Origin of the sequence: Synechocystis sp. PCC 6714 (assembly GCF_000478825.2) — a bacterium.
GTDB lineage: Bacteria > Cyanobacteriota > Cyanobacteriia > Cyanobacteriales > Microcystaceae > Synechocystis.
Window position 1 is genome coordinate 3,396,208 of the sequence record NZ_CP007542.1, and the last position, 57,429, is coordinate 3,453,636.

Sequence of the window (57,429 nt, forward strand, 5' to 3'; positions counted from 1 at the left end):
TATCAAAAAAGAGTAACCAATTTACCCCCTAGCTCCGGTGCTTTTGTCATTTATTTAGGCGTGAGGGAAGATGCGATTCCCCCAGACTGTGCCCCCCATTTGCAGTTTTTGTACGATGGCCGGGGCCCCATTGGCGAAAATAACTCCCTTTTTGTCAGTGTTAGTAAGCCTGGGGATGGCCGAGCCCCCGATGGATATCGCACTCTGATTGCTTCTTCTTTTACTGATGTAACCCCCTGGTGGAATACTTCCCCGGAGCAATATCAGGCTCTTAAAGAAAGTTATACAAAAACGGCGATCGCCAAATTGGGAAAATATTTCAACCTTAATGAATCCACCATTGTGCACCAGGAAAGTGCTACACCCCGTACTTTTGCCCGCTATACTGCCCGGGACCAGGGCATTGTTGGTGGAGTGGGTCAGCGTTTGACCACCTTTGGCCCCTTTGGCTTTGCACCCCGCACCCCCATTCATAATTTGTGGTTAGTGGGCGATTCCGTTCATCCTGGGGAAGGCACCGCTGGGGTAAGTTACAGTGCCCTCACCATTGCCCGGCAAATTTGTGTCAGTGGAGCAACAAACTTCTAGGGTCAGGTTAAGATGGGAAGCAATTCTTCTTCGACATTGACATCACGATTGCTGTTATGGACCTACTCCTTTCTACCCTCGTCAGCTTCATCAACATTTATCTAGTGTTGTTATTCATCCGTATTTTGCTGTCCTGGTTTCAAACAGCGGAGTGGGCCGGCAATATCATGGGTTTTCTTAGTCCTGTGACCGATCCCTATTTGAACATTTTCCGCTCCTTTATCCCTCCCCTGGGAGGCATCGATTTTTCCCCCATTTTGGCTATCTTTGCGTTGCAGTTTCTGCAACAGGCCCTCAGTAGTGTGGCAGTTCCCTACGGCGGTTTTTAGTCAATAGCATTTATTTTTGCTTTACCGCTATCCGTCAACCATTCAATCGGCTAAGGCAATTCCGGGCATAGTGTCCAGGATGGTCATGACTTTGGTCCCTCTGTAATCCAGGGGGATTTTCTTTGCTCAATAAATTATTAATAATTAATTTTGTTAGTCAATTAGTGATTTTGCTAGTTAAATATGGTAGACGTCTCCACAGAGCCTTTCTTGCAAGGATTATTAACTCAAATCCAAGCTGAAAGGGAATAGATAATTAGAAAAGTGATTGAATAAATGTCCATCCCTGATAAGATTATTGAGAATTACTTTTGTTAGAAGAGTGAGAAATTTCAACCGCCATGGTCCATAAGTTATCCCGCCGCCTATTTTTGTCCATTGGAACTGCCTTTACCGTTGTGGTGGGCTCCCAGTTTCTCAGTAGCTGTGGTCAGTCCCCCGATGGGCCGATCGCCAATACACCGGGGGAAGGGCAAGTGATTAATTTGTATTCATCCCGGCACTATAACACCGACAACGAACTGTATGCCAAATTCACGGAAGAAACGGGCATCAAAGTTAATTTGATTGAAGGCAAGGCGGATGAACTGCTGGAAAGGATTAAGTCTGAAGGAGCTAGCAGTCCAGCGGATGTGCTCCTCACAGTGGATTTGGCCCGTTTATGGCGGGCGGAGCAAGATGGAATTTTCCAATCGGTGGAAAGTGAAATTTTAGAAACGAACATTCCGGAATATCTCCGCTCTCCGGAAGGGCTGTGGTTTGGTTTCACTAAGCGGGCTCGGGTAATTATGTATAACAAAGCCAAGGTAAAACCTGAAGAGTTGTCCACCTACGAAAATCTAGCCGATCCCAAATGGAAAGGTCGGGTTATCATCCGTTCTTCTAGTAATGAATATAACCAATCCCTGGTGGCTTCCTTGGTGGTGGCCGATGGGGAAGAATCTACTTTGGAGTGGGCTAAGGGTTTTGTGAGCAATTTTGCTAGGGAGCCCCAGGGTAATGACACGGCCCAAATCCAGGCGGTATCCTCCGGTGAAGCGGACCTAACATTGGCCAACACCTATTACATGGGACGGTTGCTGGAAAGTGATGATCCCTCCCAGAAGGCGATCGCCGAAAATGTGGGGGTATTCTTTCCCAACCAGGAAGGACGGGGTACCCACGTTAACGTCAGTGGTGTCGGCGTGGTCAAAACTGCCCCCAATCGGGAAGGTGCGGTTAAGTTTATTGAATTTTTGGTCAGCGAACCGGCCCAGACCTTTTTGGCGGAAAACAACTACGAATATCCTGTTTTGGCCGGAGTTCCCCTCAATAAATCGGTGGCTTCCTTTGGGGAATTTAAGTCCGACACCACCAATTTGGATCAATTGGGCCCCGCTTTAGCCCCCGCTACCAAAATTATGAACGAAGCGGGCTGGAAGTAAATTTCATGTATTATCTGGCTGTTTTTATCAAAAGAATGGGTCTAAAAGCCTGTGCTTTAGGATGGCTTGACGAGATAGAGTGGAAGTGGTCAATGACTCCCCCGAGACGATGGATTCAGACAGCCTAACGGGCAAGGTCCAGTAAAACCGGCGGCAAGTCGGTAGACCGGGAAAAGGGGATAGGGCAATGGGCTGCTCCCCCTTGGGTCAACCAATAACGGTCTTTCTGTTAAAAATCGACACCGAAGAACCCCAGGGCTTGCGGGGATGGTCTGGGTCGAAAACGTAAGATCATAAAACTCCTGATTGATGACCAGTCAGGAATTTCCAGGCCTAGTGCTCAATACCACTGCTATGTTGGCCGGCAATATATAGTCGTTTCTAGTAAGACTGAGGCAGTCAAATTCACCGAAAAGCTTGTCAATAAAGACTTAAGCAGTCTCAAAATTATTTGAAATGACTATAGCTATGGCCGATGTGATTGCTACCATCAACAAGTTTTACGGTCAGTAAAAATGAATCATCAACACGACTAGCTTTGCCAAAATATTCTAGGGACAGAGTTGCCCAGGTTCCCCCCAGAAACGGCCCCGACAATGGCTCCTTTCCCCTACCCAATCCACCTGCCATCGATCGCCTACGGGTATAAAATCTACCCGGGTTTGGTGCCCGCTCACGGAATCATCACAACTACCCATTTGGGTGAGCAAAACAGCAACGGAATCATCGCCAACCACAGTGGCCGTGGCACTTTTGGAGCGGAAACAACCAAAATCCCCTTCCCCTAACTGCTGGGGCAACAAAGGCTGGGCATAGAATTGCTGAATTAGTTGGTTTGGGCTAGTGAGACTATTGAGATTAGACCATTGCCAAAATGTCCGCTGGGGAAGTTCCGTAAAAGAAACAACGGTAAACGCTTGGCGATCGGGCAGGTTAATTTGTCCATCCCATTGATTGCTTAATTTTTCACTGCCCTGGGCAATGCTAGGCGCAGTAAGACAAGCAACACCCATGCTTACGGCACAGAAGGAAAGGAACGGTGGGAAAAGTTTAAAAAACTTCATATCTATGGTGAATAAAAATCATCAACACTCATTCAATCTACCCCAGACTTTGGGGCTGCTCAGACAGAATCTCGGCAAAGTCGATTGCGTACATTGACACTGCCAAGAAAGTTCCCGACAGGTTGATCAACTTCCCAGCATTTGTAACTGGTACAAACTAGCGTAAAGCCCCTTGAGGTCTAATAGTTGGTCATGGTTACCAGTTTCCACAATTTCCCCGTGTTTCAGCACGAAAATGCGGTCCACATTGCGAATAGTCGATAAACGGTGGGCAATGATGATGGAAGTACGATCCTGGAGTAAATGCAGTAATGCCGCTTGAATATCCGCTTCAGTGCGGACATCTAAGCTAGCGGTGGCTTCATCCATTACCAATACATATGGTTCCCGAATGGCCACCCGAGCAAAGGCTAGCAACTGTTTTTGTCCCCCTGACAAATTACTACCCCGTTCCCGTAATTGGGTGTGATAACCCTGGGGCAATTCTTCAATTAGGCGATCAACACTGGTCAATTGGGCCGCCCGTTGCACTTCTTCCAAGCTGTATTCTTCTCCCAGGGTAATGTTCCGTTTCACGTCCCCAGCAAAGAGAAAACTATCTTGGAGAATCACACCAATAAAGCGGCGCAATTGTTGTTGGGACAATTCTCGAATATCAATGCCGTCCACTAAAATCCGTCCTTGGGAAGGATCGTGGAGGCGACAGAGGAGGCGAATAATCGAACTTTTCCCCGCCCCCGTTGGCCCCACCAGGGCGACTTTTTCCCCCGGCTTGATGGTGAAGTTTAAATTTTTCAATACGTACTCGTCTGGTTTATAGCCAAACCAAACGTTTTCAAAACAAATTTCCCCATGGTTGCCCCGCAAAGCACTATTGATTTCAATGGGGGTAATCACCGCTTGGTCTTTGATTTCCACCGGCTCTTCCATCAATTCCCCAATGCGCTCGATCGCCGTAAAACCTGATTGGAACATGGTAAATTTATCGGCAAATTGCCGCAGGGGATTAAATAGCCGCTGTCCGTAGAGAATAAACGCCGCCAAAACTCCAAATTCCAGATTATTGCCTAAAATCAACCACCCCCCTAAAGCCAACACCCCGGCGATCGCCACTAAACTGATCCACTCCAAGGTGGCAGAGACGGCGGAATCGTGAAAAATGGTCTTGTCAACTGCCCGACGATACTTCTCATTTACCCGACGGAAAGAACGACTGTTCAACTCCTCCCGACGGAATAATTGCACCACATTAATACCGGCCACATTTTCCTGTAACTGGGAATTGAGACGGGACAATTCCTCCCGAGCCTGGTAGTTAGCTTTGCGATACTGTTGTTGGAAATAGATAATCAACCCCGTCACCGGCACCAACATGGCCACCAAAATTGAAGCCAACTGCCATTGCACCCAAAAAATGGTCACAATAATGGCCAAAATGGAAACAATGTCACTGACTACGCCGATCGCCCCGCTGGCAAATACTTCTCCTAAAGCTTCTACGTCACTGGTGATGCGGGTGACTAAACGACCAACGGGGGTGCGATGGAAAAAATTTACCGATAAAGAAGTGACATGCTCAAATAAATCCTGACGCACATCGGCGGTAATTTCCTGCCCCATTTTTTGGACGATAAAACCCTGTATTCCCAAAAAGAGAAGCCGCACAACAATGGTAATGGCCAGAATGATCACCAGGGTGTTCAACGCCTGCTGTAATGGCATGGCATCCAAAAAGCCCCAGGCCGGCTCCTCTCGCAACAGGGACACTGCTTGCCCAATGATCAAAGGTTGTACCGCCCCAGAAAAAGCCACAGGAACGAGCAAAATCAAGGCCGCCGTTAGTTCCTTGGGATAGCGCTTGACGTAGGGGAGCAGACGCAACAGTAAGCGCCAATCATTGTCGGAGGAGGGAGCAGTAGGAGAAGGGGTCATGGAGAAATAAATAATCGACAGGAAAAAATGACTAATGCGTTCAAGTGGAGAGGTTTCGTTGCGAGAAACACCAATTTACCCTTAGTCAAAAAGTTACACAGGCCCTAAAAACAAGCGACTATGGCCTAAGTATCCATCACTCAGGCAATGGTTGAGCAAGGCAAAAGGCCATTGTACTTTCACAAATCTAACCCATCTATCCCCCTAGGGTTGGAGGCGATCGCCCAATAGTACACTTGAGCGATTGAAAACAATTCTGAACTTGGCAGCAAGATTTTCAGGCAGTCCGCTCCAAGGTAATTGTTAGACTGTGTTGCTTTCTATATTTCTGCTTACAATCAAGGACATTGCAAATCGTTGATTACTCGTTATTGGTTGCAATACTCCGCCGTGACTTTAAGAATGTTGTATCTTTAAGTCCACACAACATTTTCAATCGAATTTCATACATCAAATCTATCACCAACTTCTTAAATCTGTTATAGACTTTCTGATCAATTTTTTCCTCGGATGCTAAATCACCTCCATGAGCAACAGCATTGCGTAACCGTAGAAACACCTCTAATGATTCTTTCAAATTAGGATTTGGATATGCATAGTCTTTCCAATGTTCTGGAAACTTTTCAAGTGCAAAACTTTTGAGTAGTTTGTTCAAGACATTAAAGCCAACATTACTCTCAGTATTAACAACTCTTGAAATGGAGCAATTACTACTAGTGTGAAACACTTTAAGTGAGGTAAAAAACTTCACCTTTTTATTGTCATTTCCGGGATATTCTTTAAACTGCTTGAAAGAGTTTTCCATATGATGAATAACTATTTCATTACAAAAATCATGAAAATCTATGCCAACTTTATTAAGTTCATCAATATAGAGGTTGAAAGATTTTTGGATAAAGCTTTCCCATAGAGAGTAAATCATCGATATTGATTGGGTCGAGAAAATGTCTTGATGCTTTGAAGATAGAGAATATCTATCCGTAAAAATTGCTCTCTCAATTTCAAAAATAACAGAGATTCGCTCTTCAATAATTCCTTGCAATGCCACATCAAAATCATACATAGCCGATTGCTAAGTTTACTATTGAAAGATTTGATTTACTCTTTGGAGGCGATTTCTAATCCTACTTCTACTGTTAGAAGCGCTTCCAGAGTACCTCTTGAAATCCTTATCACTTTTTAACTCTGTTATCTTTGATTTCAAAAGTTCAATATTTTCAGTATATTTATCAATATTTTGAGCAACTCCGATTAATATACCTTCAAAATAAGCCGGAACAAATAAGTTACGCTCGTTTCTAAATATCTTGGAATCTCCTATTTGGTTAATTAATTCTAAAACTCTCATGAGGAGAGATTCATAAACATCGTAATTAAAATCGGCATTTTGAACACTTGCCTCCATAAAATTGTTTAAAAATTTCTCCATATTCTCATTAACATTTTCAGCATTTCCATAAAAAGCGAAAAATCTAAGAACTAGTTCTTGATCATATAATTCATTAAGTCTGCCACGGCTTAATTGGGTAAGATCTCCGAAAACCCTGCTTTGAGTAATTTTTAGCAAAAGCTGGTTAAGTCTAGGATCTAATCCTCGATAAATTGCATTTCTTATTTCCTGCGGAGTTAATTTTGATCCTCCAGAGTTGAGACGTTTGAACAACTCATACTTCATAGAGGTACTACTTTCCCCTCTCAAAATCTCGACTCTACAAACAGCTCTTTTTAAATTTATTTTTAGATTTGTTGGAAGACTATCAACATTAAAACCTTGTAAGCTTTTAACTAATCCTCCTTCTTGTAAAGTCCATTTATTTATAGTTTGTCCCTCTCCAGTTCCTTCCCCATTTTCCTCTTCGATTTCTTCTTCCTCTTCAACTAGTGAGCTAACATCTTCTTCTTGATAATCGATTTTCCACCCATCACCTTTTAGCTCACCAAAGAAACTTATGAACGTGGAAACACGTTGTAGTCCATCGACTAACTCCCATACACCGTTTTTATCCTCAGCTACAAATATAGGAGGAATTGGAATCGAGAGTAGAATAGATTCTATGAGTGCAGTTTTTTGTACTTCTGACCATCGAAATAATCTTTGATACTCTGGTCTAATGATTAATTCATCATTTTTGTATAGGTTGATCAGCTCACCAAAAGAAATATCGAGCCTATCTGACGAAAGTCTTTTTCTCTCATCTGAGACTGCTTTTTCGAGCAGGGCTACTTTTTCTTCAAGGTTTTCCATGTTACTCAGGCATTAGTAATCTTTTCTAAGTATAGCAAGCTGGCAATAAAATGAATACTCAACTGCTTTTCATTGATGATTTTCTATGTAAAGGAAAGAGTTCGGTGCTTAGCAGTCTAACTATTGATTATACTGACATTTTTCTTCTAGTCAACTCCTGGAAGACAAAAAGCAGAAAATTTCCGTATACTTACCTTTTAAGGAATGATAACCAGAAATATTCCGTGTGTTCTCCGATAATAAATAGAAGTTTTCTGGATAATGTACCAGATAGTTACACCATTCAGAAATATTCTGAAACAATGCCCGATGGATAAACCTCCTAAAAAGCTACTTGAACAAGTCCCCGATGTCATTCTTGTGAAGCATTACTTTAATAAAACCAATTTTTTTGGACAGAATTTCACTATAATTAGGACAGGCGTTTTGTGCTAAATGTAAGTTTGTCACCTTGACGATGGCTAGGATAAATTATGACTACTGGCGTAAATTTTGAAATACGGAGAAGCGCCCATGGCAACCATCGAGACTGACCTGAAAGACCTTCTGGCCAAGATTGATGCAAGGCTAGACCGTATTGAAGCCAATCAGAATGAATTCAAGGTGTCCCAGGCTGAGATCAGGGGGGATATTAAAGCACTTGATGAAAAAGTATCCGGCATTGGCAAGCGTCTGGAAAATCAAGAATTTGCTAACAGAGGAATATTCGTGGCTGTCATACTGTCCCTGTTTGCAGGTGCGGCTAATTTGTTCGGTATTTTCCAAAATCATTGAACTCTGTCTGAGTGGTCGAAACTACAAAGTTGGAGTGAATGCCAGAACTAAGGACTGTACCGGAAGATCATTGTCAACAGAGGATTTTAGAAATGGTGGGATAGTTGTTACCACGCCCACTCGACAAATTTGAAGGAATAATTGGTGCTTCGAGCTTTGATTGTGTAGGCGTTGGCCAAACTCTAGCGGTGGTAAACTTAATAAATATTCAAGAAGCGCGGTGCTTTCCGCCCCCAGCACTGTTTACAGGAAGATCAGACGTGAATCAAACCAACCTCGACTTTTTAGCCACTAGCGACCCCGCCCTTGCGGCCATCATTGACAGGGAATTACAACGGCAACGCACCCACATTGAACTAATTGCCAGCGAAAATTTTACTTCAGCGGCGGTGATGGCGGCCCAGGGCTCTGTCCTGACCAATAAGTATGCCGAGGGACTGCCCGGTAAGCGCTACTACGGCGGTTGTGAATTTGTAGACCAGGCGGAAACTTTAGCCATCAGTCGAGTCAAGGAATTATTCGGGGCGGCCCATGCCAACGTGCAACCCCACTCCGGCGCCCAAGCTAATTTTGCCGTCTTTTTAACTCTGCTCCAGCCCGGCGACACCATTATGGGTATGGATCTTTCCCACGGTGGCCATTTAACCCATGGTTCCCCTGTCAATGTCTCCGGCAAATGGTTCAAAGTGGCCCATTACGGCGTGGAGAAGGAAACGGGTCGGCTAGATTACGAGAAAATCCGCCAACAGGCCCTGGAAGTTAAACCCAAACTGTTAATTTGTGGCTACTCTGCCTATCCCCGGCAAATTGAGTTTGATAAATTCCGGGCGATCGCCGACGAGGTGGGAGCATATCTCATGGCGGACATTGCCCACATTGCGGGTTTAGTAGCCTCAGGACACCATCCCAGTCCTCTGCCCCATTGCGATGTAGTTACCACCACCACCCATAAAACCCTGCGGGGACCCCGGGGCGGTTTGATTATGACCAATGACGAAGAATTGGGCAAGAAGTTAGATAAATCCGTTTTTCCAGGCACCCAGGGCGGGCCCCTAGAGCATGTCATTGCCGCCAAAGCAGTGGCCTTTGGGGAAGCCCTGAAACCGGAATTTAAAACCTACTCTGGCCAAGTAATTGCCAATGCCCAAGCCATGGCAGACCAATTGCAAAAACGGGGCTTTGACCTAGTTTCCGGTGGCACCGATAACCATCTAATGTTGGTAGATCTACGCTCCATCGCCATGACCGGAAAAGTGGGGGACCAACTGTTGGGAGAAATTAACATCACCGCCAACAAAAATACCGTCCCCTTCGACCCCGAATCCCCCTTTGTCACCAGTGGTTTGCGTCTGGGTTCCCCCGCCATGACCACCCGGGGTATGCAGGAAAATGAATTCCGGGCCATTGCCAATATCATTGCCGATCGCCTACTTTCCCCCGAAGATGAATGCGTAAAAGGGGATTGTCTGCGTCGGGCCGGTGAACTCTGTGCTGGTTTTCCCCTCTATCCCCATCTGCGTATTCCTGTGGCGGCGATCGCCTAACTTGAATCAATATCGTTCGTCAATCTGCTAATTTGTCTGTAAAACCCTGGCCCATTGGTTGGGGTTTTATGGTCTAGGTTGAACTTTGCCCAGGGTCCCGCCCCAAACTCCTATAATGGTTGGGCAAGTGCCTAGTGTTAACAAGTATTAACCGCTCTGCAAATTTTGGGAGCAAAGAAAACAACATGGGAAAAGTCGTCGGAATTGACCTTGGAACTACCAATTCAGTTGTTGCCGTCATGGAAGGCGGTAAACCCATTGTCATCGCCAATGCTGAAGGGATGCGTACTACTCCCTCCGTGGTGGGGTTTAACAAAGAAGGGGAATTGGTGGTGGGTCAGATGGGCCGACGGCAGGCGGTGCTCAATCCCCAAAATACCTTCTATGGTGTGAAACGTTTTATGGGGCGGCGTTACGCCGATTTAACTCCAGAATCTAAACGGGTAGCCTACACCATCCGTCGGGATGACCGAGATAACATTAAAGTGCGCTGTCCCCGGCTGAAAAAGGACTTTGCCCCCGAAGAAATTTCTGCCATGATTTTGCGGAAGTTGGCCGAAGAAGCCAGTCGTTACCTGGGGGAAAAAGTTACCGGGGCGGTGATTACCGTGCCGGCCTACTTTAACGATTCCCAACGGCAAGCCACCCGAGATGCGGGGAAAATTGCCGGGCTAGAAGTGCTACGGATCATTAATGAACCCACAGCGGCCTCCTTAGCCTATGGGTTAGACCAGGGGCGGATGCAAAAAATTCTCGTCTTTGACCTGGGGGGCGGCACCTTTGATGTTTCCGTGTTGGAAGTGGGGGATGGCATTTTTGAAGTTAAGGCCACCAGTGGTGATACCCAGTTGGGGGGTAACGATTTCGATCGCCGTATTGTGGATTGGTTAGCGGAAAAGTTTTTAGAGGCGGAAAAAGTTGATCTCCGACAGGATCGCCAGGCGTTGCAACGGTTAACGGAGGCGGCAGAAAAAGCCAAAATTGAACTGTCTGGGGTCAGCACCACGGAAATTAATTTACCCTTCATCACTGCCACGGAGGATGGGCCCAAACATTTGGAAACCCAACTGAGCCGCTCTGAATTTGAAGATTTGTGTGGGGATTTGGTCACTAGGCTCCAGCGTCCCATTAAACGGGTGTTGAAAGATGCTGGCCTAAGTCCGGTGCAAATTGATGAGGTGGTGCTGGTGGGGGGGGGCACCCGCATGCCCATGGTCAAAGGTTTAGTGCGTAGTTTCATTGACCGGGAACCCAACGAAAACGTTAACCCCGATGAAGTGGTGGCGATCGGAGCGGCCATCCAAGCGGGCATTTTGGACGGGGAAGTGAAGGACATTTTGCTGTTGGATGTAACCCCCCTTTCCTTTGGGCTGGAAACCATTGGCGGCGTGATGAAAAAGTTACTGCCCCGTAACACCACCATTCCAGTGCGGAAATCGGACATCTTTTCCACCGGGGAAAATAATCAGACTGTGGTGGAAATCCACGTACTCCAAGGGGAAAGGGAAATGGCCAGCGATAATATTTCCCTGGGTCGTTTCAAACTCAGTGGTATTCCGCCGGCTCCCAGGGGAGTCCCCCAGGTGCAAGTATCCTTTGACATTGACGCTAACGGAATTTTGCAGGTGACAGCGAGGGACAAAACCACCGGCCGAGAACAGAGCATCACTGTCCAAGGAGCTTCCATCCTCAGTGAAGGGGAAGTTAATCGTATGATCCAAGAGGCGGAAACCTTTGCTGCCCAAGACCGGGAACGGCGGGAACGGATTGAAAAACGCAACAGTGCCAAGGCGTTGACAGACCAGGCCCAGCGGCGACTCAAGGAAATTACCCTGGATTTTGGCAGTGCGTTCACGGTGTCCTACCGTCGTCAGGTGGATGCGTTATGCAGTGAAATTTTAGACAGTTTAGAGAAAGATGATGAGCGCCGTTTAGACCGGGCCCAGGCAGATCTACAGGATGTGTTGTATGAACTAAATCGGGAAGTACGTCTACAATACGGCGACAAGGAAGAGGGCTTTTTTGAAGCGATTAAGAAAACCTTCACCGGTGATTTTGACGATGATGACGATTACTATAGCCGTCGTCCTGCCCCTAGGGATGATTACCGGGGGGGTAATGACTTTGGCCGCTACGACGATTACAACTACAATGCCAAACGCCCCGAAGCGCCTCTGCCCAGGGCTGGCCGGGGCCCTTCCTTGAGCAAAGACTACCGTTCCACCACCTATGCTGATTGGGACCAGTCTAGGGTCACCAGGCAACGACCTTACCAAGGGGATAGTTTAGGGGGTACCTATGATGATCGCCGTTCCGCTCCCAGGGAAGATTACTCCAGAGGTGATCGCCAGAATGATTACGATTATCGAGGCACTGCCCCCAGTCGTTCCGGTCGGGGAGGCAATGGCCGCTATGAGGAACGGCCCGCTAAGTCGGGTCGCAATGCACCTCTGCAAAATGGCTGGGATGACGACGACGATGATTGGTTCTAATTTCCCCAACCGCAGACGGTCAATGATTTAACCCTGATGTAAGTTAGTTTGAATGGATTGAGCGAGTATTTTTGGCAACCCTATGGAACAAGTGCGGAATTATTATCAAATTTTGGGAGTTCCCCGCAATGCCACCGCTGAGGAGATTAAAAAGTCTTTTCGGAAGCTAGCTCGTCAGTATCATCCTGATGTTAACCCCAACGATAAAACAGCGGAAGAGAAATTTAAAGATATTAACGAGGCTTACGATGTACTTTCCGATGAAACCAAGCGTCGGGAGTTAGACAGTCGTTTATTTGGTCGTTTCCGTCGTCCCCCCACCGGTCGTTTTGGTGCTAATAATAACGGCGGGCGATCGCCCAATGGAACAAATGCTAATAGTCAATTTCGTACCCCCAATGGGCGCACTGCAACCCGTCAGCCAGCGGAGTCATGGCAAGATTTCGGCGAAACTAGACGTACAAAAGTGGTTTCTCCGGCCCGGCCTCTGCCCAGGGATGTGGAAGCTAATTTGACCCTACCGTTGGAAAAAGCCTATCGGGGCGGTAAGGAAAGAATTCGTTTGGAAGATGGCCGGTCCCTGGAAGTGGAAATGCCGGGGGGGATGGGGGACGGACAACGGATTCGCCTCAAGCAACAGGGCATTAATGGGGGGGATTTATACCTAAAAATTAACCTTTCTCCCCACCCTCTATTTACTCTCCAAGGTACGGACATCGCCTGCCAAGTACCCGTAACTCCCAGTGAGGCAGTTTTAGGGGGAGCTATTGAGGTGATGACCATTGACGGGCTAGTGAAAATGACCGTACCAGCGGGACTAAAAAATGGGCAAAAATTACGTTTAGCAAAGAAAGGTTTTCCCAATAGCAAAGGCGATCGGGGGGACCAGTTAGTGGAAATTCGGGTGGAAATTCCCCCGGAACCCAGCCCAGAAGAATTAGAGCTTTACCGTAATCTCCGGGAAAAGGAAACTTTTAACCCCCGGCAGAAGTTTTTTAGCTAATATTGATGGGGATTTTTTCACTCAATTTCTAAACTGAGTTGATAAAGTTGGCGGCGGGGTAATCGGGTTGCTTCTGCTAACTGTTTGCTAGCTTGGGAGCGGCTTAAACCTTTATTTATTAGGCTTTTCAGTTCGTCCCGCAAATTCTCCTCAGAAAAGCTGGGCACTTCATCCACCGGGGCACCGGCAATGACTAAGCAAAATTCCCCTTTCGGCCTATTTTCCGTAAAGTAGGCGATCGCCGTTTCCAGGGTCCCCCGCCAAAATTGCTCATGGTATTTAGTCAATTCTCTGGCTACGGTTAAGCTTCTTTCTTGACCAAAAAAGGCGTGTAAATCTGTCAATGTGGCCAATAGCCGGTGGGGTGCTTCGTAGAGAATAATCGTTCGCTCTTCCTGGGCCAGACTTTGTAGTATTTGTTGTCGAGGCTGGTTTTTGATGGGCAAAAATCCTTCAAACACAAAGCGGTCAGTGCCTAAGCCGGAACTAATTAAGGCCGCAATTAAAGCTGTTGCCCCCGGAATGGGTATCACCTCAATATTTAATGCTCCGCAGGCCGCCACCAATTCCTGGCCTGGATCGGAAATACCGGGAGTGCCCGCATCACTAACCAAGGCGATATTTTGCCCCGCTTGTAATTTGGCCAATAACTCTTGGGTACGGCCATGGCGGTTGTGGTCATGGTAACTAATTTGGGGCGTAGTGATTTGGAAATATTGTAATAACTTGCCCGTATGCCTAGTATCTTCCGCTGCGATTAGATCCACCGCTTGCAATGTTTCCACTGCCCGGGGAGTCATATCTCCCAAATTGCCGATGGGAGTCGCTACCAGATACAGAATACCCATTAAATCCCCAAGTTTTCTTCTTTTCTAGCTTTAAAGGAAGCCCTTAACCAGATGGTGCCGGAAATGAGGGAAGGGGCTAAGACAAAAATAGTGCCGGTGATGATGGGATGTTGTCGAGCAGTTTCCGAAGAAAGCATCACCGCCAAAATAAAGGCGCAATAGAGCACACCTAAAAGGGGGACTCCCATCACTAACAGAGCAAATTTGGTGTCTTTATCCATGGCCATTAGGAGTCAAAGTCTTGAAAGAAAACTAGGAATACTGCCATTGTAGAAACTATTTTCCCCGGCAATACTTAAAACATTCCTCTGTTTGTGTCGACTTGTATTAATTTCGTCACCGAGTCTAATAGGTTTTCCTGGTCAGCATCAAACCAATGGATTGCCGGATCCTTACGGAACCAAGTACGCTGACGCTTGGCAAATTGCCTGGTGTGGATAATGATGGACTCCGTCGCTTGGGGCAAGGATATTTGGCCCTGGAGATGTTGTCTAATTTCAGCGTAACCAAGGGTGTGGAGCAGGGGCAGGTCTTCCCCATATTGTTCTATTAAACGTTCGACTTCTTCTACTAAACCGGCCTCAACCATAGCGTGGGTACGGCGGACAATTCTCCGCTGGAGTTGATCCGGTTCCAGACCTAAACCGATTTGTACAATGGGATAACTGGGGGGATCTTCCCCTTGTAGGCTGGAAATGGGTTGCCCAGTGGCGTAGAAAACCTCCAAAGCCCGCAGGGTCCGCACCACATCGGCTGGTTCGATTTTACTTTGGGCAATGGGGTCAACTTGACTTAAAAGTTGATAACAAAAAGTTTGCCCCAAATTGGTCAACTGTGTCCTTAAATCAACTTGGGGGGGAACGGCAGGAATTTTTAACCCCTTGACGATCGCCTGAATGTATAAACCAGTGCCTCCTACCAGAAGAATCGGACTGTTCAATTGGGCAATTAACCCTTGGGCTTGCCGTTGATATTCGGCCAGGGTAAAGTTTTCTGTTGGCTCACAAATGTCGATCAGATAATGGGGCACCGTTTGGCGATCGCCAAGGCTGGGTTTAGCGGTGCCAATATCTAATTCTTTGTAAATTTGCCTGGAATCGGCCCCCAAAATAACTGCGTTTAACCTCTGGGCTAGGTCAAGGGCTAGTTGGGATTTCCCACTGGCGGTGGTGCCACAAATGACAATCAGGGGCGGAACTTTGGCCATGGATACACTACGGGGCCAAGAGGCGATCAAGATCCGGCACCGTTAGCCATTGCTTTTCTTGATGGGCTTGCTTGGTCAAGTCCATTAACAGTTGGGAATAAACTCCGTGGCGCAAAGATGCTGTGGGTATTCTTTTTCGATTAATACTTTGTACCCACTCATCCACTACCCGCACAACGGGAGCAAGGCGGCCATCGGCAAAAACTTTGGGGAAATCCAAACGAGTCGGCACCGTCAACTCCTGCATGGGTTGCCCCGCAGGATGGTGGAAAAGTCTAAAACCATGGACGTAATCTTTAAGATTGTCACTGCCCAGCACCAAACTCCCCTTTTCACCGTAAATCTCCAACCAATGGCCCCGGCCACCATGGGCCACAGAGGTGATATTCACTTGACAGGGAACGTTATTGTCCAAGGTTAAACTGATTAGGGCCGTATCTTCCGCCGTCACTGGCTTCAAACGATTATTGTCTAGGGGGTCGGGCCGCTCGGCGATCGCCACACTCAAATTAGCGGCCACACTCCTAGCCGGGCCAAAGAACCAATGGAGATAATCGAAAGTGTGGGAGGCCAAAGAACCAAGGGCACCGCCACCTTTTTCCTGTTGGGCGTACCAATTCCAAGCCCGGTCAGCGCTGGCTCGACTACCCACCAACCAATCCACTTTCACTAGCCTCAGTGATCCCACCATGCCCTGGGCCAAAAGTTCTGACACATACTGCCAAGCGGGCACAAAACGAAACTCAAAGTCCGGCATCACCGTCACGCCCCGTTGCTGGGCGAGATGATATAACTCAATGGTTTCCCCCACCTGCAGAGTCATGGGTTTTTCCAACAACACATGCTTGCCCGCCAAAATTGCTTGCCTAGCCATCTCAAAGTGAAGAAAGGGCGGACTGGCCACGGTTACAGCTTTAATATCTCCATTAGCAAGTAACTCAGACAAATTATCGTAGCTATGGGGTAAACCGTGGGATTTAGCCACCCCCCTAGCCTTAGCCAAATCCCGATGGTAAATGGCGATCGCCTCGGTTTGGGCATGGTATTGCAGGGCGGGTAAATGGACCGCCTGGCCGAAACCGGTGCCCAGGATAGCCACAGGTAAAATGGAGGAATTAGACATAGGCATGGTCAGCAGAAAGGAGAAAATGGCCGGGGGGCCACCTCTTTCCACTGTACCAACTACTTGGCAGCAGCCAAGTCCGATTTGTCCTGTTCAATCACGGATTTTAAGCGGGAAACGGCGGTGGAACGGGAATTTTCCCCAGCCCGACGGTAGAAATACAAGGCCGGCGCTACCCCCAACAGCAATCCTAAGAAAATGGGGGGATAAATATTGGCCCCAATGCTCATCACCGTGGCAAAGCCGAAGTTGCCCAAGTACATGGCCAAGGGTAAACCGTAGTCAGTTTCAGGGATTTCAACTTTTTTCAGTCGCCAAATCAGGGTGGCAATAGTCATAAATACCGCCCCGGTACAAAACCAACCGGCAAAATTTTGGTAAGGCATGCCGAAAAATCCACCGGGCACGTCCCACACCCAAAAGGGCATAGTGGTTTGGCTCATGGCGGGGTCTAACACGAAATCCCAGGACATTAGCAAAGTTGCCCCCACGGCGATCGCCGTCAATTCTTGGGCAATGCGGGGCAGATTGCTGTGGCGTAGGCCCGCCCGCACAAGGAGGTAAGAACAGAATCCTAGATAAAACCAAGAGAGGGGGATGGTAAAGGGCACTAACCCAGCGATTTTGTAACCCAAACCGGATAGATAGCGGTAATAACCAAAGGGAAAACCAGTGCTGGTGCCCAACAGCTCAGCGGAAACGGAAATGCCCAGGGCAGGAATTAGAAATCCCAGGGTCGGGAAAAGACCAAGAGTACGGAAAGCGTACACCGCCACAGCGGCAAAACCGAGGATCATATAAGCCACTCCACCGCCGGCCATGGACCATTGAAAAGCTACTTGGCCAATGGGAGGTAAATGGGCAATGAATTCCGGGTGGGGCAACACCAACAATAACCCCGCCAAGCCAAAAGCCATGGAGCCTATATGACCAATTAGCAAAAGCCGCTCAATCCGCATTAGTTTTTCCATTCAGTCCCTACCGCTAAGATTACATTCAAATTCTAAGTCATTATAGTTTACAAATCTTTACCACCAGCGATGCATCAATTGACAGCAAGTCACTGGGATCTATTGACGGGTTCTGGGCGCTACGGTGGGCCAGCCGCTGTTCAGAGGTGTTGCTGGGTTTTTTTTAAATTCATCCAGAGCCGGATTGGGTAGGTCTTTGGGCGCAATGGATTTTTGGCTTTCCAACCAGGCTTGATAGTCCGGCAAAGACTGCACCACCACAGGGGCCGTCATCACGGCAAAATAGGTGCCGCTAAATTGGGAATCGTGGAGTTTATATTCCCCTAAGCGATTGGGGGTGAAGCTAAATTCAATTTCTCGGTTGGGCACAATGTCCTGTTTAATGCGGAAATTGGGCACGTAGAAACCGTGGAGCACATCTTTGGAAGTCATATTCAGCGTTACCCGGCGATCGAGGGGTAAATGGAGCTCATGGCTAGTTACCCCCGCATTAGCATAGGTAAACGTCCACAGCCATTGTTTGACCTCCACGCCAATTCTTTCCGGATTGATATTGCTGGCTTGGGCCATGGTCAATTCTCCAGGGGCATCGGCGGCGATCGCCTTTTCCCCGAGTAATGGAGGCACTTCCACCACCGGCAAAGGGCCCAACACGTTCATCCGTTGGTAAATGACATAGCTATACCACGCAATCCAAGCCACCAGAATAATTGGTACCACTGTCCAAAAAATTTCTAGACGGGCATTGCCCCGGATCGGCGCTCCCTGGGGATTCTGAACACTGAACCGATGGAAAATGATGGAATAGGCCAAGGCTCCCGCTACTCCGAAAAAGACCACACTACCGAGGCTGACCAAAAAACTAAATAAATCCCCCACGGGCTGAGCTTCCTGGGCCGCGGGGATTGGTAACCATTGGTAAGCCCGTTGTCCTAACCAAGAACTAATGCCCAGGGTAAAACCAACGTAAACTACCAACAAGATTAGATTTTTGCGGCTCATAATTTAATTGCTTTGGGTAGCTGTGGTCTAATGGGAAAGCTAAATTAGCTTGGTCTGCCGGGGGCAGGCAATTGATCGCTGTGGAAAACCAGATACAGGGTTTTGATTTAGCCCTAAACAATCACAAACAAAAACTTTGGTTGGCCCTAATGATAGGCAACTCCCGCTTGCACTGGGCATATTGTAGCGGTAATACCCCCTTGCAAACCTGGGCAACGAATTATAGTCCGGCATTAGAACAATTCCCCGTTCCGTTGGAAAAAGTGCCCCTAGTTTTGGCATCGGTGGTACCTGAACAAACCCAAGCATGGCACAAATACCAGCCAAGGATTTTAACTCTGGCAGATCTGCCTTTGAAGAACCTTTACCCAAGCTTTGGCATTGACCGGGCTCTGGCAGCGTTGGGAGCAGGGCTGACCTACGACTTTCCCTGTGTGGTAATCGATGGGGGTACAGCTTTGACCATCACTGGTTTTGACCAAGACAAAAAACTGGTGGGGGGCGCCATCCTACCCGGACTGGGGCTACAGTTACAAACCCTTGGCGATCGCCTGGCGGTCCTGCCACATTTAACCCCATCTTCAACTTTGCCTGACCTTTGGGCCAGGGACACCCTCGGGGCAATGTTGAGCGGCGTCACCTACTCAATTTTGGGGGCATTACAAACCTATTTGTGGAATTGGCAAAAGCTTTTTCCTGGCTCGGCCATGGTATTTACCGGAGGAGATGGAAATATACTATATGCCTTTTTAAAAAAGCATTCTCCTGAGCTATTGGTGAACAATAATGACGATTTGATCTTTTTGGGGATGGCGGCCATACAACACGGCGATCGCGCCATCTGCTAGGGTTAGGGGTCGGCATTGTTGCAAATTTATCGGAGATTAGGCGCGGGTGAATGTTGGCCACTGGTGGGAAATGTTGTCCTGGTTATGTTTACTACCCATAGCCGGGGGCATTGTTTATAACCTGCTGACGGTGGTTACTACCAAGCTCTTTCTGGCAAGGTCCCTACCTAGGCAGGATTTCCAACCTGGGGTATCAGTACTGAAACCAGTGCGGGGTTGGGAAAAAAACCTAGAAGCTAATTTACGCACCATTGCCCAGCAGAATTATCCAGCCTACGAAATAATCTACTGTGTGCAAGATCCACAGGATCCGGCGTTGGCCATAGTCAAAAAAATTCAGGCAGAGTTCGGCCCAGAAAAAATTATTGTGGCACTGGATCAGATCGAACAGGGTGCCAATGGTAAGATTAACAATCTCTTAGGGGGATTGAAACGGGCCAAATATGAGATTTTGGTGATCAGCGACAGTGACACCCATCTACGCCCCGATTACTTGGCAACCATAGTCAGTCCCTTGGCGGATCCCCAGGTAGGTTGCGTCACCACCCCGTTTAAGTTGACCCAGGCCCAAACATGGTACGAGGGTTTGGAATTGCTAACCATTAATGCCGACTTCATGCCCAGCGTTCTGTTTGCAGAAGTAACGGGCGCATCTAAGGCCTGTTTAGGCCCTTCCATTGCCATTAGGCGATCGACCCTAAACCAATTGGGAGGTTTGGCCACCTTGGCAGACTATTTGGTGGAAGACTTTGAACTGGGCAGGAGGGTTTGGAATAGCGGCTTAAAAATGGTGTTGTTTCCCTATGTGATTGAGGCCGTGGTGGATTTAGGGCAATGGCAAAGTTGGTGGAATCATCAGATTTATTGGGATCAAAATACCTATCTAGCCCGGCCTGCCCCATTTTTGGCCACTATCATCATCCGTGCAGTGCCCTTTGCCCTTTTATTCAGCCTTTGTCATTGGTCTGAACCTTGGGTTTGGTTGATTCTGTTCATAACCCTAGTTATCCGTTATGGAACGGCGGCCATGGTTGCCCAGGAACTAGAGGATAGGGAAACCCTCCGCTATTTACCGTTATTGCCCCTGAGGGACTGCTGTGGTCTAATTTTTTGGGCTTTGTCCTTTTCCCAAAGACAAGTATTGTGGCGGGGAGTACCCTATCGCCTGACCAAGGGAGGGAAAATGGTGAGGACTTTATCCGATCCCCCTTGACTTAAAATTGGTATAGTCATCTCAAATAATTTTGAGACTGGCTGAGTCTTTATTGACAAGCTTTTCGGTGAATTTGACTGCCTCAGTCTTACTAGAGACGACTACTAAGTTGAGGATGTCCGCCCATTACGGAGTGAAAATCTTGAGTAACATTGTCCCAAGAGCTGCCCCGGAGCACTTTGCTCCTAACTACTAGAAGAATTATTCCATGTTCCCTGCCTGCCCTTGGGGAAAAACTGCTTAATGCTTAATATAGTCAATTCAAATAAGATTGAGATGACTAAAGTCTTTACCAAAGACGCTTTTAGCTTTAGTCGGTGTCTTACTTTCAATTAAATCAACTATAACGTAGTGGGGACGGGACAGTTTATCCAGATCCACGGCCAAAAAGCCAAAAAGACTTTACCAAATTCCCTGACCAATCAGCTTCAAAGCTTAGTAACGCTCCCTACTGAAAAATAGGGGAAATTGTCCACTTCCCCCATTCGAGACTCAATAGTCTTTTCAGAGGTAATCCTAGACGGAAACTAAAACTTTATCGGCGCTGGTGGCCTCTTCTTTGGCCCGCAGTTGGGTCAAAATGGCATCAACATTTTTCTTCGCGTCGCCGAAGAGCATTTGGGTATTTTCCTTGTAAAACAGAGGATTCTCCACCCCGGCATAACCAGAAGCCATGCTCCGTTTCATCACCACCACCTGTTTGGCCTTCCACACTTCCAACACCGGCATTCCGGCGATCGCACTGGTGGGATCTTCCAATGCACTGGGATTCACCGTGTCATTGGCTCCAATGACCAGCACCACGTCGGTTTCAGGGAAATCTTCGTTAATTTCGTCCATTTCCAGCACCACGTCGTAGGGCACATTGGCTTCGGCTAGTAAAACATTCATGTGACCGGGGAGACGGCCGGCAACGGGGTGAATGCCAAACCTTACCGTAATACCCTTTTCCTTGAGCAACTTGGTAATTTCCGCTACGGGATGTTGGGCTTGGGCCACTGCCATGCCATAACCAGGGGTAATAATCACACTTTGGGCATCGAGCAATTCTTCCGCCACTTCTTCTGCGCTGGTTTTAGTGACCGTACCGGTTACCGCCTGGGCTGGCCCTTGGGAAGCCGCACTAGAACCTTCCCCAAAACCACCGAGAATAACGCTGATAAAGGAACGGTTCATGGCTTTACACATGATGTAGCTCAAAATTGCGCCGCTACTGCCCACCAATGCCCCGGTGATAATTAGCAAATCATTGGAGAGCATAAAGCCCGCCGCCGCTGCCGCCCAACCGGAATAGCTGTTCAACATGGAAATTACCACGGGCATATCCGCTCCCCCGATCGCCGCTACAAGATGGAGTCCCAGCACCCCAGCAATGGCGGTCATAATCAACAGGGGAGTGAGACCGGCGGGATTGTCCAGTTGCATAAACTGCACCCCAAAAACCACCGTGGCCACCAACAGGGAAATGTTCAAAAAGTGCCGGGCCGGGAGCATCAGGGGTTTGCTACTAATAATGGCCCGCAATTTACCAAAGGCAATGATGGAACCGGTGAAAGTTACCGCCCCGATAAATACGCCGATATAGATTTCAATTTGGTGAATAAAGGCTTCCGAACCCGTTAAACCATTTTCCGGAGCCAGATAGTTGGCAATACCTACTAAAACAGCGGCTAAACCGACAAAACTATGCAAAATGGCCACCAATTCTGGCATGGAAGTCATGGCTACCCTAGAGGCTAACAGGGAACCAATCACCACCGCAGGTAAAATTGCCCCCAGCAAAGTCGTGTAACCGCTAAAATTTCCCCCTAAAGCAGTGGCTAAAAAGGCGATCGCCATCCCAGCAATGCCATAGAGATTACCCCGGCGGGCACTTTCTTGGTTTGCCAATCCCCCCAGGCTGAGGATAAAGAGTACGCTAGCGGCAATGTAAGCCACTGTTTGCAAGCTGTTAGACATTAGAGTTGAGTTAATGGGTTGGGATAAAAAACTAAGATTTTGCAGAAATTGTTTCGATAATAGGAATGGGATCTCCGTGCTTACGGTAGCTTTTTTTGACTCCTTGCCAAGCAGTTTCTAATTCAGTGATGGCCCCTTGGGGAGAATCAGCAAAAGCAGGAACACTGGGCATTTCTGTTAAACGGGCTAACCAATCCCCATCTTCATCTTGAAAAAGATCGATTGTGTAACCATCAAAAACATTGCTAACAGTCATAAATAAAATTCAAAAATCATCGAGCCATGGAGTAAGCCACTGAAAGGTGAAATCCAAGTTTATGTTTAGTTAATTTGTAGTGTTTGATTAACCGTCTATCCTTAGGAAATAAAGCTAACTTATCCTCAATTAATTCTTCAATAAGCTCTTTGATTTCTTCAGTTGACTCTATGCTTTCTTGGTCAAGGGGATCAGTGATTCCTGCAAGAAAACTATCCATAATCCTTCCGCGCTCACCTTCGGGCAAGACAGCGCAATTCCAAGCCACTACAGCTAATTCCAGCAGAAAATTTCTGTCTTCATAATCATCATCGTCATCAGTATAGGGCTCGATAAATTTCTCTAATACTTGAGACATTTTTCCTATGCCCTTTGGCTTATCTATGAAGACAAGATCCTTATTTTTCTCATCGTTTATAAGATTTTCTTTAAATTGTTGATAGGCGTCTAACTCTTCCTTTTTAATAGCAGAATGAGTATTAGACGACTTAGTACGTTTTTGCGCTTGAGTTTCTTCGTAGAACAGTTGTTGAAATTCTTTGGATTTTCTTGCCACTTTTCTAACCTCCACTAAATTGAAAAAGAAATTAAATTATTTACGGAACATCTTCAACATCCTTTGGGTAACTAAAAATCCCCCAGCAATATTGATCGTTCCCACCAAAATGGCGATCGCCCCCAGGATGGTAGTAGGACTATTTAACGGCCCGGAAATCTGCAACATACCACCGATGATAATGATGCCACTGATGGCGTTGGTCACACTCATTAAAGGTGTATGGAGAGCCGGGGCCACATTCCAAATTAACTGCCAACCCACTACGCAGGCCAGGACAAAAACTGTGAAATGGGACAGAAAAGAAGTCGGTGCCCCCACCCCAATGCCCACCAAGGCGATCGCCGCTAGGGTTAGCCAAAGGAAATTACTAGGGCCGGATTTTTGGGTGGATTTTGCTTCACTTTCCACCACCGTTACCGCTGGTTTAGTCGGTTGAACTGGGCTGGGGGGATTAACTTTCGGGGGTGGCCAGGTGACTTTGCCCTCGTGGGACACCAATGCTCCCCGGATCACTTCATCTTCGAGATCCACTTTGAAATCTTCTGCGCCCCCCATATCCTTGAGCAAATGCCAGAGGTTGGTGCCATACAATTGACTGGATTGGCTGGCCATGCGACTGGGTAAATCGGTGTAGCCAATGATGGTGACTCCTTCGTACTCATACACCTCTCCGGGCTTGGTGACTTCACAGTTGCCCCCCTGCTCCGCTGCTAAATCCACCACCACGGAACCGGCCCGCATGGATTTCACCATGGGTTCAGTGATTAATTTGGGGGCTGGACGACCGGGAATCAACGCTGTGGTGATAATGATGTCCACCTCCTTAGCCTGGGCAGCAAACAGGGCCATTTCCGCCGCAATGAATTCTTCACTCATCACTTTGGCGTAACCCCCCTGCCCTGTACCATCCTCCTTAAAGTCCAGCAGGAGAAATTCCCCCCCCAAACTTTCCACCTGTTCTTTGACCACAGGCCTGGTATCAAAGGCCCGCACGATCGCCCCTAAACTTTTGGCTGCTCCGATCGCCGCTAACCCTGCTACCCCGGCCCCAATGACCAACACTTTGGCTGGAGGAACTTTCCCCGCTGCGGTAATCTGTCCGGTGAAAAACCGACCAAAACGATTGGCCGCTTCAATTACCGCCCGGTAACCGGCAATGTTGGCCATGGAACTAAGAGCATCTAACTTTTGGGCCCGACTGATGCGGGGCACCGCATCCATAGCCAGCACAGTGATATTTTTCGCCGCTAATTTTTCTAATAACTCAGGATTTTGGGCCGGCCAGATAAAACTAATTAGGGTTTTGTCCGCCGGTAACTCCTCCACTTCTGCCGGGGAAGGAGGCCGTACTTTGAGGATAATATCCGCTTGCTCAAATAATGTTTGGCGACTATCGACGATCTCACAACCCAGGGATTCATAAAGGCGATCGGCAAAATCAGCTTTTGCTCCCGCTTCTGTTTCCAACAACAAATCAAAACCCAACTTTTGTAGCTTTTGGGCCGTATCGGGGGTCATGGCCACCCGGCATTCCTGGTCAAAGGACTCCCTGGGCACACCAATCTTTTTCGGTGTCGTCGGCTTCATCTCAGGGGCAACAGCGGTTTCAGGGGCAGCAATGGTCATGGAAAAAAATCAAAGTAAACACGGAGGTCTTGATCTGCATAGTAAGGCGATCGCCAAAGTTTGGGGCCAATCCTTTGCATTGCTTTATATTTGTTTACTCATAAATCAGCCTTAACCATTGGTTATTGATAGAACGAGAATTGGGTCAAACCTTTACCCTGTCCCCGTAAGATGGGTAAGGATTGCTTAGGAGGGAACCCATGGATTGGCAAGTTGCGAAACATTACGACGACATTCTCTACTACAAAGCGGAGGGTATTGCCAAAATTGTCATCAATCGTCCCCACAAACGCAACGCTTTCCGTCCCCAAACAGTGTTTGAACTCTATGATGCTTTTTCCAATGCCCGGGAAGATGGCCGCATTGGCGTTATCCTACTGACCGGAGCCGGCCCCCACAGTGATGGTAAATATGCTTTTTGTTCCGGTGGAGATCAGTCTGTCCGGGGGGAAGGGGGCTATATCGACGACCAGGGCACTCCCCGACTAAACGTCTTGGATCTTCAGCGCTTAATCCGCTCCATGCCCAAAGTGGTTATTGCCCTAGTGGCTGGCTATGCCATTGGTGGGGGCCACGTTTTGCATCTAGTTTGTGATTTAACCATTGCGGCGGATAACGCCATTTTTGGGCAAACTGGGCCGAAAGTAGGTAGTTTTGACGGCGGCTTTGGCTCTAGTTACTTAGCCCGCATTGTGGGGCAAAAAAAAGCCAGGGAAATTTGGTATCTCTGCCGGCAATACTCTGCCCAGGAAGCGGAACGCATGGGCATGGTAAACACCGTTGTTCCCGTCGATCGCCTGGAGGAAGAAGGCATCCAATGGGCCAAGGAAATCCTGAGCAAAAGCCCCCTGGCCATCCGTTGTCTCAAAGCCGCTTTCAATGCCGACTGTGACGGCCAAGCAGGGCTACAGGAACTAGCCGGCAACGCCACCCTGCTCTATTACATGACTGAAGAAGGAAGTGAAGGGAAACAAGCCTTCTTGGAAAAACGAGCCCCGGATTTTAGTCAATATCCCTGGCTACCCTAACCCGGAGGATGAATAGTGCGTACCATCGAATTACCCATTGCCAACTCCCATTGAAACCCAAAATTAAACCAAGACCGAGTTTGCCTAAGCCGCTTCCAGCGTAGATAGACTTTCCACCGATTGTGGCACCGGATTATCCTTAGCAGTGAGGGCATAGGCATGTTCCAAATGCACCACATCTTCGAGATTTTCCCAGGAACCGGCAAAGGGCCTTGCTGCCAAGGCACAGGCTTTCCACTGCCCCTGTACTGGCACATTCAGTTGATTGCAAATGCCGCCTCGCCTACCTTCGGCTTGGTAGTAGCGGCAATAGCGGCAGGAGGAGGTGATAAAGTTAGCGGTTTTCATGGGGAGGCGTTGGGAAATTAGGCAATTGTTAAAATTTTTGAAAAATATCGGCCGTAGTTTTCCAGAAACTTCGTCTGGACATTTATATTGTCCCCCATTCAACCCAAGGGGAAAATCCGGCTCAAACTGTTACTCCGCCTACCTTTGTACGACCAATTTTTGTAAATTCTCTTTAGGTTGTCTTAATATTCGTTTTACAAATCGATACGTTCGCCGTAGCAGAGGATCTTAGCTGGTAACAAAATCTTTAAATAATGGAACAGTAAGGGATGAAAAACGATGGGGATCAAGAAAAAACAAGGCTAAAATAAGTTTCCAGTTCAATAAAGATCTTTTTTCTTATAAACTTATCGTGACTAAACTATCTTGATCCCAGGTTAAAATTGCTTTTCTAACCAATAAATTACCCTTTCCCCTAGTCGGACTCCCTCAAGGCGGTCTATCTCTCGGATGCCCGTGGGACTGGTGACATTTACTTCGGTTAAGTACCCACCGATAACATCAATACCAACAAAATATAAACCATCAGCTTGCAATTTTGGTTTTAGTAAGGCGCAAATTTCCTCTTCCCTGGGGGTAATGGTGGTAGCGGCCACTCGCCCTCCCACAGCCATGTTGCCGCGGAATTCGGCACCGGTGGGAATACGATTGACGGCCCCGATGGGGTCTCCGTCCAGCAGAATAATTCGCTTATCACCTTCCTTTGCTTCCGGCAAAAAACGTTGCACCATTACCGGCTCTTTGCCCTGTTGGGTACTAATTTCCACCAGGGAATTGAAGTTACGATCGCCAGGATCAAGAAATAAAATCCCCTCTCCGGCTTTACCTCCTAATGGTTTCAACACCGCCGCTTCCTGTTCTTCCAAAAATTGACGAATTAAACCCTTGTCCAAACTAACCACCGTGGGGGGCATCACCGCCGCAAATTGCAGGGTATACATCTTTTCATTGGCTTCCCGTAGCCCTTGGGGGGAGTTAACCACTAGGGTTGCCGTTGGGACCAACAATTCCAAGATAAAAGTGGCGTAAAGATATTGTACTGTTACCGGCGGATCCTTACGCATAAATACCACTTGGCATTCGGTCAAGGCCATCCATTTAGTCTCCGCCACTTCGTACCAAGGTTGGGAGACCTGCCAGTGGCCATCCACAAGGGTGACCGGTTGAAACTGCACCGGCGCTAATTTGGCCCAAGCTTGGCCATTAATAACGGCCAAATCTCCTACTAAGGTCACAAAAACTTCGTGGCCCAACTTCTGGGCCGCTTCCATTATGGCAACGGTCGAGTCATGGCCTGGATCAAGTTTATCCAGAGGATCGATGATAAAAGCCAGTTTCACGGCGGAAATATCCTTAGAGTCGGGTTGGGGCGTAAACGTTGCAAAACAGGAGACTGAATTAAGTGCAGATCCGTAGCAGTCTATAAGATCTATTGAAGTAAAGCATCTAGCTTACCAGCACTTTCCAAAGCATAAATATCGTCACAGCCACCGATATGTTGGCCATTAATAAAGATTTGCGGCATACTCTTCCTGCCATTCGCCCTCTCCGCCATTGCCACCCTTGCGTCATCATCGCCGTCAATGCAATATTCCTGGAACTCTATCCCCTTGCGTTTCAACAGCGCTAGGGCTCTGTTGCAAAAAGGGCACGTACTCCATGTATAAATTTCAACCTTTGCCGGGACAGCCATGGAAGTTTTTAATGTAAAGATTTGTATAGCTTTGATTATAGCCGACCCCGATCGCCGTTAGGGGGGTGGTCATACCCAGATTTTCCGTCGGAGCAGGCACCATTTCTCCTCGAAAGTCGAGAACTTGTACTAGAACTAGATAGGCCACCGCTAAGATAATCGAAATAGCCCCGGTGATAATGGCTACGATTTTGCCTGAATCCATAGTTAGATCCACTCCAATTTTCCTTGGGGAGATAATTTTCGACTGATCCTACCATGGGCTTCCTGATGACTTGGGCATAAATTTGCTCGCTACAATGATTTCCCATGTCCACCGATCGCCACCTTTGACTGGCAGTGTTTTTTCCATGACTTCATCTGTAGCTTTGCCCCTACCCGCCTTCACAGAAGCAACTTCCCTTGAATGTTGGCGACAAATGCAACACATTTCCCTCTCCATCCCTTTGGCCGATCACCCCAATCCTGTCACCGTGGCCACTAACTATGTAGACCAAGGACAAGGGGAGCCGATGCTTTTTCTCCATGGTTTTGACAGTTCGGTGCTGGAGTTTCGGCGCTTACTCCCTCTGTTGCATCAGGATTTCCGGGCGATCGCTGTTGACTTATTAGGATTCGGCTTTACTGCTAGATCCACAACATTGCCGCCTACCCCAGCCAACATCAAAATTCACTTAGACCATTTTTGGCAAACAGTTATCCAAGAACCTATTACCTTAGTGGGAGTCTCCATGGGGGGGGCCGTAGCCCTAGATTTTTGCCTTAGCTTCCCCGAAAAGGTGAAAAAGTTGGTCTTGATAGATAGTGCTGGTCTCACCAGTCAACCCTTTGCCAGTCGTTTAATGTTTTCTCCAGTGGACCGGTGGCTAACCAAATTTTTGGCCAACGCCAAAGTAAGACAAAGTATTGGTCAAGCGGCCTATTATGACCGGAGCTTAGCCAACGAAGATGCCCGCCGGTGTGCCGCCGCCCATTTAATTTGTCCGGGTTGGAGCGAAGGACTGATTGCTTTTACTAAAAGTGGTGGTTATGGTTCCTTTGCTGAAAAGTTGGGGCAGATTACTTTGCCTAGTTTAGTTATTTGGGGTAAACAGGACAAAATTTTGGGTGTTAGAGCCGCTGAGCAATTCCAAAGTCTTTTGCCCCAGAGTCAATTAATCTGGCTTGATGCCTGTGGCCATGTGCCCCATCTAGAACAGCCCCAACCCACCGCCGTTGCCCTTAGACAATTTTGCCTATGACCATCAAGGACAAAAATCCCCTGCTTTATATCTAAAATTGATAAGTAATAACTGCGTCCACCCGGGGAGATTTCCTTTAGGAAATAATGGGAAAAGAGTATTATCGTTTACTTTATTTCCTTCCATGCGCTGGTTCAAAGCCTGGAACAAAAATCATTTAGAAGTGAAGTTGGGGAACAGTTCTCATCTTAAAGTAATGAATTCTACTAGTACATACTTTAGCTTGTTGTCCTGGGCAAAGGGCTTATCTAATAAAGGTTTTGTAAAAATTGACAATACATGGTCTGACTGATTATGGTCGTCAGAGTTAAAAACAGTTATAAAGATGGCTATCCCCGCGAATTGTTTACTTTTCTGCTAATATGTCTTCTATTCAACCAAAGGCTATTTTCTCTTCAGTATCTATTTTGCACTGGTTCATCATTGCCTAAGATAACGTTGAAAATTACAAACTCTTTTGGTTGTCAAGGGTCCACATTTCACACTGCTACATAATGTCTATCAATGCTTACAAACTAGCTACGACATTGACAGAAGATGGCACGCTCCTGCTCCAGGATTTGCCGTGTCCAGCTGGTACTTCCGTAGAAGTCATTGTGTTGGTCGCTCCCAAGGGAATGGTTCTTCCCCAAGCCGAAAGAGCCCAGGGCCCTGCCCCAGGGAAAGTTGGGGACTCTGGGGCTGACTATATGGCCGCCACCGTCGACACTATGACCGAATGGAATTCTGAAGCTGATAATTCTGCATACCGACACCTATGAACACAATTTACGAACAATTTGACGTTGTCATTGTCCCAGTTCCCTTCACGGATAGGCAATCTGATATTCGTCGCCCCGCTTTAATTTTGTCCGATGCTCCTGCTTTTAATAACCGAATTGGCCACAGCGTTATGGCTATGATCACTTCGGCAAAAAATGCTCCCTGGCCCCTAGACACCCCCATTGAAGACACCCGCTCGGCCGGCTTGTTTACACCTTCGGTGGTAAGGATGAAGCTGTTCACTCTAGAACATAAGTATATCCTTGACTGCGTTGGTTCCTTATCAAAGCAAGACCGATTGATGGTTAAAAGTGCCTTTCCCCACGTTTTCAAACTTGGTTAGTCAAGCGGCTAGCCGCCAATATCGCCAATATTATTGATATCTGCCGGACTGAACTGCCTCAAGCTCCCATCAAATCATCTAACTCTTGGTAGTGGGGTGGTTTTTTGTGGGTGGGCTTTCCCCTGCGTATCACTAGGCGATCGCCTTGGGAACGGGAAAAAAGTTCGTTAAAGTAGCGGGCGGAGAAGATGACTAAATCTGCTGGGGCATCTACCCTTAATATTCCATTGTTTGCTAATCCCATCAACCGAGCTGGGGTCAGGTTAACAGTGGTACACCATTGGCCGTAGGGGGGATCTAGTTGGCCAATGCGTACTGATTGGTTCAATACCTCCAGGCCGTCGTGGTCTCCGAAGGGAAAAAATGGATCCCGACAATTGTCACTGGCGAACACCAGGGGAATTCCCTGGGACTGGATGGCGTGGACTTTGGTTATGCCTCGCCAGGCTGGTTTTTGGGGCTGATGACGCCCCTGGAGATAGAGGTTACACAGGGGGAGGCTGACAATGGCAATATTTGCCTGTTTAACCAATTCCAGGGTATCTTCCACTTGTTGGGGGGTCTGCACATCTAAACTACAACAGTGGCCACAGACAATTTGACCAGTAAAACCGATCTCTAGGGCGGTGGCGGCTGCTTGATGTAAAACTTGGGAGTGGCGATCGCCATTTTCATCCACATGCAAGTCAATGTCTAAATTTCTTGCTTGGGCTAGGCTCATTAAACGGGTTAACTGAGTCTTCACTTGGGGGCCAGCGTAGGCCACGCCCCCCAAAATACCGCCCTCATGGGCCATCTGGTCTGCTAACTTTTCCCCTGCGGAGCCTAGATAATAATCTGTGGTGACCATGGCTACCCCTTGCAGAATCAGGCGATTGGCCCAAGCTTGTCGCAGTTGTTGAAAACTTTTCCAAGCAATCTGACTTTGCTGACCTCCCATTTCTATGTGGGTACGCACCGCCGCGGTGCCATGGGCATAGCTACATTGGAGAGCAAATTCCATCCTTCGGTAAATGTCTTCTGAGCTATGGTGCAGTTCAGCATCCCTTTCCGTAATGGCAATGGCCTCAGCAAAGGTTCCATCAATATTTGGCGATCGCCCCCATATATGGCCCTTATCCAAATGGGTATGCATATCGACAAAACAAGGCAAAATCATTCTTCGGTTTAGATTTACCCTGGGGATATTTTGGCGATCAATCCCTTCGTCTAGGTTTTTCCCCGCTTCAACAGCAACAATACTTTTGATTCTGCCGTCAGCAATCTCCAAATGGTAGAGTGCTAAATCTTCCCATGGCGTTGTCCCCTGAAATTTCTGTGGAGAAGGAAGCTTTGTTTGAACTAAATTGGGGGGAATATGGGCATTTTCAAGCCAATAATGACCATCATTCGGCAAAACTAGGGGAGAAGACATAAAAACGATAATTTAGGTTTGCCACTGTACTATTGGAGGCCGGTGTTCCCAATATTCCCAGGGGTTTATCTCCCTTGGCGATCGGATACCAATTTTCCTAGAACATTGGCCAGTATAATAGCCGGATTATCTGCTCTTTATCCATATCCACCATGATTACTAGGGAAACCTTGCCCGTTTATCTACAACGCTTTTGGCAAAACGCCATGGTGCGCTGGTGGATCATTGGCATTATTGCTATGGTCTTGAACGTCGTCCTCTTGGATTGGTTCAAAGTTTCCCTCGGTATGACCCTAACCTGGGCTTCCGTCCTCTCCGCCGAAGTCATTACCATCATCCGTTACGGGGCGATCGACTTATGGGTCTTTCGTAATCCCACTCTTTCTTGGCAACGCTGTTGGGAATACCATGTGGCGAACTTTAGTGGCTTTTTCCTTTGGAGTTTAATCATTGTCATTTTAGGCAATAAGCTAGGCTGGGACCATAAAATAGCAGCCGTTGTGGCCACAATGATTACTGTCTTTTGGAGTATGGCCACTAACTTTCTTTGGGTTTGGCGCAAACCGAAAAAGAAAATCTAAGTTCCTGGCCATTGGTGTGATGCGGAGGATAGACCAAGATGGGCAAAATTTTTCACTTTGTTAATGACGAAAAAAATCTTAAATATTGTTTTTTCCTGGCCATAGTAATTACCCTGGCTATTTTTTTGCTTAAATTCTCTGTCACTGGCTTTGGGGTTTATGGTGATGGTTTGGGCTACTACACTCCTCTAAGGTCCCTATTATTTGACGGTGATCTGAGAGTGGATAATGAATATAGTTATTATGCTGAAACCGCAGAGCAATTTAACAGCAGTCCCCGGGTATTTGGTCCTATTCCAGAATACAGTAAATATACTCTAGGTTTAGGCATTGTCCTACTACCTTTTTTTGCCTTAGGTCATCTAGCTGCTCTAGTCTTACATCAATTTAATAGTGCCATTCCTATTAATGGTATGTCCTGGCCCTATGAGTTGTTTTATTGCCTTGGTAGTGTCGGTTTAGGCATTACCAGTTTAGCCCTAAGTTATCGTTTTGCTCGGCGTTATTTTTCCCACATAAGTTGCTTACTGGCCGTAGGCGGAATTTGGTTTGCCTCACCTTTGAGTTATTACCTATTCCTAGAAGTATCCATGTCCCATGCGGTTTCGGCCTTTCTCATTGCCCTATTTCTCTACGGCATATTAACCAAACCCTGGTTGACCAAAGCCCATTGGCAGATTACCCTCGGTTTGGCGATCGCCTTTGCTGCTTGGGTGCGGCCCCAAGATGTTTTATTTTTTCTAGCCCCCATATTAGTGGCGGCCATGGGTTTTGAGACAAAATCACCAGGGAATAATGAACAAAACTCAGGGCCTATTTCAAGTGTTCATTGGAAAAAAGTTAGTAAAACTGTTGCCCAAAATCTTAGAAAAAGAGCATTTTGGCAACCCTTGTTGGTGATCGCCTCCGTCGTGGTCCTAATGCAAATTCCTCAGTTGTTAATTTATCTGTGGCAGTATGGTGGCATTGAACGCATTCCCTATTTAGAAGAAGGACAAGCCACAGGCCATGGGGGTAGTTTTAACTGGTTGCAACCGTCCCTCTGGCAAGTATTATTCTCGGGGCATCGGGGTTTATTCGTCTGGCACCCAATAACTTTACTGAGCATCGTTGGTTTAATCATTGGTTGGCAATTGTTACCCCGTTTAAACACTATTTTTTTAGTGACTTTCCTAGCTCAAGTTTATTTTATTGCCGCTTGGTGGTCTTGGTGGCAAGGGGCCAGCGTGGGGGGAAGAATGTTTAGTAATTGCACTTTTCTATTGGTTTTTGGCGTTGCTGGTTTTTGGCAAAAACTTTCTGGCTATCCCTGGCAAAAATGGGCTGTTTTGGTCACATTACTTTTCGCTTTTTGGAATTTATTAATTGTCTTGCAATACCAATCGGGTATGATTCCCCCCGAGGAAGCGGTGACATTAACAGAGCTATATCAAAATCAATTTAGGATCATTCCCTTTTTTGCTAATCGTCTTCTTAACAAGTTTTGATTGGTGTTGAGGATGATTCAGCAAAAGAGATAGTATATGGGTTTTATTAATTTTAAGTGCTATATAAAGTAGTTTCGTCGGCAAAAATAACTGGTGATTCTGTCTAGCCTTGGCACCTATGGCAAACTGGCTGTAAAAAAATTGTCTTTTCTTCCCCTTTACGACATAATGAAAATAATTTGCAATAGCCTTTATTAAATCTCCCATAGAAATTTACGGAAAAGCCCTTATGTATATCTGCGTTTGCCGGGGTATTAGCGATAAGCAAATTGAAGCGGCTGCCCAGCAAGGTATTACCTCCCTAGAAGAGTTGTCGGAGTCCATGGGGGTGGGAGCTGATTGTGGTGTCTGTCAGGGCCATGCCTGTCAGGTGCTAGAGGCGATCGCCAGGCAAAAAGTGACCTAATCCCCAAAAGGGAAACTGGATTAGGCAAAATAATTAGCAACAACACATAAGCCATTGGGACTACTCGGCGGGAATTTTCACCGACAAAGGCAGAAATTCCAACACTTGATCAATTTCCAAGCCCAACTCCTCTGCTCGCCCGGCCCCCAACTCTAACACCTGGTTCACCTCTTGGCTGATGGGGCCATAGTTTGGACAGGGATCCGCCTTACAGGGAGGCACATTGGCGATAACATATTTAATCTGCCCATCCCGAAGAAAAATCATATCCAGGGGAATGAGGGTGTTTTTCATCCAAAAGCGGGCAATTCTTGGCTCCGGAAAAACAAATAGCATACCCCGATCGCCACGGAGTTCAGTGCGGAACATTAAACCTTGGGCCTGTTCTAGGGGGGTTTTGGCCACTTCTAGCAAAATGGTTTCTGCACCAATGGTTACCTGGGCCGTTAACGGTAAGGTTTCTACCACCGGCGATCGGGAGTAACTGGGACTACACCCCACCGTCCCCATTGTCAGTCCGACACTAAAGCCAATGGTTAACAACGCCCGCAGAATAGATTGGACTTTTGCTTGACTTGTATTCGGAAAAGTCAATGGGGTCATGGCAAACGATGGGGATTCCCCCAGGAATAGGGATTAACCAATGGTAGCTAACCAATCCCGCATCAATTGGTTGACAGTGGACGGATCTTCATCATGGGGACAGTGGCCCGCTGGCAAAAAGTGTTCCGTCAGTTGGGGGTAATGTTGACGAAATTTGATACTTCTTTCTTTCACCCGCATCCAGGGATCCCCCTCCCCCCAAATGGCCAGCAGGGGAGCATTTAATTTAGCCAGTAGTTTATCCACCATTTCCCCCTGGGGAGATTTAAATACCGAAGCAAACACCTGGGCCGCCCCCGCATCACAGGAGGGACGATAAATTTCTTCCACCAGGCGATCGGTCACCGCTGTTTGGTCCACATAAACTTTTTTCAGGGTTTTGCGAATGGTGGGTTTGCGGCGTAAATATTGAAACAATAGATAACTGGGCAGAGGCTGGAGCATCAAACTTTGAATTATTTTTTGTACCAAATTAATACTACGCTCACTGATCTGATCCCCAAACGGCCCCGCACTGTTGAGCAAGACTACCCCGGCAATTTTTTCTCCACCGTTGGCCGCCGCACACAAAGAAGCGTAGCCCCCCAGGGAATTGCCCGCCAGCACAGTTTTTTCCCCAATCACTTGATCAATAAAATCTAGCAGTTGTTGTTGCCAAAGTTGACCGCTATATTCCAAGGCCGGCTTGGCTGATCGCCCGAAACCCAACAGATCAATGGCCCAGACCTGGAACTGGTCTTGGAGTCCTTCCATGTTTTTACGCCAATGGTCGGTGGAAGCACCAAAACCATGGACCAAGAGCAAAGAAGGCCGATCCGGCTGGGGTTTTCCGGCCCGGACATAGTAGATCTCATGCCCTTGCCAGTGCCAATAATTCCCTGTCGGTGCGGTGATCTGGGGCGAAACGGACTGCATCTTGTTAAGAATTGTTAAGTGGATTTATTTTCCCATCATAACCCTTCAACCCGGAGGCCAACTAAAAGGGCGATCGCCAAGGATATGGAGATGAAGATGGAACACCGTTTGCCCCACTTCCGCCCCGTTGTTGATGACCAAACGAAACCGATCGCCAATGCCTAAATCCGCCGCCACTTCTTTGGCTTTGAGCAAAAGATGGCCCAGTAGGGCATGGTCTTCCGGGGTTGCATCCGACAATTGGGGTAAAGGCTTTTTGGGAATTAAAAGCACATGGACTGGCGCTTGGGGATTAACGTCCTTAAAGGCTAAGCAAAGATCATCCTCATAGACGATCGCCGCTGGAATTTCCCGACGGATAATTTTACCGAAAATGGTATCTTCTGCCATGGTTGGAACCTAAATTGACGCTATTCAGATTAACCTGCCAGCGGGGCAAGGCTAATTGAACTTTTGTTTAGCTTGTTCGTAAACAGTTTCGGTTATCTCCGTTATGCCCGCTTCCCTGGCAAAATTTTCTATTTTCTTGCGGGCAGCAGGACGAACGAAAAAAGGAATTTCCTTTAAACGCTCTGTCGCTTCAGCAGTCCAAGTAATAGGGTCACTCATTGCAAAAATGGGTCTGGAATTTCGCCCTTAGGGATTAATTGACAAAGGCATTCTACCGCGACCGCAAAATACTTGCCAAAGCATAGGCTATGGAAGAATCACTTCGTACTTTTGTTTGAACCTAAACTCAGTTAATATTTACGCTCCTTTGGCTCAAAACGATTAATCACCACAGGCATATATTCCACCTTGATCTGTTCTCCTTCAAAACTGGCCAAAGTATGGCGCAAAAATTGTTCGTCATCCCGACTGGGAAAATCTTCCCGGGCATGGGAACCCCGGCTTTCTTGTCGTTGGATCGCAGAAGTTAGGATCAATTCCCCCACTGCCATAATGCTTTGCAGTTCTAGGGCTTCAATAATTTCCGTATTCCATTCCGGTTGTTTATCATCCAGAAATATTTGCCCGTATTGAGCTTTGAGATTTTGTACCTGTTCCAAACCCTCCGCCATGACCGATTCAGAGCGGAACACCCCGCAATGGCTAGTCATACAATCTTGAAAAGCCTGACGTAGGGCACTAATCCGCACTGTGCCCTGTTGATTGAGGAGTTGATCAATGCGGTTTTGGGCCTCGGTTTTATAAACTGTTTCATCAATGGCCGGGAGCGATCGCCCTTGGATATATTCGGCAATGCTACGACCGGTGCGACGACCATAGACCACGCATTCCAACAGGGAGTTACTGCCCAACCGATTGCCCCCATGGACGGAAACACAAGCACATTCCCCCGCTGCAAAAAATCCTTCTGTTAACTCGTTGGCATTTTTTCTGACCCGACCATCGGTGTTTACCGGAATACCCCCCATACAGTAATGGACTGTGGGCCGCACCGGCATTGGTTGTTCCACCGCATCAATGCCCACTAAACGGTGAGCTTCCTCCCAACAGAAGGGAATACGGCTCATGATTTTTTCCCGACCCATGTGGCGCAAATCCAAATACACATAGGGACCTCCAGCACTACCATCAGCATTAACCCCTCGCCCTGCCCGAATTTCCAGGGTAATGGCCCGGGAAGTGATGTCCCTGGGGGCCAACTCCATGCGACTGGGGGCATAGTCTTCCATAAACCTGCGCCCTTCACTGTTAATCAAATATGCTCCTTCTCCCCGCACAGCCTCAGAAATTAGTACCCCCACCGGATATAGTCCCGTGGGATGAAACTGGACAAACTCCATGTCTTCCAAGGGAATTCCGGCGATCGCCGCCATGGCCAAACCATCCCCTGTGGAAGCATAGTCATTGGAAGTGGTGTTATAAACCCGGCCGTAACCCCCCGTGGCCACCATCACCGCCCTGGCCCGGATAACTTCGATGCGACCGGTGGCAATTTCATACATTACTAAGCCTTTCGCCTGGCCATCTTCGTAGATGAGTTTCATCACGTACCACTCATCGTAAATTTCCACCTTATTGCGACGGAGATTATTCACCAGTTCGTGCAAAATAGCATGGCCGGTTTTATCGGCGGCATAGCAAGTACGGTTGTGGGAATGGCCCCCAAAGGCTCGCTGGGCGATTTTACCATCCGGTAAACGGGAAAAAAGTACTCCCAAATGTTCTAGCTCAATGATGACTTCCGGCGCTTCTTTAGTGAGAATTTCCACCGCATCCTGATCCGCTAGGTAGTCAGAACCCTTAACCGTATCAAAGGCATGGGCTTCCCAGGAATCCTCTGCGTCAACGTTTTTTAAGCTCGCTGCAATGCCTCCCTGGGCCGCCACGGAATGGGAACGGATGGGATGGGTTTTGGCCACGATCGCCACTTTGGTATCGGGGGCCAGACGCTTAATTTCTAGGGCGGCCCGACAACCAGCTAAACCTCCACCAACGATGACAACATCCTGTTCGAGCATGGAAAAACCTTCAAAAAAGCAACAACAACAATCCCTTGAGGGCTTGCCTTCCCTAATGCTGAATCATTTTTGCTAATTCAACAATTTTGACTGGAATTAATTCCCACTGGAGTCTTTGCGGAGCTAATGGAGCAACTCTGCACCAGCTTGCTCCCAATCAATGTCGGGGCTAGGTCAGGGACAAAAAAGAGTATCTTTGGTTTGCCGTCCCGTCACCGGATTAGTACCCTTAGCTCGCTCACAAAGGTATTCCTCCGTATCGGGTCGCAGGATAATGTCCGTCAAATCAGCCCCTTCAATGTCCACTTCACCGAACTTGGTATTGGTACCAAAAGAACCCTCTAGCCGGGCGTTGCGGAGGTTGGCGTGGGTGAGGCGGGCGGACTCAAAATCTGCGCTCCGGGCATCGGCCCCCTCCAGAATGGCTCCGTCCATATTGGCGGAAAAAAACCGTGCCCCTTGGATATTGGCGCCGGTGAAATCTGCCCCCCGTAGATTGGAGTGGTCAAAAATTGAACCATGGAGGTCCTGATGGGAAAAATCTGCCCCCACTAGGTTGCCTCGGTTATAGTCCAGGGCCCCACTGGGACCCGCCAGGGCAAAAATGGCTAAGCCAAAAGCTGAAACCACGAAACAAGCCTGGACTAGGGGTTGCCACCGGATAACTGTTCGATTTCTGGTAGTGCTGGCTCCGGAGGATGGAAGCCATTGACAGAACTTTTGAGCGAGAAAATTTTGAAAAATCATTAAAAAGTTCATTAAAATCCACCTCCCATAGCACTTACCTTTTTCCACTATACATCAGTGGCTAAGGTATTAATATTGCCAGGATCTCTATCATTGGAGCCATTAGTCGTCCTTCAGAGCCAAGAGCTTTTCGTTTAACACTTGTAGGTATTCATCACTGGTGTCATCGGGTAGGAGGCCCTTGCTCAAAGCATTGCTGATGGCACTTTTTTCTGCTAGGTAAAGGCGACGATATAGCCCATCGACATACTCTTTTTCTACTTCCCCTTGGGAAAAAATTAGATTTCTTTGGTTATAAAAATCCCTTAATTCTTCTTCTGAATTGGCGATGCGAGCTTGGTAGTCGGCAAATAATTCTTCGTACAAAAACTTGGGTAAGCTACCGGCTTCTAGCAGATATTTCAACTCCGCCTGGGCTGCCTTAGCTGTGACTAAATTGAGTTGGAGGGTGGCAATTTTTTTGCTGAGGGGAGAAGGTTTACTCAATTGCAGTTTTTTCACCAGCCAGGGCAAGCTGAGACCTTGGCCAATGAGGGAAACCATGACGGTGCTAAATACTAATGTGATCACCTGGTCTCGTCCCGGGAGAGTGAGGGGCAATGCCAAGGCCAGGGCCATGGAGAGGGAACCTTTGACATTGCCGGCGATCAAAACATGTTGCCAGCGGAGGGGCAAAGGGCGATCGAAGAAGCGGAGCAGATAAAGCAGGGGATAAATGGAAAAAACACGGCCGATTTGATAGGCAACAATGGCAATGAGGGCGGCAGGGATGGTGGCCAGGAGAATGCGGGGGTATACCTCAATGCCTACTAAAAGGAAAATGAGAGTGTTAACGCCAAAACCTGCGTATTCCCAGAAACTCAACAGGGTAACTTTGATGGAAGCAGAGGTTTGTTTTAACGCTAAATTACCAATCACTAGGCCGGCTACCACTACGGCGATCGCACTGGAGACCCCCAACATTTGACCAATTTGGAAGGTGCCCAGGGACACAGATACCGTCAGGAGAATATCGCTGAGGTCATCGTCCAACTGGCGAAATAGGCCAACACATAAATAGCCCAGCCCTAAACCAACTAAAGTGCCCCCCACAAAGGCAATGAAAATTTGTTTGATGCCGTCCCCAGCACTAAAACTCCCTTGGATATGAATGGTGGTGATGACGCTGAGCAAAACCATAGCCACCCCGTCATTGAGCAAACTTTCCCCTTCCACAATGGTGGCTAGACGGCGGGGTACAGGCACTGTCCGAAAGGCGGCAATGACGGAAACGGTGTCGGTGATGGTGAGAATAACACTGACGCCGGCGGCGGTAATCCAGGCTAAACCCAAACCAATTTTTAACAGGACAGCGGTGATCGCCGCAGACAGTACCACCCCTGGGCCGGCCAGGAGGGTAATGGGTTTAATGGTACTACGTAGCCGGCTGATATCGGTGTTGATCGCCGCTTCAAAAATGAGAATGGGCAAAAACAGGTTGAGGATTAGTTCGGGATTCAAACCCACGGATAGGCCCCGGGGAATGGCTAAACCCGCTAATACTAATCCGATTACGTAGGGGATTTTGAGCCAACGGGCCACCAGGGCCACCAGGGTGGCCACCAACAGAAGAACGATCAGATTCTCCACTAGGGTGGTGATGGCTAGGTTGTCGAGAATTAGCTCCGGCTCGGTGGGCAGACTCTGGATGTTAATGTCAGCAAGGAGCGGGGGATACCTAATCATGGAGCTGGGGAGTTAGTTTTGCCGGGGCACTGGGAGTTTATCTGGGTTTAGTTACCCCCTAGCCATTTTTGGCCGTTTAACCGCTGCAGGGTGTAGAGCACCATCAGATCTAAGGTAACTTTGCGCTCGTCAATCATGAAGGATTCCAGGGTGCTGGGGGGACGGTTATCAACGCTGTAGGAAAAACCCTTGGCCCCTTTAATGTTCTCTTCGAAGAAATAGAGGTTAAATTGCTTCGAGTCTTGGCGATCGCCAGGCCAGGTGCCCTGTACTTGCCAGTAGACTTGGTTGTCCGCGCCGGGGATGGCGAGGGGTTTTTGGCTGAACTCCAAAGCTACTTTCCCCAGACCAATTTTGCCCAGGGCGGTTTCTAGGGCGGGGAGAAAATCCTGGTTAATAAATTCAGTGAAGGGTTTTTCTTCGAGCGCCGGGGGTTTGGCTTTTTTTTCAGTGGGGGCTTTGGCAGGGGAGGCTTGGGCTTCTGTCATGGTTTTGAAGGGGCGATCGCCATAGTTATGGTCAGGGAAAAAAGGGTTGAGCACCCGGAGGGCAGTCACAAAAAAAATAACAAATAATTAACGGGGTTCACCACTGGGGACAGTGTCGGGGTCCACCTTTTGTTCAACCACCCGCCGTAGTACCCCATTAATAAAACGGTGACCATCCTGGCCAGAGTAACGCTTAGCCAATTCCACCGCTTCGTTAATGACCACCTTTTGGGGCACCCCTAGGTAATCCAATTCGGCGATCGCCAAGCGCAGTATGTCTTGGTCGATTTTGGCCAAGCGAGACAGTTGCCAGTCTACCATTGCCCTTTGCAGTTGCTCATCAATCTGCTGACGGCGACGACAGACGGTGCTAATCAATTCCAGCGCAAATTTCCGTACTTCCATCTGCCCGGCTAATTGCAACATTTCTGGCAGATCCACTGCTAGGGCAATGCGGTTGATGGCGGTTTCCGTCAGGGTGATGGCCTCTTCCAAAATGGCTTTAGCACTTTTGACATTGCCTGCTCTGGTTTCACTATTCAATAGGCGATCGTGACTGCGGTTCAATTCAGCAGCGGCGGTTTCCAAAATTTCATGGGCTTCCCCACTCAGGGTACGGGTGGCGGCCAACAGTAATGCTTCCAAATCCGCTTGCTCCAAGGTTTCGAGCTTGGTGTCCTTGCGGCTCAATTGGCTCAGGCTCAACAGGGACAGTTCACGGGCCACACGGCGGGGTTGTTGACGGGCAAGCATAGGTTCAAATCTCAGCAAATCAAGGCAATATTTTCTCTGATCCTAGGCCCATTGTTGTTTACTTAGCCAATCTGGCCCAGCCCCCGGCGATCGCCAATGGAGTTTGGCCTAAAATGCAGTTTGCTGATCCAGTTACCTTTTTCCTGCGCCAAAGTGGGGAAAAGAAAATCAAAACCATAGGTTGTACTGTGCATTGATGGCAAAATGGCTTCATGGCCCCAGGGGATTTGCTCAAGATGGTTAATTGGAATAGAAATTGGTTAGATTTTTCACGGTTATTTTCCATCACCCTGGCGGTAATGCTGGGGCTAAAACTTTTTCTGGCAAGTCCTGCGGTAGCCCAATCCCCCACGGGTTTTATCCAACAGGGCAATCAAATTAGCATTGACGGTAAATCCTATCCTGTGCCCTGGGGGCAATGGCAGGAGGGGAACCAAACCCACACCGGCCTGGGGGACACCGGAGCAATGCAGGTGTTGGGGTTAGATTTGCTTAATAACACCAGCCCTAGCCAACAACCGGTGCAATGGTTCAGCGGCGATCGCCAGAATTTAAATGCCCGTTTTGTAGCCCCTAACCGTTATTTGGATGTAACGCCCCTATTGCAAAGATTGGGTACAGCGCAAGCCCAAGGCAATACCTTAGTGATGCCCAATACCAACGCCCGAATTTTGACAGTGCGGGACGGTCGGCAACCCTGGGGAGAAAGGGTGGTGTTGGAGCTGAGCCAACCGGCCTTTTGGCAAGTGAGCCAAGCTAAGGAGGAAGCGGTGGTCACCATCAACGCCGGCAGTACCATCGGTGGCCAAGGCAATGGCAGTAGCTCCGGTGTGCAAGCCATTGACCAGGACGATTTGGGCGGTAAAACCAGCGGCGGCCAACAAATTCGTTATCGTCTCGAAAGGCTAGGCTCCAGCACTAAAATCCATTTTCGGTTGCCGGTGGGTTACAAGCTCCAAGTTAGTACCCTCACTTCCCCTTTTCGGCTGGTGATCGATGCCCGGGTTGACGCTCCTCCCGCAAAAACGATCAACTGGGCAGAGGGAATTACTTGGCAACAGCGCTTTGTCAACATTACCGGGGGACAATTTCCCGTCACCACTGTTACGGTAAACCCCCGATCGCCAGGCATTTCCCTACGGCCCCTAATGGCAAATTCCACCATGGCCCAGGGCACGGCTCCGTTAGTGACCATTGCCAGGGAGCAACAGGCCGCCGTGGCCATCAATGCAGGCTTCTTTAATCGCAATAATCAACTGCCTCTGGGGGCGGTGTGGAGTCAGCAAAACTGGTTATCGGGGCCCATTTTGAATCGGGGGGCGATTGCCTGGAACAACCAAGGACAAACCACCTTTGGCCGCCTATCTTTGTCGGAAATTATCACCACTGGGTCGGGGCAACGGTTAACCGCCAATTATCTCAACAGTGGTTACGTGCAACGGGGCATTGCCCGCTATACCCCCGCCTGGGGCCCCACCTATGTTCCCCTCAGTGACAACGAACGGGTTTATGTAGTACAAAGCGATCAAATCACCGCCCAATATCCTCTGCCCAAAGCGGGCCAACAGCAAATGTCCATTCCCAACGATGGTTACTTGATCATTGACCGGGGCAGCCAAATTCCCGCCGGGGTTCTAGCCGTGGGGACCACCGTTAACGTCAACGGGCGATCGGTGCCAGAAGCTTTCAACGCTTTCCCCAACGGCATAGGAGCAGGGCCATTATTGATTGACCAAGGCCGCATTGTCCTCAACGCAGAAGGAGAAGGTTTTTCCAGTGCCTTTCAGCAGCAAAGGGCTTCCCGCAGTGCGATCGCCGTGGACAGAAACGGCAACATTATCCTGGTAGCTAGCCATAACCGGGTGGGGGGAGCCGGGGCTAGCTTGGGGGAATTTGCCCAAATTTTGCAACAGTTGGGGGCGGTCAATGCGTTAAACCTGGATGGGGGCAGTTCCACTTCCCTAGCTCTGGGGGGTCAGTTGTTGGATAGATCGCCAGTGACGGCGGCCCGGGTGAGCAATGCCATTGGGGTTTTTATCCGTTAGACCTGCTTTGATTCTCCCCAAAGGCGATCGCCTGGTAAGTCAGTGGGGGAGATAACAGTACCATTGATTGAGCGTCAGTTAAAATAAGACTTATAACTAAACACTGAGGTAAACACCATGGTTGTTGAACTCCGCAAAACCAATACAAGTCTTTATGAGACCGATTACAATCTTTGGGTTTTAGAAACCGTTGCCAAACTACAAAATAAAGACTTAGATGATCTGGATTGGGAAAATTTAATTGAGGAGGTAGAGGATTTGAGTCGGCGGGATTAAAAAAAGCTCAAAAGTCTTTTGAGATTATTATTTGAACATTTATTAAAATTGTCCTATTGGAAAAGTGAGGGGCAGAAAAGTCGCAATCATTGGGAGGCTGAGATCATTAATTTTCGTCAGTTGATCCAGGATGAATTAGCAGATAGTCCCAGTCTCAAAGTTTATTTGCAAGAAATTTGGCAAGAATGTTACCAGTATGGGCGCAAGATCGCGGCTAAGCGTTCTCAACTTCCCCTCACTACATTTCCAGAAACTCCCATTGCTACCCTTGACCAAATTCTAGATGAAGATTGGTTGCCCTAGGCTCGCCGTTAAGCCCCGCTGTCAGTTAGGCTAGAATTAAGACCAAAATTGCTAAGTTTTTTGAAGGGGCGATCTGCATCTGACTTTTCCGGGTAGGTTAGTAGAGTGTTATTTGGTGATGTAGATTTATGGCTGAAGGGTTAAGAGCTTATTGGTATCAAGGGGTTGATGCTCTCCTGAAGGGCGATGAAGCTTTGGCTCAGGATATTTGGATGTCATCAAGATAATTCTTATTCTTACCAAAGATGAAAATAGCCTTTCTTGATCCTATTGCCTTTGACTATTCTACTAACACTGTCTATACTGCCCCCCTGGGTGGAACTCAATCATCCCTGTGTTATCTAACCAATGAAATTACACGCCTTGGACACGACGTTTTTTTGATTAATAACATATCCTCTCCCACTGTTACTTATGGTGTAGCCTGCTTACCTATAAGTTGTGTCACAAATCAGTTTTGGCAAGCTATTGATATTATAGTTTGTTGCGCCAGTGCCCACTATGGTGAGACCTTAAGACAACTTTGTGGTTCCAACGTGGTAATTATTTTTTGGAATCATCATGCTCATGATCAGCCGGCTGTACAAAGACTGGTCCAAGACAAGGAAAGAGAAGCGTATGATGCTTTTTTTTGTATTAGCAGTTGGCAAGCAGGAAATTTTATAGAAAGATTTGGCATAGAACAAGAGAAAGTCACTATTCTTAGAAATGCAATTGGGTATAACTTTGAATATTTATTTGATTCAGAGCCCTTGGATTTATCGAAAAAAATAACACCAATTACGCTGGCTTACACAAGCACTCCATTTAGAGGTCTTAATCTTCTAGTTGATATTTTTCCAAAAATACGAGAGAAATTTCCTAATGCTGAATTAAAAGTATTTTCTAGTATGAAAGTGTATCAAATGTCTGATGAACAGGACGGTAAAAATTTTGGCGGTTTATATGGAGTTCTTAGTGCCATAGATGGAGTTGAATATGTTGGCTCTCTGTCCCAACCAGAATTAGCTCAAGCACTGAAGAATGTGTCGATTTTGATCTACCCCAACACTTTTCCTGAAACTTCCTGTATTGCAGTTATGGAAGCAATGGTTAGTGGTTGTCATGTTATTACTAGTGATCTAGGAGCTTTACCAGAAACAACCGCAGGATTTGCAACGTTGGTTCCCTTCAACTCAGATTTAGAAGTATATAAACAAGATTTTTTAACGGCGACTATCAAATATATTAAGAATTTTCAATTAGAAAATTTCAAGGATATTGAACAGCAACTAAATAAACAAATTGAACATTATCGACAACACTATACTTGGAAGAACCGTGCTCAAGAATGGATTGAAAAGCTTTATCAAATTAAAGGTTATAGACTATTTAAACAGCAAAAATATGAAATGGCAATTAATACTTACCGGCAAGCTGTTGATGATTTCCCTGAATCTGAAAATTTCTATTTTTACTTAATACTATGTCTAATATTATCCGAACTACCAGAAGAAGCACTATCTATTATCATCAATACAGTTATTAATTCAAATTTTAATAATCCAGATTATTTCTCACAAAGACTCAATGGAATTATACAAAAAGAACTTAGTTTTCTGGCAAACATAAATGAGGGCAAAGATTTAGAGTTAATACAAAGCTTTTTCCAACAGCTAGAGTAAAAAGTGAGGTAATTATCATCAGATTTCCTATTTAAATTTAGATTTCTTGTTTATCTTCTACATTCAAATCAACCAAAGATATGACAGATTTTTTTCATCAAGCCTTTACAAAAATAAAGATAGGGGATTACGAAATAGATGCACCGGAAAAACATTTGCTGCTTAACTTGCTTCCTGTGCAACCTTATCGAGATCAATGTGTAGGGGTTTCGGCAGGTTTCTTTTCTAAAAAATATCCTGATAGTTTGATCATTGATGTTGGCGCAAATATTGGTGACACAGCAGCAATAGTTTCCACCTATTCAAATAATGAATTATTATTGATTGAGTCGAGTGACTATTATTTTGACATATTAGAAGCCAATTCATCAAAATTTAAAAATAATGTTACCTTAAAAAAAATCTTTATTGCTGACGGTAGTCAAGTGTCTGGTTATCTTTATCATTGGGGAGGAACAGCCTATTTTAAAGCAGAAGAAAATGGTGTTAATATAAAGACTGAGAGACTCTGTGATTTAACCAAAAACAAGGTTTGTTTTGTTAAGCTAGACACCGATGGGTTTGACTTTGATATCATTTTGGATAGCGTTAAGTGGTTTTCTCAAGTTAAGCCAGGCATATTATTCGAGAATCAAATTAGAAATGCCCATGACCTGGCCCAAGCAGATTTGGTTTTTGACAAACTGTTTGAAATTGGCTATACGCATTTTATTGTTTGGGATGATCCGGGATTTCATTTACTATCAACTTCTTCAATTAAGGATCTTAAGCAATTAAATAGGTACCTATTTAAAGTTTGGGAAAGAGAGGGCTATAGAACAATATGCAACTATGATGTGCTGTGTATACACGAAAATGATCATGAGATTTATGACTCCCTATGTAAATATTATGAAAATTACTAAACTAGCATTAGGCATTCAAAAAATATTTGGTCTCAAATTTTAATTATCCCGTTTGTCACACTTCTTTGTTTATGGATCCACTTACTCAAATTAAAAATTTAATAGTCTCAAGAAATTATTTAGATGCAATTGCCCATCTAGAGAAAATACTAGAAACAAACTATAATGACCTAACGGCTTGCTTTTATTTGGTGTTGACTTATATTCTATTAGGAGAGCCAGAAAATGCTGAGGCGATATGGTTATCTTTTTTACTAGATAAAAACTCAGAAGAGACTGATTTATATATTGCTCAACTCCGTTCATTTTTGGAAGAACAGTTTTCCGAAAATTTGACCAATGAAAATTTAGAAAATGCTAAAAATATTTATCAAGTATTACAATCACTAAGTTCAGAATACCAAAATACAGAATTGCTAAACGAACTGGAAAAAAAAATTATTGCCTTAGCAGATAATCTAACGACCCGAGGACATCATAATCATGCCGCAGAAGTTTACCAAGAAGCCATAGCGTTGGGAGTAAATGATCCATTTATTTGGTATTCACTAGCACTTAATCATTGGCATTTAGAAGAGTTTGCCGAGTCCGAAAAATACTTAATCAATTCTATATCTAATAATGCATGTAATGGTAAGGTTTTCTACCTTATGGGAAAGGTTTCTGAAAAACTGGGAAAGATAGAATCGGCTATTAAGTATTACAAAAAATCTATTCTTGAGCCATCTTCTCCCCATAACTACTATCTAAGTTTAGCGGATATTTTGATTGACTCTCAAAAATGGACGGAAGCCATAGAAGCTATATCAACAGGACTCAAAAATCTCCCTAATAATGGTTATTTATTAATGAAAATAGGGGAAATATATCAAGGTCAAGGCAACTTAGACCTCGCCAATTACTACTTAGGCTATGGACATTACTATTCAGGGGAGTCCGGCTCTCTTCATACAGCCTTACCATATCTTGAAAAATTCTATCAAAATAATCTATATAACGAGCTTAAAAATTTTCGTTTTTATGAAATGTTAGCAAATGCCTATGCAATGTCTAATTTGACCGAGGAATCTATTTTAATTCTACAAAAAATGATTGAATTGTTTCCTGAGCGAATACTTACTATCAATCGTCTTATCTTATGTTGTTTACCTGTTCTGTACATAAATCCTAAGCAAATACAGGAATGTAGAAAACGTTTTGCAAAACTTCTTGTTAATCTTATTCAGGATACCGATCTTAAAAACCCAGTTCATCAGCAAGATGTCATCCGTAGCTTTTTGGCTAAGACAAATTTTTATTTAGGATATCAAAATAAAAATGATCTTTTATTACAAAAAATGTATGGAAATTATGTTTACCAGGTTTTACAAAAAGCTCTACCACACTGGACAGTCAACATAGAGATATCTCCACCTTACATAATTAGAAAAATAAAAGTTGGTATCGTTTCTTATCGTATGCAAGGCTTGGGCCTACTTTATTTGGGATGGCTAAAATATATTAATAAAAATAAGTTTGAGATTAATACTTATTATTTACTTGATTCTCCTGATGATGATGTTCCTGGCATTAAAGATGATTTCAAGGAATACAGTGATAATTTCACTCCCATTGTTTTAAAATCTAAATCCTTCAATGAATATGCTCAAAAAATCAGGGATGATAACCTTGATGTACTTATTTATCCAGAAATAGGGATGGATCCATTTTTTACTCTTTTCACCAATCTTAGGCTTGCTCCTATTCAGTGTACAACCTGGGCCCATCCCATCACTTCAGGTAGTTTTACTATAGATTACTTTCTCTCCAGTGATTTAATGGAGCCGGAGGACGGAGATAAACATTATTCAGAACAATTGGTTAAACTGCCCAATATTGGTTTTTCTCTTCCACCAGTTCATCCTCCTATCGAAGGCAAATCTCGACTCGATTTTAATCTAAGTGAAGAAAAAATAATATATTTCTGTTCACAATCTCTCTTTAAATACTTACCTCAACATGACTACATTTTTCCGGCCATTGCACAAGTTAGTAAGAAATTTGAATTTGTTTTTCTTGATCCTATGCATGGTCAAGCTGTTACCGATTGTTTTCGAGAACGGCTCAGACTTGCGTTTGAGCAATATGCTCTGGATTATGAAAAATACTGTAAATTTTTGCCAAGGTTAAATAATCTTGATTTTGTTCGCCTTAATACTCTAGCTGATATATTCTTGGACTGTTTGAGCTGGTCAGGTGGGCTCACTACCCGCCACGCCATTGGCTGTGGTCTACCTATAGTCACTTGTCCAGGGAAATTTATGCGTTCGCGTCATTCCTATGGCATGTTGAAAATGATTGGTGTTACCGAGACGATTGCCACTAATGCGGAGCAGTATATTGAAATCGCCGTTAGATTGGGGACTGATTCAATTTGGCGAGAAGAAGTTAACGAAAAAATGGAGTCTAATAAACACAAGCTATTTGATGATCAACTATGTATCTTGTCTCTGGAAAATTTCTTCCAAGATGCTGTTGTGGAATGTTCTCGTCATAATAACAACCTATAAAACTTTCACTGACGTTTTTTGTCTTTATTTAGGGAGGGAAACCGTAATTCGTCCATCTGATTCAATTTTCACTGTGCCTCCTAATTTTTCTATCTCGTCGATTACTCTCTTAACAGTTTTTTCATCAGGTCGATTGGCTAAAACCCCTACCCAAGCGCCAATCCTGGCTTCTTTACTATCAGGTTTTGCTTCTAAAATCCGTAGTGAATTTTCACTAATTCTAACCATTTTTTGCCCTTCCTCATCACCATAAGCTTTTGCCCAGTCAATGGATTGACGATAGGACTCTTTGGCTTCATCGGTGTTTCCTAAAAAGAGCAATTCATTATTACCTTTGGCTCGCCAGAGATAATAAGGCTGGATTTTGGTGATAAATTTCTTAGGCATTTTGGACAATGCCTCTCCCAGAAGTTGGGCGCTGACTTGAGGCTGTCCAGCAAACAAAGACGTGGCCACATCTAGCTTGGAAAGGGCATCGGTAAAAAGTGGATCTTTATCTACCAACACTTGATAGTATTCTGGCAAGAGTCCATATCCAGTCTGATTTCGTACCGGAGTATCACCGAAATATTGAATAAAGCCCAGATAAACCCAGTCAGCGATAATATTATCAAATCCAATGCTTGGAGAACGGTGTAGTAAATTTAGTTGAATGGCTTCATCCTGTGATAGTTTTTCATAGTCTTCTTCAGATAATCGATTTTGGACATTCCCAAGACTCATATTCTGAATTGTAACAATACCAGCAGAGCCAAAAATTATTAGGAACCAAGGAACAATAGAAGAAAGCCAGGATCTGATCTGGATAGAAATCATAGCAATAACAAACAGCAAACGCTTAGGTATCTCAGGTTTTACTAAGAGCAAGGATGTGCGACAGCCGTTAATTTATCGTTTTACTTACACCAAAGGCAATACTTTGTATAGCGTTTAGAGAGAATTGACTAATTAATTTGAACTCCACCGCTACAACTACCTAGGGAGGATGAAGGGGCCGATACGGCTCCCCCAGGGGTTGAACTTTGGCAGAGAATTATTTCATAGGAGCCGTTATTGTAATAAACTCCTTGGGAATAGTTACGGGAAGCATCTAGACCACCACTTCTGGTAACAGCCTGACTGGTACTATAGTTACCTCCAACCGGTGTATTAAGGGGAAGAAGGTCAAAGTAGTTGCCATTGGGATTAACGCCGAGGGAGCTATAATCAGGGGCAAACTGTTGGTGCTCAAAAAAATAAGCCTGTTGCAAGTAACCCACGTTGCTGAGCATTTTGATGCCTTCAGTTTCCTTTGCTTTAGCCACTTGTCTTATCAAAACTGGCCAAGTCATGGCAGACAGAATGCCAATGACCAAAAACACCACCACGAGCTCCAGTATGGTGAACCCCTTGTTCTCAAGCTTCACCTTGGGTTTTTTAAACATGAGCTTAAATTTGGTCAAGAACCAACTTTGTGCAGGGATTCAAAGATTGACTACCCAAAAACCTGTAGGGGGGACGGATTGACTAACGGGAGCAGCCCGATCTTGAACAAGTAGACGAGTAACCGTCCCTGCCCCCAGGCGAAAAAAAGCAACCGATGTTTTGTTGATGACAACCCAAACAATAGCATCGGAAGCAAGGAATCAACTATTAGTTTGGAAAAGCCGTTGTAACCGTGAACTCTCCAGTACTGTCATCGTAGCTCACAGTACCAGTCTGATTAGTGGTTTTTTGTCCCGCTGGATCACTGGCTGTAGCAAGGCTAGTTGCTGCATCAGCATTACCGGCACTCGTAAAGGTGAAAAATTCACCTGTAGCAACCTTTGTATCTAGATCAGCGATACTCGAAGAAAACGTGGGATTTTCAGTACGATACACTTGTTGAGCACGGTTTAAGGCACCTACACCGTTACGTCCTTCGGAGTTACGGGCCTTACCTACTTGGTTCATCAAGTTTGGTAGCGCAATAGCCGCCAGCACACCGATGATAATTACAACAACCAAAAGTTCAATTAAAGTAAAACCTTCGTTTTCTTTCTTCTGGGTCAAGTGGGAGAGCAGTTTGAATTTAAAATTACTAGCCATGATTGTCTTCTTCCTTGTGTAGGGGGAATTAAAATAACTGGTCGGAACCCTTCTAGCTGTAACCTACCCATGGCTTCCCATTTATCTATCACTCTCCCCGAAAATTGTTGCCATAGACCCATAAAGTAGACTGGGAATGCCTCCAAGGTCACAAAAACGCAACTATGACCATCGCTCTCCACGAAGTCATCTATTCAAACAAGTCGCCCAAGCCGAGCATGGAGACTGAGCGTAAATTCCAGGAAACCGATCGCCGTCGCTGCATCGAACAGGTTCATGAAAGCTGGGCCTGTTTCTGAGTCCAGGTAAAAAAATCTTGGCCATAGAGAGCATCACCCATGTTTCATATCTCCTAGCCACTTTTCAATATCAGCCATGGAGTCGAAATCCAAGAGCGCCTCTCCCAAATTTTCTAACTGGACAGTATCCAATTGCCGAATCTGGTGGGTTATTAATTGCGGTAATATCCCAAACCGCCGGGTCAACTGTAGCAAGATTAGGGTTGCCTCTCCTAGTTGTTCTCCTTGCTGAAGTCCTAGTTGCAGACCCCTTTCTAGGCCTTGTTGTTCACCTTTCTGCATCGACTCCGCCACAATACTTTGGTAGCCACTGATTCCCGCATGACTTCCTCCCTAAGGTATAGGTTAATTAAAGACTTTTCAAAATTAATACCAGCCAATAGCCGAAGACAGGCGGCTACATTATTGCGTTCAGCCCTGTCCTCGATTATATCTACCCGCCTCGCCGTAAACCTTCAGGCTTCGAACTTTTTGCCAACACTGTCAACGATAACAAAAACGGCTGATGGAGAAATGACGACGCTTCCACTTCCCACAGCCGAATTATAGTTGATTTAATTGAAAGTAAGACACCGACTAAAGCTAAAAGCGTCTTTGGTAAAGACTTTAGTCATCTCAATCTTATTTGAATTGACTATACTCGATAAGAATGCACGGTTCGCTCAAACTGAAAACGGTCCTCAAATACCAATGGCGATTGGGTTAGTTTCAAATAAATCACCACCTGCTCAATGCCAGAGCCATACTGACGATGGAGCCGTACCCAATAGTCCAGCATCCGCAAAGGCATTGCTGGTTTGGACTGGGGCTCTTTTTGGAACTCTAAATGTAGAATGCGTCCCCGATCCTGCAGAAAAAGTAATGTATCCGCCCGAATCGGCTCCAGCTTCAACTCCGTATTCAACAGTTATAGTCGTTTTTAGTAAGATTGAGGCGGTCAAACTCACCGAAAAGCTTGTCAATAAAGACTTAAGCAGTCCCGAAACTATTTGAAATGACTATACCAGGAATTATCCCCGGAGTTTGGCAATAGCCAGTCCACAAGCGCTTAGGGATCTGCTTCCACCATAAACTTTAGAACGTTGTCAAAACCCATCCTAAACCTTTTCAACTTTGTGATTCAATCATTATCAATCCCCATTCCTCCTGTTCTGCAATCATTCCCATGATCAAATTTTTTGCATCTTCTGGTCTAACAGGAGTTAAATCTGCTGGGTAAAAAGGACGGATTTGCAAGTATCGAGACACTAGACTTTCAACGGTTTGGGGAGAATTCAACAAAGGTGCATAAAAGGCAGTAAGCAAAGTTCTATCTAACCAAGAATTTTGCTCAATAAAAGGAAAACACTGGGACAAGTTCAAAGGAATAAGTTTCTCTTGGTCAAGAATTGCTTGGCGGAAAGGTGCAAAGTTCTTAACACATGGGTGCAAATGAACAACTAAATTTTCTGGCGATTTTTCCGTCCAATTTCTGCTAGATTCTTTGTTCGATGCAATGGCATGGCCACACCAAAAATCAAGTAAGCGTTTATCGGGTTGTACCAACTCATAAAAACATAACTGTTCTTCTCGATCGGCATTTTCCAAGCCCATTGCCAGGTAGGCCGGCAGATTATCAGGTTCCTTAAATAATTTGTGCCAATCCCATTTTTGCCAGTCCACCATGTCCACCAGTGTCAGGCCCGATTGCGCCAAAGCATCAAAGAGCTCCGGTAATGTATAGCCCTTATCATTTTGGAAGAGATGATTCATTAAAATCCACTGATCACTGTCTATTCTTGCCTGGCTAGAAGACCAAGTGGTTGCTTTCAAATTAACTCCATCTCCGAGGGCCGCATAAAACTCTCTAGCAATCCCCAACTCAGTTTCTTCTGGGTTGTCCTCCATTAGTCCCATTCTTTGAAATAGAGTTTGGGCCCGATAATAATTAAATCTTTGATAATAGCTGTGTAGATTGCCCCGAATGATGCCATCAGGTTGCAACACCTGGCCCAACTGCTTTAAGGTCAAAGCTAAATTAGGAAGCAGATAGAGAACATCACTGGCATTGATCAGGTCAAACTTTTGTCCTAACTGCCCCAAATCTTCGATCGCCAGCACGTGGAACTCAGCATCACCAAAGCCATGGTGTTTCAAGCGCTGTTCCGCAATCTTGACCGACTCCGGTGACATATCAATGCCGACAATTTTTGCCCCTGGATTAGCCCAGGCCATTCTCAGTGTCGTCGCCCCTGTGCCACAGGCTACATCTAACAAAATCCGATTTTCTTGATCCTTAATCACCGTTTTATCCCGGCGGTAACGGGGGGTGGCTAAGCAATTTTTGTGCAGTTCTCCAATGTCTTGATTTAAAGGATCTTCGATGGAAATATCTGGATAGGGATAGCTCTCAAACTGTTGGAGTGATTTCTCACGGTAGCTCAGGTCAAAATTTTCCGACATTGGCACTCACAGGACTGGAAACTCAATCAGAATCATATCCCTTCTGTCGGACTTTACACTAAAGACCAATGGGACTCATCGGAGGCACTACGGTTTCGTCGGGGGCTAGCCTTAGTCTGGGGGCAGATTGCGGCAGAAGGCTAGGGCGCTGTAGAGGTGAAAAGCTTTGTCCCAGTTAGTTTCTTCCCGGCGCAGAAAGGGAATGTGGGGATCGATTAGTTTAAGTAATTCCTGAAAATCTAGAGCCGTTTCCGCAAAGGCTTTGAATTCTTTCCAGACTGGTTTGTCAGGTAAATTAGTTTGCCATAGTTGGCTTAGTTGTTGCCATTGTTGGTGGGCAGTGCCCCGTTGCCCTTGGGCGGAGTCACCATTATCTAGGCTGACTCCCTGGGTAAATTCATAAATTTGGTCGCAAAAACGCAGAATCGTTTGGTGTTGGGGTAAATGTAAATCACAAATGCGGGCGTAATCTAAAATTTCAGTTTTGCGCTGGATTTTGCCCCGCACATTCACATCCACACATTCCTCAAAAATGGGCAATAAACCCTCCACCGTTTGACCCACATCTTGCCAAGTAAAGCTAAAACTACCCTCCTCCTGCCGATTAATACGATAGCTAACCGTGACCACCGGAGACAAACTTTCAATGTGAAAAACCGGAAAAACCTTGAGGGCTAAAATGTCAGCCAATGGCACAGAAAAACTGGGAATTTGGGCTGCTTGGCATTGCTGATGGTAATAGTTCAATTCCCCGATCGCCCCGGTGCGATAGAGCCGCCAAGCCCTACTGGGTAACTGTAGACGAGCTGTGTAGGGATCAATTTTCATTATTTCGCCAAACTGTACTGCCTTGGCCTGTTTTTCCGCTGGGGGCAACGGTTCTAACACAAAAATTCCCTGGGATTGGGCCTCAGGAGCCGCCTTAGCTTCCTCAATGGCTGCCTGGTGCTCCGCCAAAGACCTTGCCGCTTCCGCTTGATGGTGGGCTTGGATACGACCCAGACCGGCCCGAATTTTTGACAGTAGTTGGGGACTGTGGCTAATGACCAACAACTGGCGAAATTTTTGCTCCGCTTCGTTTAAATCCCCCCGGGCCTCCGCTAGCCGAGCTTGGTAGTACCCCGTCATGGGATTTTCTGCACCGTCCTCCCCGATCGCCGCCAACAGTTGCTCCGCTGTGGCCAGGTCTTGGCTATGAATGGCATCGGCAATGGCTTTATACATAGGGAAACAGGCCGAAAAATATTAGGCTTCCAACAGGGCATTAATTTGAGCTAGGGCCACGGTGGGGGCCGTCACCGCCCGCAAAATACGCTTACCGAGGGACACCGGCTGAAACCCCTTGGCGATCGCCAGGGAAATTTCGTCATCCGTCCATCCCCCTTCCGGGCCAGTGGCCAAGACAATTTGGGCTGGCAAATTACTCTGTTTCAAGTATGCCCCAAGCATAGGGCTATTTAAACGGGTCACACAGAGCAAAGCCAGGGTTTCTGGCCCCACAACTTCCTCCACAAATTCAGCAAAGGTTAAAGGGGATGCCACTGGCGGTAACCATTGCCGCTCCGACTGTTCCGCCGCTTCCGTGACAATACGTTGCCAACGCTGGAGCTTGTTTTTGCTTGGTTGCAGGAGAGTGCGTTCCGTCAGTAAAGGTTGAAAAGCTGTGGCTCCCAACTCCGTGCAAGGACGAATAATTTCCTCAAACCCACTGCCCTTTGGTAAGGCGATCGCCAACGTGACTGGGATAGGTAATTCATTCCGTTCACTAACCGTTTCTAACAATTGGGCTGTGCCATCATCAACATCATTTAACCGGGCCCGCCATACCCCGCCGCTCCCGTCCAGCACCATGAAACCGTCCCCCATTTGCAGCCGCAATACCCGCTGGAGATAATGACGCTGGGGAGCAGTCAAAATAACCGTGACATCAGTAATTTGCTCTGGGGCAACGACCAAGCGGTAGGCCATAACAAAATAATTGAGGAATTTTTCCTCGGTAAAATCACACCTCAAATGGCGGCGGAGGATAGGACAAATTGTACAATGGGCTTCTGGCATTGCCTCGGCAGGGCAGTGAACCAAGCATTAAGCAAAATTTTATGGCTTTTCGACCCCGCAAACGCTTTGGCCAACATTGGCTGAATCATCAACCAACTTTACAGGCCATTGTGGCGGCGGCAGATATCCAGACCGGCGATCGCCTCTTGGAAATTGGCCCCGGCATGGGGGTGCTAACCAAACAATTATTGGCCACAGGTAATCCAGTGGTGGCGGTGGAGCTAGACCGGGATTTATGTCTTAAATTACGCAAAAAATTAGGGCAAAGGGAAAATTTTCTGCTCTTGGAAGGGGATATATTGAAATTAGATTTAAACGCCTTATTACAAGATTTTTCCCAATTTTCACCCCTCAATAAAGTAGTAGCTAATATTCCCTATAACATCACTAGTCCGATTTTGGAACTACTGTTGGGTACCATCCAAAAACCGAGGGTACCAGGCTTTGAAACCATCGTTTTATTAGTGCAAAAAGAAATTGCCGAACGGTTAACAGCCCAGCTCAGCACCAAAGCCTACGGTGCCCTATCGGTGCGGATGCAATACCTAGCCCGGGTGGATTGGATTGTGGATGTGCCCCCCAAAGCCTTTACGCCGCCCCCTAAAGTCGATTCCGCCGTCATTCGTTTAACTCCCTACCCCGTGGACCAGTTACCAGGCGATCGCCGTTTATTGGATCAACTCCTCCGCTTAGGATTCGCCAATCGCCGTAAAATGTTACGCAATAACCTCAAGGGATTACTCGCTCCAGAACAATTAGCCTCGTTATTAGAACAGTTAGCTTTGCCAGAAACTGCCCGGGCGGAAGATTTG

General features: G+C 46.5%; 57 protein-coding genes and 3 pseudogenes (2 of these 60 cut by a window edge). 22 read left to right on the forward strand and 38 right to left on the reverse strand.

What is annotated here, in order from left to right; all coding sequences use genetic code 11:
• The 3 genes from crtD to D082_RS15485 all read left to right on the forward strand — a co-directional run.
• A protein-coding gene (gene crtD, locus D082_RS15475) for a C-3',4' desaturase CrtD (protein ID WP_028948223.1) crosses the window boundary here: on the forward strand, positions 1-588 show its end. The gene continues 936 nt to the left of window position 1, outside the view; 588 of the gene's 1,524 nt are visible here — the last part of the coding sequence; the start codon falls outside the window, past its left edge; it ends in the stop codon at positions 586-588.
• Between the two features lie 56 nt (positions 589-644).
• On the forward strand, positions 645-917 hold the full coding sequence (locus D082_RS15480; protein WP_028948222.1) for a YggT family protein: 273 nt from the start codon (positions 645-647) through the stop codon (positions 915-917).
• 341 nt (positions 918-1,258) lie between these two features.
• Complete coding sequence (locus D082_RS15485) at positions 1,259-2,341, forward strand: Fe(3+) ABC transporter substrate-binding protein (RefSeq protein ID WP_028948221.1); 1,083 nt, start codon at positions 1,259-1,261, stop codon at positions 2,339-2,341.
• A gap of 551 nt (positions 2,342-2,892) precedes the next feature.
• Here D082_RS15485 and D082_RS15490 read toward each other — a convergent pair.
• From D082_RS15490 to D082_RS15505, 4 genes are all read right to left on the reverse strand, one after another.
• On the reverse strand, positions 2,893-3,354 hold the full coding sequence (locus D082_RS15490; RefSeq protein ID WP_238546757.1) for a hypothetical protein: 462 nt from the start codon (positions 3,352-3,354) through the stop codon (positions 2,893-2,895).
• A 177-nt stretch (positions 3,355-3,531) separates the two neighbouring features.
• A complete protein-coding gene (locus D082_RS15495; protein ID WP_028948219.1) occupies positions 3,532-5,337 on the reverse strand; it encodes an ABC transporter ATP-binding protein in 1,806 nt (601 codons plus the stop codon).
• Between the two features lie 361 nt (positions 5,338-5,698).
• Positions 5,699-6,400, reverse strand: coding sequence for an MAE_28990/MAE_18760 family HEPN-like nuclease (locus tag D082_RS15500; protein ID WP_028948218.1), 702 nt, complete (start codon positions 6,398-6,400; stop codon positions 5,699-5,701).
• An 18-nt stretch (positions 6,401-6,418) separates the two neighbouring features.
• Positions 6,419-7,582, reverse strand: coding sequence for a DUF262 domain-containing protein (locus D082_RS15505; protein WP_028948217.1), 1,164 nt, complete (start codon positions 7,580-7,582; stop codon positions 6,419-6,421).
• 513 nt (positions 7,583-8,095) lie between these two features.
• Between D082_RS15505 and D082_RS15510 the strand changes: the two genes are divergently transcribed.
• The 4 genes from D082_RS15510 to D082_RS15525 all read left to right on the forward strand — a co-directional run bounded on the left by D082_RS15510 (position 8,096) and on the right by D082_RS15525 (position 13,395).
• Entirely contained in the window at positions 8,096-8,356 is a 261-nt protein-coding gene (locus tag D082_RS15510) for a hypothetical protein (protein WP_028948216.1), read from the forward strand.
• A 260-nt stretch (positions 8,357-8,616) separates the two neighbouring features.
• On the forward strand, positions 8,617-9,900 hold the full coding sequence (glyA, locus tag D082_RS15515) for a serine hydroxymethyltransferase (RefSeq protein ID WP_028948215.1): 1,284 nt from the start codon (positions 8,617-8,619) through the stop codon (positions 9,898-9,900).
• A gap of 185 nt (positions 9,901-10,085) precedes the next feature.
• Positions 10,086-12,392, forward strand: a complete 2,307-nt coding sequence (gene dnaK / locus D082_RS15520; RefSeq protein ID WP_038531128.1) for a molecular chaperone DnaK — start codon at positions 10,086-10,088, stop codon at positions 12,390-12,392.
• An 82-nt stretch (positions 12,393-12,474) separates the two neighbouring features.
• Positions 12,475-13,395 carry a DnaJ C-terminal domain-containing protein gene (locus tag D082_RS15525; protein ID WP_028946345.1) on the forward strand — a complete coding sequence of 307 codons (921 nt, stop codon included), beginning with the start codon at positions 12,475-12,477 and terminating at the stop codon, positions 13,393-13,395.
• Between the two features lie 17 nt (positions 13,396-13,412).
• Here D082_RS15525 and rsmI read toward each other — a convergent pair whose 3' ends face one another.
• From rsmI to D082_RS15555, 6 genes are all read right to left on the reverse strand, one after another.
• Positions 13,413-14,243: a 16S rRNA (cytidine(1402)-2'-O)-methyltransferase gene (gene rsmI / locus D082_RS15530; protein ID WP_028946344.1), complete on the reverse strand. Its 831-nt coding sequence runs from the start codon at positions 14,241-14,243 to the stop codon at positions 13,413-13,415.
• Complete coding sequence (locus tag D082_RS15535) at positions 14,243-14,464, reverse strand: hypothetical protein (RefSeq protein WP_028946343.1); 222 nt, start codon at positions 14,462-14,464, stop codon at positions 14,243-14,245. The genes rsmI and D082_RS15535 overlap by 1 nt, the downstream gene beginning before the upstream one ends.
• Positions 14,465-14,538: 74 nt before the next feature.
• Positions 14,539-15,450, reverse strand: coding sequence for a tRNA (adenosine(37)-N6)-dimethylallyltransferase MiaA (gene miaA / locus D082_RS15540; protein WP_028946342.1), 912 nt, complete (start codon positions 15,448-15,450; stop codon positions 14,539-14,541).
• A gap of 7 nt (positions 15,451-15,457) precedes the next feature.
• Entirely contained in the window at positions 15,458-16,573 is a 1,116-nt protein-coding gene (locus D082_RS15545; protein ID WP_028946341.1) for a Gfo/Idh/MocA family protein, read from the reverse strand.
• Between the two features lie 59 nt (positions 16,574-16,632).
• Complete coding sequence (cruF, locus tag D082_RS15550) at positions 16,633-17,544, reverse strand: gamma-carotene 1'-hydroxylase CruF (protein ID WP_028946340.1); 912 nt, start codon at positions 17,542-17,544, stop codon at positions 16,633-16,635.
• A gap of 99 nt (positions 17,545-17,643) precedes the next feature.
• Positions 17,644-18,546, reverse strand: coding sequence for a cytochrome c oxidase subunit II (locus D082_RS15555; RefSeq protein ID WP_028946339.1), 903 nt, complete (start codon positions 18,544-18,546; stop codon positions 17,644-17,646).
• Positions 18,547-18,626: 80 nt separating this feature from the next.
• Here D082_RS15555 and D082_RS15560 point away from each other — a divergent pair, with 80 nt between their 5' ends.
• Positions 18,627-19,394 carry a pantothenate kinase gene (locus D082_RS15560; RefSeq protein ID WP_038531132.1) on the forward strand — a complete coding sequence of 256 codons (768 nt, stop codon included), beginning with the start codon at positions 18,627-18,629 and terminating at the stop codon, positions 19,392-19,394.
• A 46-nt stretch (positions 19,395-19,440) separates the two neighbouring features.
• The gene (gene hpnI / locus D082_RS15565) at positions 19,441-20,607 is read left to right on the forward strand and encodes a bacteriohopanetetrol glucosamine biosynthesis glycosyltransferase HpnI (RefSeq protein ID WP_028946337.1); all 1,167 of its coding nucleotides are present in this window, start codon (positions 19,441-19,443) and stop codon (positions 20,605-20,607) included.
• Between the two features lie 516 nt (positions 20,608-21,123).
• Here the strand turns inward: hpnI and pntB are convergent.
• From pntB to pntA, 4 genes are read right to left on the reverse strand one after another with little or no spacing between them, the layout of a single operon-like run.
• Positions 21,124-22,566, reverse strand: a complete 1,443-nt coding sequence (pntB, locus tag D082_RS15570; RefSeq protein WP_028946336.1) for a Re/Si-specific NAD(P)(+) transhydrogenase subunit beta — start codon at positions 22,564-22,566, stop codon at positions 21,124-21,126.
• A gap of 31 nt (positions 22,567-22,597) precedes the next feature.
• Positions 22,598-22,822: a type II toxin-antitoxin system HicB family antitoxin gene (locus tag D082_RS15575; RefSeq protein WP_028946335.1), complete on the reverse strand. Its 225-nt coding sequence runs from the start codon at positions 22,820-22,822 to the stop codon at positions 22,598-22,600.
• Between the two features lie 16 nt (positions 22,823-22,838).
• The gene (locus D082_RS15580) at positions 22,839-23,378 is read right to left on the reverse strand and encodes a hypothetical protein (protein ID WP_028946334.1); all 540 of its coding nucleotides are present in this window, start codon (positions 23,376-23,378) and stop codon (positions 22,839-22,841) included.
• Between the two features lie 36 nt (positions 23,379-23,414).
• Positions 23,415-25,007: a Re/Si-specific NAD(P)(+) transhydrogenase subunit alpha gene (gene pntA / locus D082_RS15585; RefSeq protein ID WP_028946333.1), complete on the reverse strand. Its 1,593-nt coding sequence runs from the start codon at positions 25,005-25,007 to the stop codon at positions 23,415-23,417.
• A 200-nt stretch (positions 25,008-25,207) separates the two neighbouring features.
• On the opposite strand from pntA, the gene menB reads away from it, so the two are divergent.
• Positions 25,208-26,035: a 1,4-dihydroxy-2-naphthoyl-CoA synthase gene (gene menB / locus D082_RS15590; protein WP_028946332.1), complete on the forward strand. Its 828-nt coding sequence runs from the start codon at positions 25,208-25,210 to the stop codon at positions 26,033-26,035.
• Between the two features lie 84 nt (positions 26,036-26,119).
• On the opposite strand, the gene D082_RS15595 is transcribed toward menB, so the two are convergent.
• The 4 genes from D082_RS15595 to D082_RS15610 all read right to left on the reverse strand — a co-directional run bounded on the left by D082_RS15595 (position 26,120) and on the right by D082_RS15610 (position 28,281).
• Positions 26,120-26,383 (reverse strand): hypothetical protein, encoded by a 264-nt coding sequence (locus D082_RS15595; RefSeq protein ID WP_028946331.1) that lies wholly within the window; start codon positions 26,381-26,383, stop codon positions 26,120-26,122.
• A 377-nt stretch (positions 26,384-26,760) separates the two neighbouring features.
• On the reverse strand, positions 26,761-27,723 hold the full coding sequence (gene gshB, locus D082_RS15600) for a glutathione synthase (RefSeq protein ID WP_028946330.1): 963 nt from the start codon (positions 27,721-27,723) through the stop codon (positions 26,761-26,763).
• 89 nt (positions 27,724-27,812) lie between these two features.
• Positions 27,813-28,076 carry a glutaredoxin 3 gene (gene grxC, locus D082_RS15605; RefSeq protein ID WP_028946329.1) on the reverse strand — a complete coding sequence of 88 codons (264 nt, stop codon included), beginning with the start codon at positions 28,074-28,076 and terminating at the stop codon, positions 27,813-27,815.
• Positions 28,054-28,281 (reverse strand): hypothetical protein, encoded by a 228-nt coding sequence (locus D082_RS15610; protein ID WP_038531139.1) that lies wholly within the window; start codon positions 28,279-28,281, stop codon positions 28,054-28,056. Before D082_RS15610 ends, grxC begins: the two co-directional genes overlap by 23 nt.
• 94 nt (positions 28,282-28,375) lie before the next feature.
• Here D082_RS15610 and D082_RS15615 point away from each other — a divergent pair, with 94 nt between their 5' ends.
• The 3 genes from D082_RS15615 (at position 28,376) to D082_RS15625 (ending at position 30,422) form a co-directional block, all read left to right on the forward strand.
• Positions 28,376-29,317, forward strand: coding sequence for an alpha/beta fold hydrolase (locus D082_RS15615; RefSeq protein ID WP_238546758.1), 942 nt, complete (start codon positions 28,376-28,378; stop codon positions 29,315-29,317).
• Between the two features lie 494 nt (positions 29,318-29,811).
• Positions 29,812-30,078, forward strand: a complete 267-nt coding sequence (locus tag D082_RS15620; protein ID WP_028946327.1) for a hypothetical protein — start codon at positions 29,812-29,814, stop codon at positions 30,076-30,078.
• Positions 30,075-30,422, forward strand: a complete 348-nt coding sequence (locus D082_RS15625) for a type II toxin-antitoxin system PemK/MazF family toxin (RefSeq protein ID WP_010872158.1) — start codon at positions 30,075-30,077, stop codon at positions 30,420-30,422. The genes D082_RS15620 and D082_RS15625 overlap by 4 nt, the downstream gene beginning before the upstream one ends.
• Before the next feature lie 58 nt (positions 30,423-30,480).
• On the opposite strand, the gene D082_RS15630 is transcribed toward D082_RS15625, so the two are convergent.
• On the reverse strand, positions 30,481-31,836 hold the full coding sequence (locus D082_RS15630) for a cytosine deaminase (protein WP_028946326.1): 1,356 nt from the start codon (positions 31,834-31,836) through the stop codon (positions 30,481-30,483).
• Positions 31,837-31,988: 152 nt separating this feature from the next.
• Between D082_RS15630 and D082_RS15635 the strand changes: the two genes are divergently transcribed.
• The 3 genes from D082_RS15635 (at position 31,989) to D082_RS15645 (ending at position 34,310) form a co-directional block, all read left to right on the forward strand.
• Positions 31,989-32,417, forward strand: a complete 429-nt coding sequence (locus D082_RS15635; RefSeq protein WP_028946325.1) for a GtrA family protein — start codon at positions 31,989-31,991, stop codon at positions 32,415-32,417.
• 38 nt (positions 32,418-32,455) lie between these two features.
• A complete protein-coding gene (locus D082_RS15640; RefSeq protein WP_038531147.1) occupies positions 32,456-33,904 on the forward strand; it encodes a hypothetical protein in 1,449 nt (482 codons plus the stop codon).
• Between the two features lie 229 nt (positions 33,905-34,133).
• Positions 34,134-34,310: a (2Fe-2S)-binding protein gene (locus tag D082_RS15645; RefSeq protein WP_028946323.1), complete on the forward strand. Its 177-nt coding sequence runs from the start codon at positions 34,134-34,136 to the stop codon at positions 34,308-34,310.
• 60 nt (positions 34,311-34,370) lie between these two features.
• On the opposite strand, the gene D082_RS15650 is transcribed toward D082_RS15645, so the two are convergent.
• From D082_RS15650 to D082_RS19345, 10 genes are all read right to left on the reverse strand, one after another.
• Entirely contained in the window at positions 34,371-34,913 is a 543-nt protein-coding gene (locus D082_RS15650; RefSeq protein ID WP_028946322.1) for a DUF192 domain-containing protein, read from the reverse strand.
• Between the two features lie 33 nt (positions 34,914-34,946).
• The gene (locus D082_RS15655) at positions 34,947-35,828 is read right to left on the reverse strand and encodes an alpha/beta fold hydrolase (protein ID WP_028946321.1); all 882 of its coding nucleotides are present in this window, start codon (positions 35,826-35,828) and stop codon (positions 34,947-34,949) included.
• A gap of 45 nt (positions 35,829-35,873) precedes the next feature.
• Positions 35,874-36,218 (reverse strand): histidine triad nucleotide-binding protein, encoded by a 345-nt coding sequence (locus tag D082_RS15660; RefSeq protein ID WP_028946320.1) that lies wholly within the window; start codon positions 36,216-36,218, stop codon positions 35,874-35,876.
• A gap of 51 nt (positions 36,219-36,269) precedes the next feature.
• Positions 36,270-36,437 (reverse strand): PCP reductase family protein, encoded by a 168-nt coding sequence (locus D082_RS15665; protein WP_028946319.1) that lies wholly within the window; start codon positions 36,435-36,437, stop codon positions 36,270-36,272.
• 131 nt (positions 36,438-36,568) lie between these two features.
• A complete protein-coding gene (locus D082_RS15670) occupies positions 36,569-38,296 on the reverse strand; it encodes a succinate dehydrogenase/fumarate reductase flavoprotein subunit (RefSeq protein WP_028946318.1) in 1,728 nt (575 codons plus the stop codon).
• Positions 38,297-38,470: 174 nt separating this feature from the next.
• Complete coding sequence (locus tag D082_RS15675) at positions 38,471-39,055, reverse strand: pentapeptide repeat-containing protein (protein ID WP_144428754.1); 585 nt, start codon at positions 39,053-39,055, stop codon at positions 38,471-38,473.
• Between the two features lie 90 nt (positions 39,056-39,145).
• Positions 39,146-40,768, reverse strand: coding sequence for a sodium:proton antiporter (locus D082_RS15680; protein WP_028946316.1), 1,623 nt, complete (start codon positions 40,766-40,768; stop codon positions 39,146-39,148).
• A gap of 47 nt (positions 40,769-40,815) precedes the next feature.
• Positions 40,816-41,325 carry a DUF2996 domain-containing protein gene (locus D082_RS15685; RefSeq protein ID WP_238546759.1) on the reverse strand — a complete coding sequence of 170 codons (510 nt, stop codon included), beginning with the start codon at positions 41,323-41,325 and terminating at the stop codon, positions 40,816-40,818.
• A gap of 18 nt (positions 41,326-41,343) precedes the next feature.
• Positions 41,344-42,009 carry a transcription antitermination factor NusB gene (nusB, locus tag D082_RS15690; RefSeq protein WP_028946314.1) on the reverse strand — a complete coding sequence of 222 codons (666 nt, stop codon included), beginning with the start codon at positions 42,007-42,009 and terminating at the stop codon, positions 41,344-41,346.
• Between the two features lie 62 nt (positions 42,010-42,071).
• Positions 42,072-42,203 (reverse strand): hypothetical protein, encoded by a 132-nt coding sequence (locus D082_RS19345; RefSeq protein WP_255356933.1) that lies wholly within the window; start codon positions 42,201-42,203, stop codon positions 42,072-42,074.
• Between the two features lie 42 nt (positions 42,204-42,245).
• Here D082_RS19345 and D082_RS15695 point away from each other — a divergent pair, with 42 nt between their 5' ends.
• The 5 genes and pseudogenes from D082_RS15695 to D082_RS17435 all read left to right on the forward strand — a co-directional run bounded on the left by D082_RS15695 (position 42,246) and on the right by D082_RS17435 (position 49,751).
• The gene (locus D082_RS15695; protein WP_238546760.1) at positions 42,246-44,054 is read left to right on the forward strand and encodes a phosphodiester glycosidase family protein; all 1,809 of its coding nucleotides are present in this window, start codon (positions 42,246-42,248) and stop codon (positions 44,052-44,054) included.
• Positions 44,055-44,171: 117 nt separating this feature from the next.
• Positions 44,172-44,633 (forward strand): annotated as a pseudogene (locus tag D082_RS15700) (DUF29 domain-containing protein).
• A gap of 245 nt (positions 44,634-44,878) precedes the next feature.
• Positions 44,879-46,297, forward strand: coding sequence for a glycosyltransferase (locus D082_RS15705; RefSeq protein ID WP_028946312.1), 1,419 nt, complete (start codon positions 44,879-44,881; stop codon positions 46,295-46,297).
• 80 nt (positions 46,298-46,377) lie between these two features.
• Complete coding sequence (locus D082_RS15710; RefSeq protein ID WP_028946311.1) at positions 46,378-47,202, forward strand: FkbM family methyltransferase; 825 nt, start codon at positions 46,378-46,380, stop codon at positions 47,200-47,202.
• A 71-nt stretch (positions 47,203-47,273) separates the two neighbouring features.
• The gene (locus tag D082_RS17435; protein ID WP_051738898.1) at positions 47,274-49,751 is read left to right on the forward strand and encodes a tetratricopeptide repeat protein; all 2,478 of its coding nucleotides are present in this window, start codon (positions 47,274-47,276) and stop codon (positions 49,749-49,751) included.
• Between the two features lie 24 nt (positions 49,752-49,775).
• On the opposite strand, the gene D082_RS15720 is transcribed toward D082_RS17435, so the two are convergent.
• The 9 genes and pseudogenes from D082_RS15720 to D082_RS15755 all read right to left on the reverse strand — a co-directional run bounded on the left by D082_RS15720 (position 49,776) and on the right by D082_RS15755 (position 56,694).
• Positions 49,776-50,567 (reverse strand): hypothetical protein, encoded by a 792-nt coding sequence (locus D082_RS15720; RefSeq protein ID WP_028947484.1) that lies wholly within the window; start codon positions 50,565-50,567, stop codon positions 49,776-49,778.
• A gap of 128 nt (positions 50,568-50,695) precedes the next feature.
• Positions 50,696-51,082, reverse strand: coding sequence for a type IV pilin-like G/H family protein (locus D082_RS15725; protein WP_238546761.1), 387 nt, complete (start codon positions 51,080-51,082; stop codon positions 50,696-50,698).
• Positions 51,083-51,175: pseudogene (locus D082_RS19475) on the reverse strand (prepilin-type N-terminal cleavage/methylation domain-containing protein); the annotation flags it as partial.
• Between the two features lie 208 nt (positions 51,176-51,383).
• Entirely contained in the window at positions 51,384-51,818 is a 435-nt protein-coding gene (locus tag D082_RS15730) for a type IV pilin protein (RefSeq protein ID WP_051738900.1), read from the reverse strand.
• A 332-nt stretch (positions 51,819-52,150) separates the two neighbouring features.
• A complete protein-coding gene (locus tag D082_RS19160) occupies positions 52,151-52,399 on the reverse strand; it encodes a DUF4351 domain-containing protein (RefSeq protein WP_238546762.1) in 249 nt (82 codons plus the stop codon).
• Positions 52,400-52,751: 352 nt separating this feature from the next.
• On the reverse strand, positions 52,752-53,021 hold the full coding sequence (locus D082_RS15740; protein ID WP_028947486.1) for a hypothetical protein: 270 nt from the start codon (positions 53,019-53,021) through the stop codon (positions 52,752-52,754).
• Between the two features lie 203 nt (positions 53,022-53,224).
• Positions 53,225-54,559, reverse strand: a complete 1,335-nt coding sequence (locus D082_RS15745; protein WP_028947487.1) for a class I SAM-dependent methyltransferase — start codon at positions 54,557-54,559, stop codon at positions 53,225-53,227.
• A gap of 111 nt (positions 54,560-54,670) precedes the next feature.
• A complete protein-coding gene (locus D082_RS15750) occupies positions 54,671-55,783 on the reverse strand; it encodes a hypothetical protein (protein WP_028947488.1) in 1,113 nt (370 codons plus the stop codon).
• 21 nt (positions 55,784-55,804) lie between these two features.
• Positions 55,805-56,694, reverse strand: a pseudogene (locus D082_RS15755) (16S rRNA (uracil(1498)-N(3))-methyltransferase).
• Between D082_RS15755 and rsmA the strand changes: the two are divergent.
• Positions 56,659-57,429 carry the 5' portion of a 16S rRNA (adenine(1518)-N(6)/adenine(1519)-N(6))-dimethyltransferase RsmA gene (gene rsmA / locus D082_RS15760; RefSeq protein WP_028947490.1) on the forward strand. Its footprint extends 72 nt past the window's final position, so only the first 771 of its 843 coding nucleotides appear in the window; its start codon is at positions 56,659-56,661; the stop codon falls past the right edge of the window. The pseudogene D082_RS15755 and the gene rsmA overlap by 36 nt on opposite strands.

Excerpts from the sequence above, each read along its gene's own strand:
- D082_RS15480 (WP_028948222.1), top strand. The coding sequence starts at position 645 with ATGGACCTACTCCTTTCTACCCTCGTCAGCTTCATCAACATTTATCTA.
- D082_RS15485 (WP_028948221.1), top strand. The coding sequence starts at position 1,259 with ATGGTCCATAAGTTATCCCGCCGCCTATTTTTGTCCATTGGAACTGCC.
- D082_RS15490 (WP_238546757.1), bottom strand. The coding sequence starts at position 3,354 with ATGGGTGTTGCTTGTCTTACTGCGCCTAGCATTGCCCAGGGCAGTGAA.
- D082_RS15495 (WP_028948219.1), bottom strand. The coding sequence starts at position 5,337 with ATGACCCCTTCTCCTACTGCTCCCTCCTCCGACAATGATTGGCGCTTA.
- D082_RS15500 (WP_028948218.1), bottom strand. The coding sequence starts at position 6,400 with ATGTATGATTTTGATGTGGCATTGCAAGGAATTATTGAAGAGCGAATC.
- D082_RS15505 (WP_028948217.1), bottom strand. The coding sequence starts at position 7,582 with ATGGAAAACCTTGAAGAAAAAGTAGCCCTGCTCGAAAAAGCAGTCTCA.
- D082_RS15510 (WP_028948216.1), top strand. The coding sequence starts at position 8,096 with ATGGCAACCATCGAGACTGACCTGAAAGACCTTCTGGCCAAGATTGAT.
- dnaK (WP_038531128.1), top strand. The coding sequence starts at position 10,086 with ATGGGAAAAGTCGTCGGAATTGACCTTGGAACTACCAATTCAGTTGTT.
- D082_RS15525 (WP_028946345.1), top strand. The coding sequence starts at position 12,475 with ATGGAACAAGTGCGGAATTATTATCAAATTTTGGGAGTTCCCCGCAAT.
- rsmI (WP_028946344.1), bottom strand. The coding sequence starts at position 14,243 with ATGGGTATTCTGTATCTGGTAGCGACTCCCATCGGCAATTTGGGAGAT.
- D082_RS15535 (WP_028946343.1), bottom strand. The coding sequence starts at position 14,464 with ATGGATAAAGACACCAAATTTGCTCTGTTAGTGATGGGAGTCCCCCTT.
- miaA (WP_028946342.1), bottom strand. The coding sequence starts at position 15,450 with ATGGCCAAAGTTCCGCCCCTGATTGTCATTTGTGGCACCACCGCCAGT.
- D082_RS15545 (WP_028946341.1), bottom strand. The coding sequence starts at position 16,573 with ATGTCTAATTCCTCCATTTTACCTGTGGCTATCCTGGGCACCGGTTTC.
- cruF (WP_028946340.1), bottom strand. The coding sequence starts at position 17,544 with ATGGAAAAACTAATGCGGATTGAGCGGCTTTTGCTAATTGGTCATATA.
- D082_RS15555 (WP_028946339.1), bottom strand. The coding sequence starts at position 18,546 with ATGAGCCGCAAAAATCTAATCTTGTTGGTAGTTTACGTTGGTTTTACC.
- pntB (WP_028946336.1), bottom strand. The coding sequence starts at position 22,566 with ATGTCTAACAGCTTGCAAACAGTGGCTTACATTGCCGCTAGCGTACTC.
- D082_RS15575 (WP_028946335.1), bottom strand. The coding sequence starts at position 22,822 with ATGACTGTTAGCAATGTTTTTGATGGTTACACAATCGATCTTTTTCAA.
- pntA (WP_028946333.1), bottom strand. The coding sequence starts at position 25,007 with ATGACCATTGCTGCCCCTGAAACCGCTGTTGCCCCTGAGATGAAGCCG.
- menB (WP_028946332.1), top strand. The coding sequence starts at position 25,208 with ATGGATTGGCAAGTTGCGAAACATTACGACGACATTCTCTACTACAAA.
- D082_RS15595 (WP_028946331.1), bottom strand. The coding sequence starts at position 26,383 with ATGAAAACCGCTAACTTTATCACCTCCTCCTGCCGCTATTGCCGCTAC.
- grxC (WP_028946329.1), bottom strand. The coding sequence starts at position 28,076 with ATGGCTGTCCCGGCAAAGGTTGAAATTTATACATGGAGTACGTGCCCT.
- D082_RS15610 (WP_038531139.1), bottom strand. The coding sequence starts at position 28,281 with ATGGATTCAGGCAAAATCGTAGCCATTATCACCGGGGCTATTTCGATT.
- D082_RS15615 (WP_238546758.1), top strand. The coding sequence starts at position 28,376 with ATGATTTCCCATGTCCACCGATCGCCACCTTTGACTGGCAGTGTTTTT.
- D082_RS15620 (WP_028946327.1), top strand. The coding sequence starts at position 29,812 with ATGTCTATCAATGCTTACAAACTAGCTACGACATTGACAGAAGATGGC.
- D082_RS15625 (WP_010872158.1), top strand. The coding sequence starts at position 30,075 with ATGAACACAATTTACGAACAATTTGACGTTGTCATTGTCCCAGTTCCC.
- D082_RS15630 (WP_028946326.1), bottom strand. The coding sequence starts at position 31,836 with ATGTCTTCTCCCCTAGTTTTGCCGAATGATGGTCATTATTGGCTTGAA.
- D082_RS15635 (WP_028946325.1), top strand. The coding sequence starts at position 31,989 with ATGATTACTAGGGAAACCTTGCCCGTTTATCTACAACGCTTTTGGCAA.
- D082_RS15640 (WP_038531147.1), top strand. The coding sequence starts at position 32,456 with ATGGGCAAAATTTTTCACTTTGTTAATGACGAAAAAAATCTTAAATAT.
- D082_RS15645 (WP_028946323.1), top strand. The coding sequence starts at position 34,134 with ATGTATATCTGCGTTTGCCGGGGTATTAGCGATAAGCAAATTGAAGCG.
- D082_RS15650 (WP_028946322.1), bottom strand. The coding sequence starts at position 34,913 with ATGACCCCATTGACTTTTCCGAATACAAGTCAAGCAAAAGTCCAATCT.
- D082_RS15655 (WP_028946321.1), bottom strand. The coding sequence starts at position 35,828 with ATGCAGTCCGTTTCGCCCCAGATCACCGCACCGACAGGGAATTATTGG.
- D082_RS15660 (WP_028946320.1), bottom strand. The coding sequence starts at position 36,218 with ATGGCAGAAGATACCATTTTCGGTAAAATTATCCGTCGGGAAATTCCA.
- D082_RS15665 (WP_028946319.1), bottom strand. The coding sequence starts at position 36,437 with ATGAGTGACCCTATTACTTGGACTGCTGAAGCGACAGAGCGTTTAAAG.
- D082_RS15670 (WP_028946318.1), bottom strand. The coding sequence starts at position 38,296 with ATGCTCGAACAGGATGTTGTCATCGTTGGTGGAGGTTTAGCTGGTTGT.
- D082_RS15675 (WP_144428754.1), bottom strand. The coding sequence starts at position 39,055 with ATGAACTTTTTAATGATTTTTCAAAATTTTCTCGCTCAAAAGTTCTGT.
- D082_RS15680 (WP_028946316.1), bottom strand. The coding sequence starts at position 40,768 with ATGATTAGGTATCCCCCGCTCCTTGCTGACATTAACATCCAGAGTCTG.
- nusB (WP_028946314.1), bottom strand. The coding sequence starts at position 42,009 with ATGCTTGCCCGTCAACAACCCCGCCGTGTGGCCCGTGAACTGTCCCTG.
- D082_RS19345 (WP_255356933.1), bottom strand. The coding sequence starts at position 42,203 with ATGCACAGTACAACCTATGGTTTTGATTTTCTTTTCCCCACTTTGGCG.
- D082_RS15695 (WP_238546760.1), top strand. The coding sequence starts at position 42,246 with ATGGTTAATTGGAATAGAAATTGGTTAGATTTTTCACGGTTATTTTCC.
- D082_RS15705 (WP_028946312.1), top strand. The coding sequence starts at position 44,879 with ATGAAAATAGCCTTTCTTGATCCTATTGCCTTTGACTATTCTACTAAC.
- D082_RS15710 (WP_028946311.1), top strand. The coding sequence starts at position 46,378 with ATGACAGATTTTTTTCATCAAGCCTTTACAAAAATAAAGATAGGGGAT.
- D082_RS17435 (WP_051738898.1), top strand. The coding sequence starts at position 47,274 with ATGGATCCACTTACTCAAATTAAAAATTTAATAGTCTCAAGAAATTAT.
- D082_RS15720 (WP_028947484.1), bottom strand. The coding sequence starts at position 50,567 with ATGATTTCTATCCAGATCAGATCCTGGCTTTCTTCTATTGTTCCTTGG.
- D082_RS15725 (WP_238546761.1), bottom strand. The coding sequence starts at position 51,082 with ATGACTTGGCCAGTTTTGATAAGACAAGTGGCTAAAGCAAAGGAAACT.
- D082_RS15730 (WP_051738900.1), bottom strand. The coding sequence starts at position 51,818 with ATGGCTAGTAATTTTAAATTCAAACTGCTCTCCCACTTGACCCAGAAG.
- D082_RS19160 (WP_238546762.1), bottom strand. The coding sequence starts at position 52,399 with ATGCAGAAAGGTGAACAACAAGGCCTAGAAAGGGGTCTGCAACTAGGA.
- D082_RS15745 (WP_028947487.1), bottom strand. The coding sequence starts at position 54,559 with ATGTCGGAAAATTTTGACCTGAGCTACCGTGAGAAATCACTCCAACAG.
- D082_RS15750 (WP_028947488.1), bottom strand. The coding sequence starts at position 55,783 with ATGTATAAAGCCATTGCCGATGCCATTCATAGCCAAGACCTGGCCACA.